The following is a 57,671-nucleotide window of genomic DNA, read 5'->3' as shown; positions in this document are numbered from 1 at the left end:
CAAATTGAAATTGATTAGTCATTGAACGGTTAATCATCAATTCCAGTCCCTCACGCTCTAATGGTTCATCATCAACAATTAATAAACGATACATAGGTTTCCTCCTTCAATTTTAAAATTTTGATGAGACAGGAAGCTTTAAAATAATGGTTGTCCCTTTATTTCTTTCACTTTTGATATCAACAATATCTTCTTCTCCATAAAAGAGGCGCCAGCGTTTAAACACATTTGTTGTACCTAATCCAGTTGAGCTTTTTTGAGAGATGATCGGCATAGACGATGTTAAAAGAGCCTCTCTAGTCTCCTCTTTCATACCAGCACCATTATCATAAATTTCAATGTAAATATAGTTATCATGATTCTTTATCGTAATCCCAATTACAGCTCCTTGTTCCATCCCTTCAATACCGTGTATAAATGCGTTTTCAAGAAGTGGTTGCAATGTTAAACAAGGAACTTTATTTCCTAAACAAGACTCCTCTATATTTAATTCGAAGCGTACACGATCTCTAAACCTCGCCTTTTGAATCGAAAAATATTCCTCAGCATTTCTAACTTCTTCCAAAAGCGTTACAGGCTCGTCTAATTTTCGTAAATTATAACGTAGCAAATTCGAGGTCGATACAGTTAGATCACTCGTCTGTTCAGCCCCTTCAATATAAGCTAACTTAGATATAACGTTTAACGTATTGAACAGGAAATGCGGGTTTATCTGACTTTGTAAAGCTTTTAACTCAAGTTCCTTAACAAGGCGATCCTTCTCTACTATTTCAATATTTTTCATCATTAAATTACTTAAATTTTTGGACATTTCATTCAGGATTTTACCAAGAATACCGATTTCATTATTTCGATACAGTGTAGGAGGATCCACATTAAAATTACCTTTACCAATTTGTTTAGCCATATAAACTAATCGATTGATTGGAATGACAATACTTCTAGACAACCATATTGCAAAAACAATACTAATGATAGTCGTTATAACGAACAACTGGACACCTAATTGATTCATTGACTGAGTATTTGCAATAATCTTTCGAAAAATAGGCTGATAATTACTAAGCTCTAAATCAACTAAGTTTTGACTATCTTCTCTAATAAACCCTGAGATTTTCTCTATATCTCGGTATTGATCTGTATAGCTTGAAAAATTTTGAGAGACTAAATTATCTGTAATGGATGATTCTAATTCTAAAAAAGAATCGATCATATGGGTAAAGTTTTCTAACACAAGCTGATTATTTTTAGTAGCATTATGTGTTAACAATTCCTTTTTTAACTTTTGTAAATTGCTTTTATGCTGCAAAATCGATCGATAGTTTTTTGGCTGTGGATTAATAATATAACTACTCACCAAGCTTAAATTCTCCTGAGTTTCAGAAGAGATTTGTTTATATAAAAATATTTTATTAATCATTAAATTATAACTCTCTTGAACTTTCTTACCATTTTCAAAAATAAAAAATGAAACTAGATTTAATAAAATAACTAGAATAGGAATAAAAATAAACAACTTTGTCCTAATTTTCAACGTTTCTCCTCCTGATCAACGTTTCTTTCGTCACCACCTCGGTTGGTGTAAAATTTTCTTTATTAATCACTTTTCCATGTAACCAGTCGATTAATAATCCTACAGATTGAAAGCCCATTTCATATGGCTTTTGAATCACAGTTGCTTTGATGGAATCATCTTGAACTGCTTGGAGTGTGCCTTCAATGTTATCAAATCCAAATATCTCAACTTGATTTAACTTTAAATTTTTTGATGCATTCAAAATACCAATTGCATCTAATGCACTCGTACCAACCATAACTGAAATGTCTTTATTATTACGTAGCATACTTTCAGTTTGAAGTTTTGCTTGAATAATCGATATATTAGAGGACTCGATATCCTTTACTACTAGTTTCGGATGCTTTTTAACAATACTTAAAAAGCCATTTAATCTCGCCTGCTGACTTTCTGATTTTTCGCTCCCTATAATAACGCCAATTTTTCCAACACCATTCGTTTCCTCTACAACAACTCTACCTAACTGCTCTCCCGCGCTAAAATTATTTGTACCAACATAAGCAATACGCTTACTTTTTGGCGCATCTGTATCAATTGTAATAACAGGAATATGTTGTGTAACCGCTTTATTAATTACGGGCGAAAAAGTATTCTCATCAAGACTTTGTACGATAATACCATCCACCTGAGAAGCAATTGCCTTTTCTAATAACTTAATTTGTTCTTCCGGACTTGTACGTAAAGGACCAATATATTCAACATTTACTCCATATTTTTCTGCAGCAACATCTGCCCCTTCTTGTACTTTCCTCCAATAAGGATTATCAAACTCCTGCGAAATAAGGACAAAATGGAGTTTTTTCTTCGGTTCTACTTCCCGATCCTGTAATTTTTGAACTGAATTTTCAATATTTCTAGCATTTATTTCAAAATGAATAAGTACATAAACAAACAATAAAAAAAGCACGCTTAAAATAATCGACCATTTTTTCTCTTCCATAACGCCCTCCAGTCCTATATTAAAATAGTACATTTTGATTATACAGTTTACAAGACTATTAGACTTTACAATTTTTTCCCTTTTATGTTAATTACTAATTTTCCCAATTGTTTTATAAATAAGTTTGACGTTTTACTACACTTTATTTGTTAGTCAAACATCTCTCATAAAATTTTAAATCGATATATTGAAATTTTTTCAAAAAAAAATGATCTCCTTTCTATAAATAGGAGATCATTTTCATAAATTTTATTGTATCTATGTATTTTATTCCTCTTACAAACCCAAGAATTTTAACCAATCTCAATAACCATTGGTTGACTCAAAAAAGTGCACAAAATATCTGTGCACTTTTACAATATGGTTTCTATAATTTTTTTCTTTCACTTAATTTGTCCAGAATTAAAAATGTTGGATCACATTTTCTAACTTAAACTGTCATTTTTGTTTCCTCAAACTCGTAGATCGGATGATATTCCCCTTCAGACTTTGATACTACAACAGTAGCAACACCGTTTCCAATAAGATTAGTAACTGCGCGTGCTTCCGACATGAAACGGTCAACACCAAGAATGAGTGCCATTCCCTCTACTGGGATGGATGGAAATACCGCTAATGTTGCGGCTAATGTCACAAATCCGGAACCAGTAACTCCCGCAGCGCCTTTAGAAGTCAGCATTAATACTCCTAGTAACGTAATCTGCTGCAAAATGCTTAAATCAGCTCCATAAGCTTGTGCTATAAACAATGCTGCCATTGAGAGATAGATAGATGTTCCATCAAGATTAAAAGAATAACCTGTTGGAATAACTAGCCCTACTACTGATTTTGAACATCCATATTTCTCAAGCTTTTCCATCATTTTCGGCAACGCTGCCTCAGATGATGAAGTTCCAACAACAAGGAGGATTTCTTCTTTTATATAAGCAATAAATTTAAAGATATTAAAACCGAACATTTTAGCAATTCCGCCAAGAACTAGAACAATGAATAAAGCCATTGTTAAGTAAACAGAACCCATTAGTTTTCCAAGATATAACAGAGAGCCGATACCGAATTCTCCAATTGTATATGCCATCGCACCGAATGCGGCTAATGGAGAGACTTTCATGATAATATTTACAATTCCGAAGAACACTTCAGTCAATTTTTCAAAAAGCTCTATAACCGGTTTGCCTTTATTGCCTAAATGGGCAAGAGAAATGCCAAACATTATGGCTAGTAGAAGCACTGGTAGAAGCTGACCATTTGCAAATGCTCCAATAAAGCTATCAGGTATAATTGAGGCGATAAAGTCCATAAAACCATGGCTTGTTTCCGCAGCTGCCTTAGTAAATTGCGTAATATCTCCTTTTCCTGAAGTTGCATCAATCCCTTTACCCGGCTTTAATATATTTGCAACAATGATACCAATCACTAAAGAGATTGTCGAAACGATTTCAAAATAAAGTAAGGCCTTTCCACCAATTTTGCCAACTTTCTTTATATCCCCCATACCCGCAATTCCAATCACAATGGTTAAGAAAATAATCGGTGCAATCACAACTTTTACTAGTTTTATAAAAATATCAGCAATAACCTTTAACTGTGAACCGAAATCTGGAAATGCGAACCCTACCAAAACACCTAGAAAAATACCAAGAATAACTTGAGTTGTAAGACTTTTAAAATTAATCCTCAATGCCCTTATCCTCCAATCACTTTTTTGAAAACGATTACATTTTTTCGAATTATTTACATGTTACAATTTTGTGAACATTATAAATAGTTAAATTAACTTTTTAAATTGTTTTGTAATTAAAGTAAGTAACAAAATCACGATGTTTCGTTCAATTGGGCTATATTTTATAGTAAATTGGAAAAGTATGAATAAAATCATGCTAACTTTTAATAATTACTAGTAATTTTACGGAGGTAAATGTGCGCGATCAGCGATTTAGATTTAAATTAAGTACAATTATCATTTTTTTTGTTTGTTTAGTTGTTCTACTCTCTTTAATGATTACTGATTTATTAATAAGTAACAATGTCAGTAATAAACTTATAAAAAATCAAGAAGAAAAGGCCATAATTGTAGCCAGAACTGTTGCTAAATCACAACTTGTAATTGATGAAATAAGTGACAAACAGCCCACTACTGCAATTCAAGATTATACAAAGGACATTCAAACCGCCACAAATGTATTATTTATTGTTGTAATGGATATGAACGGAATCCGTAAATCCCATCCAAACCCAGAAAAAATTGGCAAACATTTTGTTGGTGGTGATGAAAAAGCAGCACTAAAGGGTAAAGAATATATATCGATTTCACATGGTACATTAGGTGAATCAGTTCGTGCTTTTACCCCTATATACAATGGAAGAAATGAACAAATCGGCGTAGTAGCAGTCGGAATATCACTTAAGAGTGTAGAGTCCGTACTTGGCAAAAGTCATTGGAACATTCTGATCGTTACTGTTCTTGGTTTAATAATAGGCATTATTGGTGCCATTTTACTTGCAAGGTATATTAAAAGGATATTGCTGGGACTCGAACCCTTTGCCATTGCAAGGATTCTTGAGGAGAGGAGTACAATGCTCCAATCCGTTCATGAGGGAATTATCGCAGTCGATAATCAATCAATCATTACCTTGGTAAATAAATCAGCATTACAAATCTTTCAAAAGGCTGGGCTTTCTCAAAAACCTGTTGGCATGAAAATAGATGAATATATGCCATCAACAAGATTGGATTATGTTTTGGAAACAGGTAAACCTGAATTAGATGAAGAACAAAACATAAACGGTATCTCCATCCTCGTTAACCGAGTTCCTCTTCTAGTAAATGGTGAAGTCGTAGGGGCGATTTCCACTTTCCGAGATAAGACCGAAGTAAATCAGTTAGCCGAACAATTAACTGGGGTAAAAATGTATGCGGAATCCCTTCGCGCCCAGTCCCATGAATTTATGAACCGACTTCACGTCATTCTTGGGATGGTCCAAATGAAATCCTATGATGAATTATCAGATTTTATCCGGACTTTAGTAAACTATCAAAATCAAGAATTTGGAAATATTACTCAACATATTAAAGACCCTGCTCTGGCCGGATTTATTATGGGAAAATTAAGTTATGCCAGGGAAGAAAATGTAGAGCTATCTTTTGAATGTAATAATGTCATACCAGAGCCAAAAGACCCTCAGTTCACTCAAGAATTAATAACCATTCTTGGGAATTTGATTGATAATTCGATAGAAGCAATGTCTGATACTGATGAAAAAACATTGGAAGTAAATTTTAATTACACTGAGAAATTTTTAACAATCGAAGTTTTAGATTCAGGACCTGGAATGTCTGATGAACTACAAAAGAAAGTATTTGAAAAAGGTTTTTCCACAAAAGGAGAAAATCGTGGCTATGGCCTTTATTTGGTTGCAAATAGCATTCAAAACCTAAATGGGGGATTAATTATCGACTCAAAATTACAGTTAGGGACTGAATTCCATATACAAATTCCATATGAAGAAAAGAGGTATGATCATGATTAAGGTCTTAATTGTAGAAGATGATCCGATGGTTGCTGAATTCAACAAACGTTATCTTAAAGAGATTAAAGGTTTCAGTTTATTAGGAATTACTCATTCCGTGAAAGATGCCATTAAATTCCTTAAAAATGAACAGGTAGACCTTATTTTACTAGATGTTTACATGCCTGGTTCGACTGGACTTGAATTACTTAGCTTTATTAGAGAACAAAATATGGCAGTAGATGTCATTCTAATAACTGCAGCTGCAGACAAAGAAAAAATCCATACAGCTATAAGATATGGTGCAATAGATTATCTAATTAAACCGTTTGAGTTTGAAAGATTTAATCAGGCCTTGATGAGATATAAAGATAAATATAATTTTTTTGCAACTAAAAATTTGTTTAGTCAGGAAGATTTAGATGAACAGTTCTTTAGTATCGATCAAAAACCTATTGGAGACGCAATGAGTAATTTGCCTAAAGGCTTAACTAGCAGTACTTTACAGGTAGTCCTAAATGTGATCAAGTCAAAAGGAAACAATCAGTTTACAACTGATGATATCTCTGAGACTACCCTTATATCACGAGTGTCGATACGAAAATATTTGAAGTTTCTAACCAGTCTTGGTGCTCTTGAAGAGTCATTAACATATGGAATTGGAAGACCAGTCTATTTGTACACTCTAAAATTAGATAAACTCAATCAAGTGAATACATTACTTTAAAAGTGGCCTTGCCACTTTTTTTAATTTTAGGCTCTGTTAAACTATAATGTTGATTTTTGCGTACTAAAAAAGCCTATTTTCTGATATGATCCCCTTATAGTAGACACGTGAAAAAGCCTATCTGATAAAATGGATAGGCAGTCTACTATAGGGGGATCTATTATGGCTTTAAAAGGAACAAAATTTAAACACTATTCAATTGAACTAAAACTAAAGGCAGTAAAATTATATGAGGATGGCAATGGAAGCAAGAAAAACCCATTTTATAATTCTTAATTAATTGTATACTTCATACGACTTAGATAACTTGAAGGAATTTAACCTTTTTTACATAAAATATCGGTTCATATTTATGAAGATAATCTGTCATTTTGTAGGATTATAATAAATTCTACTCACTGCATTTGTGTATTCAACATCTCCAATTGAGTGCACCTGCTGAAAGACTTTTGGAGAATGAGAACCTAACGGAACTAACATTAATTGTTTTTATCTTTATAGGAACGATCAGCGTTTACTCTGTTATCGAAATTGATTGTAAAAAAGAAAAGGTATGGTAAGATCCAATCGTAGTAAGAAAAGCCATCATTAAATGATTCTTTTATAACTACTGTACTCTTACTGCTCAGGGCTAATTCAACAGCATTTAATGGTTGGTTATTTTTATAGGTAACTACCATTGAACTGAGGATCTGCCATTATCCATTTTCTTATTTTAGAAATATATATTTCTACGACGACGTGACCTGCACCATATTGTCTGGTCTCACAATCCTGTGTTTTTAATGATAATATTCTCGAGCGAAGTCCCAAAGCATTTAAACACCCATTTAGAACTACTGCATATTCACAAACTTGCTCTAAAATATATAAAGGATCAGAGTGATTGGGTACGTTTTCACCATTATGCTCCCATTAACTATTTACCCAATTCATTACAGCTTTCACTTTTGCCAAATCGTCCATATCATCATTAATTAGGCTTCTTAATTTATACCTCTCACGAAGTTCTTTTAGATATTGATGGTTGTAATCAAGCCATAAAAACTTATCTTGAGTCCGAATTTCTTCAAAAGAAAAGGTAATCATTATAAGTCCTCCATATAATTACATAACATTGATTATCTAATAAATTCTACTCAAAAGTCTATTTATCTCTTTGACTAAAAATAACCTTCTAATTCAAAATAAAATTCTCATCATTATCATTCCTTATTCTACTAATCTGCCATTTAGCGTGATAAAAAAATCGACTATAAAGCCGATCATGTTGTTCAACTACATCATAGTTATGGTAAATTCATATCTCGCAATTTAGACTGATGTTTCAGTTGCTTATCCATTTTAAAGAATAGCCAATTCATTTCAAATTATCTTGAACTAGATCTCGAGTCGCTTTAATGAACTAAAGTAGAATTTAGATGAAGAAGAAAATTTTCATTAGATTTTCATTTCATTTTTATATTGTAAGTTTTAGTAGTTATCAAATTTAGGAGGAGTAATCTACTTATGAAAAAGAGAATGGGATTAATATTTACTGCAATAGCTTTGATGGTAATAATGTTAAGTGCTTGTGGAAGTGCTTCTAAAAATACTTCCAAAGATGCAACATCTAACAAAAAGTCGGATACCACAGTACAAACATCAAAAACTGCAAATCCATCATCTAAAAATTCAACAACAGGAAATGTAGTTGATATTAAGGTTATGGCGAAGGATTTTGCATATGATAAAAAAGAAATTCATGTTAAAAAAGGAGATAAGGTAAGAATCACTCTTCATAGTGATGATGGGGGACATGGTTTTACTCTTCCAGCATTTAATGTAAACATTCAAGGTAATAAGAGTGCTGAATTTATAGCAAATAAAACAGGCACTTTTGAATACCACTGTTCTATATTCTGTGGATCAGGACATACTCAAATGACAGGAAAATTAATCGTAGAATAGTCTATAAACTAAAAAGAGAGTTCAAATTGAATGTTAAACGACTGTCAATCATAGACAGTCGTTTTTGATTTAAAAAATCAACATTTTACTTTAACTGAGCCAATATTTTAGTAATAATATACTTGTGTTTTCTTCAACTAAAGCATGCTTTAGTTAAATAAGATACTTAAAGTTTTTCAATTGAAAAAACCAAGTCATCAAAATTCGTTTCAAAACCAAAGTCATTGCAGTAATAAATAAATATACCGTCTTTCTCTTCAACTATCATACCCGATGAGTATGACTGTGATTCCCTTCCATCGCCTTCATCCCAGATATTGTATAAACTTAGATATCCATTTTTTGAATGACATTTGCAAATAATCTCCTTGGGAGAAGTGTCTTCCCATAAATTAATACTCGGGTAGATTTCTTCATTAAGAGCTGGTATTTCAATCCCCTTATCTGTTCTTAACCAAATACCTTGCCTATGTAATGATCCTTTATTAATAAATTTAATTTTTATTAATTGTTGATCTACTATTGGTTGTACTTCCCATTTAATAACGTCGCTCATTCCCTTTTCAGAAAATGACTTACTATAAATTCGCTCAATCCCAATGTCCATTTCTCTTCTCCAATTCGTGTATGTTATATGTATTTTACACTATAAATTTACAAATTCCTTATTCAACTAAACTGTCTGATAGATGAATAAGAAAATCAACAATCTTCATTAACAGAGCCTAATTTTAAAACGTTGAAAAGGGGTAGGTTGAAATGAAGAGTAACCTGAAAGAAGCAGTAATACAGCTATACTCCAAAGTAGTGGCAAAAGCTCTAGCAGAGGCTGCAATTCAGCCAAAGAAAAGAATTACTTCTGCAAATTAAATTAGAAAAAAATAAAAAAGGCACTGACTTTGATGGTCAGTGCCTTTTTCAATACTAGTTTTTTGTTATTTTAGGACGGAGACTGAAATCTCGCAGCTTCAAAATGAGTACTAACATCGCCATCTACATTTGCTCCGATTACACCAGCAATACTACTCTCGGCAAAAATCTCAATCTTATCTAAAGCATTAAGTTTCTGTATCGTCGAAACATTAACAGCATTCCCGAAGTTTATTGGACCAAAGGAATACTATCTCATTTACAAGTTTTTATTAAGGCGACTTTTCCATAAATACGTTATCGTAATAAAGAGATAGATGCAAAGTGTAATAATCGTTACGATAATAGGTGTCGTGAAGATGATTCCGATTAGAATCATCATTAAAGCGATGATCACAGCCCAAGTCGTATATGGAAACCATTTAACTGCATAGTCACTTGACTTAATAGGTGACTGTTTACGTGATTTCAAATGGGCAATAGCAATGATTAACCAGATGAATAATACGGTATATCCTAGCGATCCCATCAAGAAATCAAAGGTCTTGCTTCCTGCAAATAAAGAAATTAGAACACCGCCAAGTAAAGTGGAAGTACACATTAATATTGCGTATACTGGAACTTTCCTTTTAGATAATCTTGAAAAGATCTTTGGAATGCGACCGTCCGCAGATTGCGTATACAGAACGCGGGATGAACCATATAAGCCAGAGTTCATCGATGAAATAATCGCTATTAAAACAACAGCGTTCATTATATGATCAGCTCCAGGAATCCCTATCATTTTAAAGACCATCACAAATGGACTTTCAGGCACCCCGTTTACTTTGTTCCAAGGAATTAAACTAACGATGATGAAAAATGGAATGATATAGAAAGAAATGATTCTGACCAATGTACTTCGAACAGCTTTTGGTACCACTTTTTCGGGATTTTTCGTTTCTGCTAATGTTACCCCAATTATTTCAGTACCACCATATGAATAAATTACCACCAGCATAGCCGAGATCAAACCAGTTGATCCATTCGGAAAGAAACCACCATGGTCTGTTAGATTAGAGAAACCTACTGCTTTATGATCACCAAAATTCACTAGTAACAGCACTAATCCAGCCAAGATGAACACAATGATGACAGTAATTTTAATTAAAGCAAGCCAGTACTCCGTTTCTGCAAAAACCTTTACTGATAGCAAGTTGATTGTTGTAACTACCACAGAAACAATTAATGCTAGTATCCAGATTGGATAGTCAGGTAACCAATATTGGATGAAAATGGCAGCAACGATTGACTCGGCCGTGATGTTCAATACCCACATTTTCCAATAAATCCAATCAAGGAAATAAGCAGGATACTTTCCTAAAATAGATTGGACAAGATCCCTGAATGTTCTTGCATCGCTATTGCGAACCGCCATTTCAGCTAACCCTTGCAAGATAAATAATAAGATGATGCCTCCTAGCAAGTAAGCAATTATTATGGATGGGCCAGCCATATCAATTGCTGAACTACTTCCCTTAAATAAACCTGCCCCAATGGCACCTCCTAATGCCATCATCGTAATATGTCTTGACGTCATTGTCCTTTGTAAATTCCGTTTTTCCGTTTTCATATCCTAACCTCCCCAAAAATCAAAAAAGGCATATCATCTCATTCTTCATAATCAAATGAAGAAAGAGACGATATGCCTTAGCTTACCGCGGTACCACTCTTATTGGCTCTTTTGTGAACCCTACTTTAAAAACCTTATAACGTAGGTCATTCGTTAAAACAAGAGAAAAGATTAAATCTAATCTTTCGCTTTACCACTCCCAGGCAAGTTCAAAGTATCATTGGACTGCGTTGCACCAAACCGCAGCTCTCTTAACCTAATAATTAACTTTTACTACTCCTGATCTTTGCGTTTTGATAAATATTTCTGAATATTTTTTATAATAACTAATACTATACGGACGTGAAGCAAACTTGTCAACAGTTTTTTTAGGATAATTATTTTTAAAAAACAAATCATAAACGTATTGGTTCAATAGCAAAATAAATCTGTAAAATCCTTTTATTTAAGTATCAAAATCCAAATAAATCAAACGATTTTAGTTTCAAATATGACTATTTATCACTTCATTTTTAGTGGTCACATGTAAATAAATCTATGAAAAAAATTACTAAACGAAATGGAGAGTACCAAGAATGAATGAAATAATCGAAAGTTTGAAGAGCATACAAAATGAAATAAGCCTTAAGCTTAGCAATGCCTTCAACTTCTCAGAAGCCAATGATAAGCATAACCAAAATTCACATCACGATTATGCTGAATTATCTAAAGCTGCTAAAGAACAGTTAGAGCAAAATAAAGAACATCAAATAGCTAAGACAATTTTAAAACATTTAGAAACACTACTTAGTGAGGTTGATAAAATAAAAAACGCTTAACTTTAAACGTTACATAACATTATCGAAAAAAAGGATTTTTTCCTTTTGTATCAATAATATTTTTAATCAAAATAGCACTCCCAACATTATAAGTTCAGAACCAACTAATACAAAAAAATCTCTACGGAATCTTCCATAGAGATTTTAAAAAATACATATTTGATTATCTTTTTGCTCCTGTAAAGCGTCTATTTAAAAACTTTGCAAACAATCTAGCAAATAGATTAAATAAAAGGATCATTACAATTAGAACTGCAGCAGATTTTGTAGCAATGCTTTGCGCATCTGGAACGATACCTTCTGAATTTAATTTCCAGATATGAACTGTTAACGTTTCTGCTGGTCTAAAAATATTAAACGGGTTCATCGGTGTATTTAATGGAGCAGCATTATTTAGAATAGGCGTTGTAAGTCCAGCAGTATAAATTAATGCCGCTGCTTCACCAAAAATTCTTCCAGCTGCTAAAATAATTCCCGTAATTAATTGTGGAATTGCAGTTGGGATACTAATTTTAGTAATTGTTTGCCACTTTGTAGCTCCTAATCCAAGACTACCTTCTTTACTAGTTTTAGGAACATTTAATAACGCTGTTTCACTTACCCTTGTTAGACCTGGAAGATTTAAGATTGAAATCGCAAGTGCACCACCAATTAAAGTGTAACCCCATCCAGTCATTGTTACAAATACTAATAAACCGAATAAACCTACTACGATTGAAGGTAATGAAGCCAACGTTTCAATACATAATCTTAAGAAATTTAAAAAACGACCTGGTTTTGCATATTCTGCCATATAAATCCCAGCTCCTACTCCAATCGGAACTGAAATAATTAATGTTAACACTAAAATATAAAATGAATTAAAAAGTTGTGGTCCGATCCCACCACCGGCTTGAATATTACTAGGTTTTCCAAAAAGGAAATTAAAGTCCCAGAATCCCCAACCTTTAAAAATAATTTCGCTTAATAAAAATAATAATAGTATTACAACTAAACCAGCTATTAAACAAAGTATTCCCGTCCATATCTTATCCATTTTTCTTGCAATCATGATTCATATCCTCCTTTTCGTCCAATTAATCGAATGACTAGTATAAAGAGGAAGGATATTAGAAGTAAGATCATTGCTAGAGTCCATAGAGTGTTATTCCAAGCTGTACCATTTAATGTATTTGCCATATCCATTGTTAAAATTCCTGTTAAAGTTGCCGTTGGATCGAAAATACCATTAGGGAACTTAACTGTATTTCCGATTACCATTTGTACTGCTAACGCTTCACCAAAAGCACGAGCTAGACCTAAAACGATCGCAGTTAAAATATTTGTTTTTGCAGCTGGTACAATTGCCAACTTAATTGCTTGCCATCTAGTTGAACCTAGTCCGTATGATGCTTCTAAATATGTTCTAGGAACAGCTCGGACAGCATCAGATGCTATACTTGCAATTGTAGGTAAAATCATGATACTAAGCACAATAATCCCTGCAATTAAGCTAAACCCTACGCCACCTACTGTATTTCTAATTAGAGGAACTAATATTGTTACGCCAAGAAATCCATAAACTACTGAAGGAATACCAACTAGAATTTCCAATACAGGTATTAATACTTTTTCACCAAACTTCGGTGAAATAAAATTCATGAAAATCGCTAATGCAATCGCAATTGGTGCAGCAATAATTACAGCACCAACAGATACTAGTATAGATCCAACAATAAAGATTAAAGCACCATATGTTGGGTTTGAAGCATTATTTGGACTCCAATGTTTTGAAAACAAAATTTCACTTAACGATATATCATTTACTGTAAATGATTGGATTCCTTTACTTACAATAAATCCTATTATTGCTATTGTAATACCAATCATTAAGAAACCACATAAAGTTACAAGAGTTCTTCCAAGGTATTCAATTAGAAATAAGTTTCTTTTTTTGAAATTCATGATAAACCCCTATCATCCATTAATAAATTAGTTTGAGAGTTGGTATAAAACCAACTCCCATTTTTTATATTATTCTAAACCTGTCATTTTTGAAGCTGGGATGTAACCCATCTCTACTAACTTGTTAGCAAACTCATCGCCACTAATGAATTCAATATATTCTTTTACAGGAGATTTTGCATCGCCTTTTGTAATCATGTACTCGTAAGAATAGAATGGGTAATCACCTGCAACGATATTGTCTGTAGTAGATTCTTTTCCATCAATTTTCACAGTTTTTAAAGCATCTTTTTTATCGCCGATTAAATATGAATTAGCAAGATAAGAGATTGCTCCAGGAGTAGAGTTTACAGCTTGTTCAACTGCACCGTTTGAGTCTTGAACAGTTCCTACGCCATCATTAATCTTAACGTCTTTCATAATTTTCTTTTCAAACGCTGCACGAGTACCTGATGATGCTGGACGATTAATTACATTAATTTTCTCATCTTTACCGCCAACTTCTTTCCAGTTCGTTACTTTACCAGCGAAAATATCTTCAATTTGTTGAAGTGTAAGTGAATCTACACCAACGTCTTTATTTGTTACCATTGAGTAACCAACACCAGCAACTTTAGCTTCTACTAATGAACTTGCTAAAGATTTATCTTCTAATTTTTCAGCAGCAGGTACATCTGAGTTACCAATTTGAATTGCTCCAGTAGATACCTGGTTTACACCAGTACCACTACCGCCACCTTGAACTGTAATTGATACTTGTGGGAACTTCGCCATAAATTCAGTTGCCGCTTCGTCTGCTAATGGTTGTAACGCTGTTGATCCTGCAGCACCAATTGTTCCTGTTAATTCTACTTTTTTATCATCTGAAGTCTTGCCAGTTGTTTTTTCATCTTTATTAGAACATCCTGCTAACATACCCGTAATAGCCATTGCTGCAAATGTTAATTTTAATCCACGCTTCATTTTAAATCCCCCTAAAATGTTTGTTTTTATTTTTTATGTTGTTTTTAATTTTTGTTTGTTATCTCTTACAATCTCTACTTTAAAGTTTTTAAGTTAAGCAAGTTTTAATCAATCGTAAAGAAATTGTAAATCTTTTTAAGAGGTAGTATGTTTAATTGATTTATGGGCATTGAATGTAGCGATAAAATACTAATTGCTTATTAAAACTTGCTAAATATACATAAGAAAACTACTTAAAAGTAGCTTAACTTTTTAAGTAGTTTCAGATGCTGATCTATATTAAAAAAAATACGAACACATAGTGAACTTTATAAAGTTACTTCTTTGTTGACATACTAAAAGAAATACAAAAAGCTGACTCAAAAAGTCAAAGACCTTTTGAGTCAGCTTAAATTGAATTATTATTGTAAACCTGACATTTGTGAAGCTGGGATATAACCCATTTCAACTAACTTGTTAGCAAATTCATCGCCACTAATGAATTCAATATATTCTTTAACTGGAGATTTTGCATCGCCTTTTGTAATCATGTACTCATATGAATAGAATGGGTATGCACCAGATGTAATATTATCAGTTGAAGATTCTTTTCCATCAATTTTTACAGTTTTTAAAGCATCTTTTTTATCGCCGATTAAATATGAATTAGCAAGATAAGAAATTGCACCAGGAGTAGAGTTTACAGCTTGTTCAACTGCACCGTTTGAATCTTGAACAGTTCCTACGCCATCATTAATCTTAACGTCTTTCATAATTTTCTTTTCAAACGCTGCACGAGTACCTGATGATGCTGGACGATTAATTACATTAATTTTCTCATCTTTACCGCCAACTTCTTTCCAGTTCGTTACTTTACCAGCGAAAATATCTTCAATTTGTTGAAGTGTAAGTGAATCTACACCAACGTCTTTATTTGTTACCATTGAGTAACCAACACCAGCAACTTTAGCTTCTACTAATGAACTTGCTAAAGATTTATCTTCTAATTTTTCAGCAGCTGGTACATCTGAGTTACCAATTTGAATTGCTCCAGTAGATACTTGGTTTACACCAGTACCACTACCGCCACCTTGAACCGTAATTGAAACTTGTGGGAACTTCGCCATAAATTCAGTAGCCGCTTCATCAGCTAGTGGTTGTAATGCTGTTGATCCTGCAGCACCAATTGTTCCTGTTAATTCTACTTTTTTATCATCTGTAGTAGTCTTGCCAGTTGTTTTTTCATCTTTATTAGAACATCCCGCTAACATACCTGTAATAGCCATTGCTGCAAATGTTAATTTTAATCCACGTTTCATTATTGTTTGTCCTCCTAAGGAAAGTTATTATTTTCTACATCTCTAACTATAAAAAAGAATAATTAACCTAGTTTTAAACGATTGTAAATAATTCGTAAAGTTGGGATAGGAGGATAAATAAATGATAAAAATAAGACTCTCTAATTTTTAGAGAACCTAGCATGTTGTTATAAAACAACCATGCCTATTAATTAACAAATATTCGTAAAAGGAGTAGAGCGATGTTGATTTCCATTACAGGATGCTCGCTTTCCATGGGGCGAGACCTGAGCCTCCTCGGCAAAGCCTGCGGGGTCTCAGCCTTCCCGCTAATCCCATAGGAGTCGAGCACCCCTCCATTCCAATCAACTTATTCATCAAAAAATGACTACGATAAACCCTAATCAAATAGCCTTTACTTAGAGTAATCTAACTGTTTTATATTCATCAGATGTAGGTCAATTAAGATCGAAACTAATATTAAACTAAACAATCGAATTTGTTAAAAAAAGCTCAAAAAAAATAATTTTAACTTCTAAAAAAATCACTTCTATTGTTATTAAAATAATGAAATTGCTCTAACATATTAACTTTTAGAACCATTAAAAGGCCATACAAAAAATGCTATTTATCATAATTAAATGTTCCCTAAAAGTCCATTTTCTCTATTGAAAATTTTTATATTCCACCACTCTGTAAGACTCTCTAATTATTTTAGAGAGTCTAAAGAAGCAATCTATTTCGTTTACGACTAGTGAAAAACATACAAAGTATTACTAGTAGTTTCGAAATAAAGCCTTATTTATTCACTTTTTCAACGCATAGTTTTAATACAGCATTAAGTAAAACATTCGCACCTTTAGTACAATCTTCATATGAAGTTAACTCATCTTCACGATGACTATATCCATTTACACTTGGTACAAAAATCATAGCAGTTGGAATATATGAAGCAATAAATTGAGCATCATGGCCGGCACCGCTATACATACGATTTTCTTTATATCCTAACTCTTTGCAAGCAGATTCCACAGCATTTACGACTTCTTCATCAAAGTTAACTGTGTCTCGATCCCATAGGCGTGTGGATTTGATTGGACAGCCACTTATAGTTTTTGGCAGTTCTTCCACCATTCGTGTAACTTCTGCAATAACACTCGGATCCTTATGTCTCGCCTCTAAAGTAAAGGTTACTTCTGAAGGAATGACCGTGTGAATATTTGGATATGCATTTATACGACCGATTGTGTAAACTAGTTCTGAATCTAGTCTTTGTAATTGCTTTTGTAAATCGACCACAACATTGGCAGCAGTGAACATCGGGTCTTTGCGCATGCTAATTGGTGTCGTACCTGCATGGTTGGATTCTCCAAATACAGAGATTTCATAGCATACCATTCCTAGTACACCTTCTACTACTCCGATTTCTAAGTTTTTCCGTTCCAGTACAGGACCCTGTTCAATATGTAGTTCGATATACGCGCTAGCTTCTTTTAAGCGATTTGCTTTTGAACCTTCGAAACCGCTTTCATTTAGTGATTTTTCGAATGTAATTCCATTTTTATCAGTAGAAGCAATCATTTTCTTTTTATCAAATTTACCTGATAGCACGCCAGAAGACATAAGAGATGGCTCAAATCTTGCTCCTTCTTCATTTGTAAAATTGACAACTGTAATTGGATAATCTAATTCGATCTTTTCATCTATTATTGTATAAACAGTCTCTAAAGCTGTGAGTACACCTAGTACGCCGTCGAAACGTCCTCCCTTAATAACTGAGTCTAAGTGTGAACCAATTACAATTGGAGGCAAGTTTTGTTTCCCCGGTAAAGTGGCATACATATTTCCCATATCATCATGCTTTACTGTCATTCCCACTTCTTCACATAACGCCTGAAATTTCCTCCTTGCAGCAAGATCTTCAGGAGATAATGCTAGTCTAGTTACTCCATTGTTTTCCGTTTTACCATACTCACTAAACAACTCAATTAATTTTTGAAGCCGATTAGCATTCGCCTTGATCATATGAAGGCCTCCTTTAATTATTGGGCAATTTCTTCTGCTCCTTGCTCAGCTTTTTCTCTTTCAACCAATGTGTTAGTTACTAAACTTACGCCAACACTGATGATAATATTAATGCCAATTGCTACAAATCCAATGTTAATATCATTAATTGAACTTGGAATATTAGGGAAAATATTGACTAATTTAAATGAAGTTATTGCATTAAATAATACGATAGAAACCCCTGTAATAATACCTGCAATCGCACCGTACTTATTCATTAGTTTTGTGTTAAAGAAACCAAAGATCAGAGCGGGCACTAATTGAGTAATTAAACCATATGACATAATGTTTAAAACAGCCAGCGCTTCTCCGCCCGTAATAGTAAATACATACGCTACTAAAATAATAAATAAAACAAATAATTTAGATACATTCAGTTGCTGACGATCACTTGAGTTCGGCTTAATTAATTTGTAAAATCCCGTCATTAACCCTACTGCTCCTGACATAACCATTACAGATACAGGAACTAATGCAGTTAAAAGTCCTGCCCCACCAACAATTCCTACAAACCAAGGATCAAATGTTTTCATTGTAAGACGTAAAAGAGAAAGATCACCTTCAGGGTCTTGTAATCCTGGCACTTGAATGATTGCGGCAAATCCAATAAAGAAGGCAAATAAAATTAAGATTGTGTACAAAGGCAATGTGATCGCATTTTTCTTTAATGCACGTTCACTTTTAGCTGCTAATACGACACTAAAAGATTGTGGTAAAAGGTAAAAACCAAACGCATTTAGAACAATCGTCGAAATAAACCAAGTCATACTATACCCTTCAGATGCGAATGTTAAAGCTTCTGGCTTAGCTGTTTGGACAGCTTCAAATAATGGTCGAATACCACCAAAATAATGATAAGGAATATAGATCCCTAAGAATACAATGACAAATAAGATTAAAATATCTTTTAATACCGCATTCCAAGCAGATCCATGGATACCTGAGTTAATAACATAAATAGTAACAATAACTGCACCGATTGTAGAAGCAATTAATGGCGAAATCACACCATAAGAAGCTTCGGATACGATAATCCCTAATCCTTTTAACTGGATTACGATGTACGGTACAAGTGCGATTAAACCGATGAAAGCGACAACCATACCTAAAGCCTTACTATTATAGGTTTTCATAAAGTATTGGGGCTGTGAAATAACATCATTCTTCTTTGCGAAACGCCAAATTTTTGGGATAATCCAATAGGAAAGTACATATGCCAAGCAAATATATGCCGGCACATAATAAGCTGCCGCACCATTTGAATAGGCCCATCCGCTGCCACCTAAAAAAGTAAAAGTCGTATAAACTTCACCAGCAATTAATAAGAATACGAATATTGTACCGAATCCTTTATTCCCTACCGCAAACTCATTTACATTCATTTCTTTCCCACGACTTGCACGAATCCCTAAATATAACGCAATGGCCCCAATAAAAAAGATAATCAGTAAGGCAACATTCATTCAAATTCACTTCCTTTATTGGTAGGATCTAATATATAAACGATCAACAGAACGATAGACGATAAAATCATCCATAATACAATCCAAAATAATAAGAATGGCACTCCTAAAATAAAAGGCTCTATACGATTAGCTAAAGGCAGAAGGACACACATCCCTATGAAGGGAATAATCAGTAATAATTTAAAATAATTTCTCACTTACTACTCACACTCCATTCCTCAAATTGATTTGCATACACTATTTCACCATTTAAGATTGTTGAATCTACTTTTACTTCGAGTAAATCTTCCACGTGACAATCTAATATGGAAGTATTTAAAATTACTAAATCAGCCAATTTTCCTGGTTCTATGCTTCCTTTCGAATCTTCATCAAAGCTTGCAAATGCTCCGTTATACGTATACATTCGAATCGCATCCATTAGGGATACTTTTTGTTGTTGTCCAAAAGCTGTGTTTTGTCGCGTTAAACGAGTAACAGCTGTGTATATGCCAACTAATGGATTAACTGTCGTGATTGGAGCGTCTGAACCAGCCGCTGTAATGATGCCTTGGTTCAATAAATCACTTGCCGCGTACATATAATTGATTCTTTCACCATAGTTACGAATATAACTTTCTCCGAATTCATAAGGGAATGAAGGGTTGAGTATAGGAATGACATTTAGTGCTTTGGCTTTTTCTTGCAAGTCTGGTGGACAGACGCCTAAATGTTCAACACGATGACGATGATCATCACGTGGAAATTCATTTAAGACTTTTTCTATGACACTCAAATATTGCTCAATCGCCCGGTCACCTTGAGCATGTACTGTTATTTGATAGCCATTTCGATGTGCTGGGGAAAAGATAGAATAAAGTTCTTCTTCTGTATACTGTAAATAACCGTAATTATTTCCATCGCTTGTGTATGGTTCACGAGTAGCAATTGTCGGGCCTGTACTACTGCCATCAGTGAAAAGTTTAGCTGGTCCAATTTTGAAAAAGTCATTTCCTGTATTAGTCATTACCCCAGCCGCTAACATATTTTTAGTAAAATTCTCGCAATCGTTCAAACTGCCGATTAATGCATAAACTCGAGCTTTTAATTGCTTATTATTTGAAGCAATTTGCATAATTCTAAAGCTATTTTCGTCGAATCCACCAGCATCATGAACACTTGTAATACCATAAGCAAATAATTGTTCCTGCGCTTTCATTAGCGCATTATATAATTCTTCATTACTATAAGTCACATTTTGATTAAATTCTAAAAAGGCATTTTCAATGAGGCGACCAGTAAACTTGCCGTTATTATCTTTTTCAATTGTTCCGCCTTTTGGATTAGGAGTGGTTGAATCAATGTTGGCGACCTTTAAGGCAGTTGAATTAACAATTCCAATATGCCCACAAGTGCGGGTAATGACAATTGGGTGTTCCTGTGTAAGATCATCAAGTTCTCCAATTGTAGGATATCGTTGTTCCTTTACCATTAACTCATTAAATCCAAATACGCGTATTATTTGTCCATTTTTAGTATTTTGAACGATGTCAGCTAATTTATCTTTTAGCTCTTCAATCGAATTAATTGTGGGATTTTTACAGTCGAGGTGCATTAATGTATTACCGTATAAAAAAAGATGCATATGAGCATCAATAAAACCTGGTAATACAGATCTTCCATGCAAATCAATGACTTCCGTTGAGGTAGTTATATATTTTTTTATTTCTTCTGTTGTTCCTACAGCTGCAATTTTATTCCCCTTGATTAGACATGCTTCAAAGACTTCATTTTTACTATTTACTGTAATCACTTCACCATTTAATAAAGCCGTCTTTTTCATTCACGCACCCTCTTTATCTAAATTTTATGAATATACAAAAAATATAACATAGCTTTTTAATTGCTCGATATAAACATAATGTAAAAAAGTTCCCTTTGTCGTTTTACATTATGTTATATTTTCTGTATAAAGCATTGATAAACCTTTTTCTAAAGAGGAGGCTATATATTGTCTTATTCACTTAGAGTTCAAGATTTATTTGATAAAAAACATTTCAAAAAGGCTAAAATTCTAGCTGGTCATAACGGGGTTTTGAATGCTATTAAGTGGGTTCATATACTGGAGTCGAAAGAGATTGGTACCTTCATTAAAGGTAATGAATTAGTATTAACTACTGGCATACAACTAACTAACGAAAAGACGCTTTTCGAATTTGTAGAACAACTGATTAGTAAAGAAGCAGCCGGATTATGTATTGAATTTGGTGAACATATACAAACAGTACCGGATAATGTCATCGAGTTGGCCAATTTGTATAATCTCCCAATTATCGTGTTTAAAGAAATCATCCCATTTATAGAGATCACACAAGAAATACATAGTATGTTAATTAATCAACAATATGAAATGATTAAACGGTTGGAAAACTATTCGCAAGAAATTAATAAATTAACTTTGAAAATAACCCACTACGAGCATATATTAATGAGGCTTTATAAATATTTAAACATTAACGTTGCATTTATCATTAACGGTCAGCAACCTTCCTTTATACCAAATGAAAAACAGCATATGTATATGAACTTACGAGACAAATACGAAAAGAAAAACGAAAGAAAACATTTTGCAAAATGTGAAGTAAATATACTAGAGGAAAGCTATGGTGAGGTATGTATTTTCACCGAAAACCGTACAATAAATGAATTCGAGTTATTAGTATTAGACAGAACTGTAACCGCTTTATCTCAATATTTGTTACGCAGTCTATACATAGAGGAGAAACAAAATATTTACTCCCGCGTATTATTAGAATCTTGGTTAAATGGATCATTTGAAGATTCCGTCATTACCTCCTTCTTACAAGAACAAAGCTTTCATAATTTAGTAGATTGTTCTTATTTCGTCTTAATCGATCACATAAAGAATTCAAAAAAAGAATACGATTTAAATTATTATAAATTATACTCCCGTAATGTTTTTGAAAATAAGGGCTTCGTTATATTTTTATTGGAGGAAAAACAAAGACTGATTTATATCATTGCAGATATTTACGGATACGATACAAAAAAGCGTATTTTAGACTGCATTGAAAAAATCAAGAACTTCAGAAAGAATAATAATTATATAGACCTAACTGTCACTTCTGCTGTTGGGCAGATTGTAAATGATTATAAATTAGTGCACCAAAGTTTCGAAACTGCACAGGATACATTATTAATCCGCCAAAACGCTCTTCAACTTTCTTATTTTTATGAAGATCTCTACTTACATCAATTAATTCTTCAAATGCAAAAAAATAAAGCAATTATGGATTTAGCAAAGAACTATTTATATCCCCTCTATGAATATGATGCAAAAAATAATGGAAATTTAATAGAAACCTTACAAGTTTATTTGCAATGTAATTGTTTAAAAAATGAGACTGCTAAAAAGCTGTTTATTGTCCGTCAAACGTTATATCATCGCTTGTCCAAAATTGAAAGCTTAATAGGAACTGATTATATGCTTCCACCAAAACGACTCGCTGTTGAATTAATGTTGTTGGCAACTCAAGATAATTTCCAAATTACAGACTTAGAAAAACTTTCTTTGTAAAAAGATTTCAAATCCCCTTTCTTTCTCTCAAGTCAATTTAAGTTTGCTTGAATGAAAAGAAGGGGATTTTTTTACTTAACAAAGTGTCAATATGTGAAACAGTTTTTAGTTAACATTTTACATTCTGTCTGATGCTAATCGCATTAAAAAACTTCACAATAAAGACAGATAAACAGTTTACTAAAGGAGTGACTCAAATGGAAAACGTTCGTATTGCTGAAAATTTGGTTACAAAAGATGAGAAATATCTATGGCATGCAATGAAGCCTTATAACCCGCAAGCTACAACCATTATTCAAAAAGCAAAAGGAGCTTGGCTAACAGATATTGATGGTAATCGCTATTTAGATGCAATGTCTGGATTATGGTGTGTAAATGTTGGCTATGGAAGAGAAGAAATTGCAAAAGCAGCATATGACCAGCTTCTAGAGAACAACTATACACCATTATCGCTTAGTCATCCTTCTGCAATTTTACTTGCCGAAAAAATCAATGAATTACTAGGCGGAGATTATGTAGTCTTCTTCTCTAATAGCGGCTCAGAGGCAAATGAAACAGCATTTAAAATTGCCCGTCAATATTTTCAGCAAAAAGGACAAGGAAATCGATATAAGTTTGTTTCGCGCTACCGCGCATATCACGGGAACACTATGGGAGCACTCGCTGCAACAGGGCAAGCCGAGCGAAAATATAAATACGAACCTTTAGCACCTGGGTTTATTCATGTGAAAGCACCGGATCAGTATCGCTACAATGAGGATGGCTTTAAGAAAGCTAGCGAATTACCTTCCGTTAAAGCGGTAGACGAAATCATGACATGGGAACACTCTGAAACAATTGCGGCTATGATTTTAGAGCCAATTATTACAGGTGGTGGTATCATTATGCCTCCTGAAGATTACTTAAAAGGCGTCAGAGAAGTTTGCGATAAACATGGCGCACTATTAATTGTTGATGAAGTAATTTGTGGCTTTGGACGCACAGGAAAAGCCTTTGGTCATCAACATTACGGAGTGCAACCTGACATCATTACAATGGCAAAAGGACTTACGAGTGCATACATGCCCCTATCAGCAACTGCAGTAAAGAGAGAAATTTATGAAGAGTTTACTAAAAATGGAAACTATGACTATTTCCGCCATGTAAATACATTCGGGGGTTCACCAGCAGCATGCGCAGTTGCCCTAAAAAACCTAGAAATTATGGAACGTGAAAATTTATTTGAACAGTCTTCGAAAATGGGTGCGATTCTAATTGATGAATTAAAAGAGAACATTGCACACCACCCACACGTTGGCGATATTCGTGGAAAAGGCTTACTAATCGGAATCGAGTTAGTAGAAGATCACTATACAAAAAATCCTTTAAATATAGAGAAGGTCAATCAAGTAATTGCTAAATGCAAAGAACGAGGACTAATTATTGGTAAAAACGGTGTAACAGTAGCAGGATATAACAATGTATTAACGCTATCACCACCCTTAAACATTACAATGGATGAAAAAGATTTCATTCTATCTGTTTTAGCGCAAGCAATTACTGAAACTTTATAAAATCAATAGTAATCGAAGTGAACTCTAACCGTGCTTTATTGAAATGATAGCTGAACATTGAAGGGAGAACTAGAAGATGACAAACATTACTGAAGTAAAAGAACTTACACATTATATAGATGGAAAAATGATTGCTGGCAAAAGCGGTCGTTTCCAAGAAGTATTCAATCCTGCGACTGGAGAAGTTATTGCCAATGTTCCATTAGCTTCCGTAGAAGAAGTGAAATATGCAATTAAAAAAGCAGAAGCTGCCTTCCCTGCTTGGCGTGACCTTTCAGTTGCTAAACGAGCAGAAATTGTAATGGCATTTCGAAACTTGCTAATAGAAAATAAAGATAAAGTAATCGAATTAATTTGTACGGAAAGCGGAAAAACAGAAGAAGATGCATTGGGCGAAATTACTCGAGGTATTGAATCCGTAGATTTAGCAATTAATGCCCCCCACTTGATGAAAGGCGAATATTCAGTAAATGTTGGCGGACAAATTAATGCTTATTCTGCTAAATACCCTCTTGGAGTAGTTGCAGCAATCTCTCCATTCAACTTTCCAATTATGGTGCCACTAGCGCAAACTTGTATGGCAGTAGCAGTTGGAAATGCTGTCATTTTAAAAGCTTCTGAGCGTGTACCTATGACAGCTTTATATATCAGTGAGTTATGGACTAAAGCTGGTCTCCCAGATGGAATTTGGACAGTAATCAATGGAGATAAAGAAGCAGTAAACGAATTACTTGAAAACCCAGCAGTACAGGCAATTTCATTCGTTGGTTCTACACCTGTCGCACGTTATATTTATGAAACAAGCGCTAAGTATGGCAAACGAGTTGTTGCTTTAGGCGGTGGTAAAAATAATATGGTCGTCATGCCAGATGCCGACTTAGAACAAGTAGCCAATGCCTTCATTAGTGCTGGATATGGAGCTGCCTCCCAACGCTGTATGGCAATTTCAACATTAATGCCTGTAGGACAAGAAACAGCTGATCGTTTAGTAGAAATTTTAGAAGAAAAGATTAATAGATTAAAAGTCGGAGCCTACACTCAGGGTGCCGATTATGGACCAGTTATCTCGCAACAAGCGAAAGAGACTATCCTAAAAGCGATTGATCGCAGTGAACAAGAAGGCGCGAAAATAGTATGTGATGGCCGTAATAAAGACATTACTAAAAATAGCAAAGGCTTCTTCCTTGCCCCAACTTTACTAGACTATGTAAAACCAGGAATGGAAATTTATGATGAAGAAGTTTTCGGCCCTGTACGTAATATTGTACGTGTGGATTCATTAGAAGAAGCAATTAAATTAATCAACCAGCATGAATTAGGAAATGGCGTAACGATTTTTACAAACAATGGTTTAGCCGCTAGGAAATTTACGACTGAAATTGATGTTGGGATGGTCGGCGTAAATGTACCAATTCCAATTCCTGTGGGATACCATAACTTCGCCGGTTTTAAAGGCTCAAAATTTGGCGACGGACAAATGTTTGGTCCTGACCAAGCGCGCTTCTATACAAAGACGAAGATGATTTCGGAGCGTTGGTTGACTCCTAGTGAAAATAGTAGTTTATCGTTTGCGTTTCCAAGTAATAAGTAACTATCTAGTTTAATAGACACAAAAAGACGCGGTCCCAGTATTTTAATTGGGACCGTTCCTTTTGTGTTTGAGGTATGAATGCTCTCCTCTAAGCTTTTACAGTCATATCGTGTGCAAACAATTTCTCTACTCCACTCCAAACCGAAAACACGAAATAGGAAAAATGCTCCCCCACTCTACTACTTCTCTAATATCATCTATTTTGATTAGTTTGTTTACAAAATCACTATTCCATAAATCTACTATCGCTTCATTTACGATTATCTCCCTTTATACTTTAGTTCCCTTAAGCACATATGAACCTTATCTTGAATTGACATTAAGTGTGTTTAATTCAGAAAATTTGTATTATTTTGCTATTTTTGATTGATTTGTGTTAATAAACAGTTATAATTATTTTGAAAACAATTTGTGCAAACGCTTGCAATAAATAAGCATTACCTACATACATATTTTTATTGCATCTTTGTATAAACGTTTTCCTAATTAAAAAAGAGAAAGGGGTTTTTTCATGAGGAGAAAACAGAGAACATTTTTATCGCTCGTCACTATATTCGGATTAATTTTCCAGATGTTTCCGGGAATTTTTACAAATGCAGCAAAAGCAGCAGAAACAACAGCTAGACAAGTTGTACTTGTAGGAAGCATGCAAAAATTGTTAGGAAATTCTGGGGATTGGGACCCATCCTCGCAACAAACAGAAATGGTGTATAAAGGTAATGGTCTCTATACATTTACTGGTACTTTACCGGCTGGTGAATATGAGTACAAAATCGCCATTGGTGGAAACTGGTCAGAAAATTACGGTGAAGGCGGAAATCCTGGAGGCAACAACATTAAACTAATACTATCCGAACAAAAGGCTGTCACTTTCTACTATAATGACAACACTCATTCAATTACTGATAGCACTCATTACACCCCTATAGCAGAGGAAAAACAACCTCGTCTTGTTGGAACGATCCAACCTGCAATTAATGCAGGATCAGCTTGGAGCCCAGCAGAATCAACAGCCTTTTTAAAAGATGATAATTTCAAAAATATCTATTCCTTTACCACAAAAGTGCCAAGTGGTACATATGAATACAAGATTGTACTAGGAAAAGATTGGACCGAGTCCTACCCTACTTCCAATCTGAAGTTAACTGTACTCTCTGAATCTACTATTACATTTTTCTATAATAGTGAAACAAAAGAAGTTTATACAGATTATAAACCAGCAGGCTCTGATGGCCTGATTGACCAGAATACCCTCTCTCATGATTCATGGGACGAAGTATACAAAAAGCCATTCGGGGCTGTTCCAGAAAAGACACCTGTCACCTTACGGATATCGGCTAAGAAAGGAGATTTGACAGGTGCGAGCCTTTATGTAAAAAATTATAATTCTGGCACAACAAAGATCTTGGCTATGAAGAATGTAGGCTGGTCAAATACAAATGGCAAAGGTGACCTTGAGTATTGGGAAGCTACGTTTACGCCAACAGACAAAGGGGTTCATGGGTATAAGTTCATTGTCAGGGATCAAGATACAACAGCTGAATATGGAGAAGACACACAAGAAGGTCATACTGGAAAAGCAGTAGATAAAAATGCAAGCCTTTTCCAACTGACAGTATATGACCCTAGTTACCAAACGCCAGATTGGATGAAAGAAGCTGTAGTTTATCAAATCTTCCCCGATCGCTTTTTTAACGGAAACAAGACAAATGACAATGTAAAAGATAAAATTGGTGCTCGTGGTAATCAGCCAATCGAACATCCCGCTTCTTGGTCAAGCTTACCTGATAATCCTTATGAACAAGGAACTGGATCATATACTGGAGACGGAGAGTTTAGTAATGATTTTTATGGCGGAGACATCGCTGGAATCAAATCTAAACTTGATTACCTTCAATCACTAGGAGTTAACACACTCTATTTAAATCCGATTGCTCTTGCACCATCTAACCATAAATATGATGCAACAGATTACAAATTGGTTGACCCGATGTTCGGCTCAGAAAAAGAATTTAAGGATTTCACTAAAGAATTAGCAAAACGTAATATGCATTTAATTTTGGACGGTGTTTTTAATCACGTATCAGACGATTCCATCTACTTTGACCGCTATAACAAATACAATACCGTCGGTGCATATGAATATTGGTCTCGTATTTATGATTTGATGAATAATGAAAAATTGTCCGAGGCTACTGCCAAAGAGAAAGCGAAAAAGCAATTTATCTCCGAAGGCCAATCTTTTAGTCCGTACGGTTTTGAAAACTGGTTCCATATTGAAAATGTTAAAGTACCGAATGAAAAAGTCAACGGTGTTTCAAATGGAGAACATTACAAGTATGAAGGTTGGTGGGGCTATGACAGTCTCCCAGTATTTGAATCAAAAGAAGGTTCAAAGGTTGATCACCCTAGTGAACTTAACAACACTGCATTTGCTAACTATATAATGTATGATAAAGACTCTGTGAGCAAATCATGGATTGATCGAGGTTCTTCCGGTTGGCGTTTAGATGTAGCGAATGAAGTAGACAGCTCATTTTGGCAGGAATTTCGAAAAGAAATTAAATCCAAGACGATGACCGGTGCAGGACAAACTCTTCAAAAAGATGAAAAACCACTTATTTTGGGAGAAATTTGGGATGATGCTTCCAAATACTTCCTCGGAGATCAATATGACTCTGTAATGAATTATCGTTTCCGAGGTGCCATACTAGATTATTTAAAGAATGGTAATGCAGAAAATGCACAAAACTCACTCCTTGCAGTACAAGAGGATTATCCAAAGGAAGCTTTCTATGCTCTAATGAATTTAATGGGATCACATGATACCGCACGAGCTATATTCCTGTTAGGCAACGGGACAGATACTTATAACAGAGCTGAACAGGATCCGAACTATAACTACAATGAAGGTGTAAAACGATTAAAGCTAGCCTCTATCCTTCAAATGGGTTATCCTGGTGCACCGACCATTTATTATGGAGATGAAGCAGGGCAAACAGGTTCAAAAGATCCAGATGATCGCCGTACGTATCCATGGGGAAATGAAAACCAAGATTTGATTAAACATTATCAAACGATTGGTCAAATTCGTAGTAAAAATACCGATTTATTTAGTCATGGAGATCTTCACCATATTTATGCTAAAGACGATGTATTAGCTTACGTTCGTACTAAAGGAACAAAATCAGCTCTTATCATCATCAACAGAGGAAAAACTGCACAAACTGTTGAAGTTGACACTAAAAAAATGATTGCAAACGGAATTCGTCTAGAAGACCAACTAGATAAAAAATACGCTGCTACAGTGAAGGATGGCAAGCTGACATTGACCATACCTGCTGAATCAGGAAGAATGTTACTTTCTAGTAATGACGTGAAAAATCCACAATCAGTTAAAAATGTACTCGGTACTGTAGGCTCTAAACAAATTACTTTAAATTGGACAGGAACTGGCACAAAATTTAACGTTTATCAAACAACTGTTGCTGGCGGATTATGGACAAAAGTAAAAGAAACTAAAGACACTAATGTAACCATTTCAGATTTAAATAATGGTCGTAACTACTATTTTTCTGTAACTGCTGTAGATTCAAATGGGAATGAATCTGAACCTGCTGTCTCAGTTGGTCTCGTGCCTCATTACGATGTTAGCAAAGCTAGCGTGTCCAACATGACAGCCTTAGCTAATCAGGAGCTGAATTTAGCACTTGATTCAACTGTTAAAGCAACTTTTTACTTGCCAGGTGCAACAGAAACAGGTCCAGCTGAAGGAATTACCGCTGAGCTTCAAGTAAGAATGAAAGGCCAAACTGCTTGGGAATCATACAAAGCTCTATATAATGGTCAATCTCAGGAAAATCAAGCTAATGAGTTCCAAGGCAGCTTCACTCCATTAGAGGCTGGCATATATGAATACCGAATGGCCTTTACACCTGATTTAGGAAATACTTGGGTATACTCTGAAACAGGAGAAGTGAATTACACACGTAGCACTTTAGATACTACTCCCCCTGCTAGTAAGGTCACTTTGGAGACACCAATTCAAGAATCTGGCCAGGTTAACTTGAACTGGAAACTTACCCAGCCAGATCAGCCATATAAAACGGTCATTTACCGTGACGGTCATATCCTTACTTCAGTAAACGGGGATACTACTACCTTCCGTGATTATCAGGTCACAAACGGTACAACATATACCTACCAAATCCGCGTCTTTGATCAAGCAGGAAACTATGTGGATTCAAATAATGTAAATGTCACACCTGATATTGTCATGGTACAAGTCACATTTAAAGTACATGCACCAAGTGACACTCCATTGTCAGCACAAATGAATATACCAAACAGCTTAAATGGTTGGAATACAGGTGCATGGTCAATGAGCCGAAATGGCGCAGTTACACCGGATTGGGAATATACAGTTGAGCTTGAAGAAGGAACTGAAATTACCTATAAATATACGAGAGACAACACATGGGATCATGAAGGATTAGCAGACCATACACCATCTGACACATCAGATGATGATATCAGTTACTATGGTTACGGTGCGACTGGAACCGATATGAAAATAGTTGTTTCAAATCAAGGTGGCAACAAAATGACAGTCCAAGATACGATCTTACGCTGGATTGATAATCCACTTGTTGTAAGCCAAATTGATGTGAATGGTTCAACTCTAACTGTCAAAGGGAATGCTATTAAAGGAGCTAACCTCACAATCAATGGGGAAAAAGTAACTGTAAATAATGAGATGAATTTCACCCAATCTTTTAATCTAAAAGAAGGTCAGACACAAGTACCAGTTCACATTGAACCAACAGATACAACCAAAACCACAATTTTTAAAGGTGATGGTGGTTCGATTAATAAAAACACTAAAAACTATGTGATTGATGTTATTAATAAAACGATTAGTGAGTCCAAATAAATAGAAAGAAGAAGGTCTACCGATTTTGGTAGACCTTTTTTTGAATTATTTTTGCCGTCATTTAAATTATTCAATTAATCCTAAAAAGTTTTTTCCGAGTATGTATTCCTTTTCATTATCTGGAATTAGAAGGGATTCCACCCATCTCTTCTTGTCCGAATAGTCATATTCATTAAATGTCTTCATTCCATATGGACCATCACAGCCAAAAAGAACTTTACGGTAACCTAAAGCCTTTACTGCTTGTTTTACAATTGACGGATCGAGATAATCACTAGATGTATCAACATATACATTTGGTTGATCCTTAACGTATTTCCATAGTTTTTTCCAAAATGGAAGACCAGCATGAGCATAAATTAATTTAAGTTTAGGAAAATTTTCAGGTAGATATTTATAACTGTCAATTTCTGAAGAAAGATGAATAATCATAGGTACACCTCTTGATTCACATAAAGCAGCAACTGGTTCAAGAGCTTTAATACTATAACCATGCATGAATGGATGAGCCTTTACACCAATAAAACTAGGGTTTTTAAGATAGAATTCTATTTCTTCCATAAAATTAGGAATCATAGGGTTCACTGCTACCCAACCTAGAAAACGATCTGGAAATCTTGCAATTGCAGTAGCCACGATATCGTTGTTCGGTTTAGTAAAAATCTTATATGAGTTACCATAAAGTTTTAAATAGCCATCTTTCACAAGGCCATCGTAAATTTTATGCCCAATTTGAGGTGTATTAAGTATTAGAAAACGGAATAATTGTTGGATATGATACTGAATGGTACTATCCGATTCAAACATTGTTTCACTCATTGGGGGGATCAGAGCAGTTTTTGCTATATTATTTTGATCCATCCCCTCTATCATTTTTTCTAAAGTCAACATGGATTCATCAACATGAAAATGGCAATCAATAATTATATAAATCTCCCCTTTTCTACTCTATTATTTTCTATTTATTGCTTTATCAACTTTTAAATGATTCACTATAAACTGTTTTTACTATTATCATATATATGCTATGAAAAAAACGTTATTAAATTAAAGGCTTCTGAGCAGCTTCAAGACACCTTTAACAGCAAAAGAATTGCTCTTTCTTTTTTACGAATAAATTTAGAAGCTCTCTTTAGGGGATTTTTCAGCTATTCAGTGTGGGATTAAGAATTGGGATACATAGTTTTACGAGATATTATGTACTGTGATCCAAAAAAAATCAGCAGAACCGCTAGTAGCCGAGTGAAATACAGCTACTAAAATAAGAAGTTTCGTATTTTATGAGACTAGTTCAACCCAATAGCTTAAAAAAGAAAAAGGCTTATACAATTTTTTTATAAGCCTTTTTTGTAGTTAGGTTATCTATAGTCTTTTAATTGAATTGAGTGGTATCTAGTAGTTTTACTAATTAATTTAGTACGTTTGCTTTCTGAGTATGAATAATAATTTATTTTACTCCTTTTGTAATAAGCGTCATTCTTCACATAAATTACCGCTTTTAGATATTTAGGGGTATAGTTACCAAATCCAGGGAAAACTAATATACCATTCCAAACAGCTTTTACTTTATTAATATAATAACCTCCTGGTAATCCATTAATCAGAGTAGTTTCTTTTTTGGTTTGTTTTTAATTTGTTTTTCTATCTTTCAAAAAACAAATTAAATCTGTCATCCGACACAGCTTGCATTAAAATTGTATTTCTATCAGTTTACATTTTTTTATTACTTTATTTTCTTTTTTAAATTCTTCAACAGGTCATTTGTAAACTTCAAATGCTCCAATATTGTATCAAGTTTTTCGTTCATTATAAAAGCTGTTACAGGATTATAAAGGCTAACTGAAGCTCCCTTTAATAACTTGTTTAACAGCTTCTTCTACCTTCATAACTTCTTTTAATATAATTGACTGTTCAAAACAATCCATATCTTTAGCACTAAAGGAGTCTAGAGCCACTTTCTCGATCCGTTTTATATTCATAATCGTACCCTAACAAACAACAAAGAAAAAATAGGGAAAAGGGTAGAGGTGACTACTTCAATCCCTCTACCCTTCCCCCTACTTAAGCCTACGTTCAAAACTGAACAAAAAATCGCCTTTTTTTGTTTTACATATGTTTGATGAGACTGGATAGTTCAACAGACTTTTGCGTACAACGCTTTATAGCTGAAATGATAGCTGTTCTTAAGCCTTTTTCCTCTAATATTGCTACAGCTTCTATTGACGTTCCACCTGGGGAACAAACCATGTCTTTCAATTCACCTGGATGAATTCCCGTTTCCAGTACCATTTTTGCAGAGCCTAATACAGCTTGAGCTGCGAATTTATATGCTTGATTTCTTGGCATACCATCTAATACAGCAGCATCTGCCATGGCTTCTATAAACATAAATACATATGCTGGCGAAGAACCACTTACAGATGTTACAACATCCATTAATTTTTCGTTTACTATCTCTGTTTGGCCAAAACTATTAAAAATGTTCAGTATATCCTCTAAATCTTTTTCTGTAACCATTTCATTAGGACATAACGCAGACATTCCTTCTCCAACAAGAGCCGGTGTATTAGGCATTACTCTTACAACCTTTAATTTTTTATTAAAAGCTTCCTCAGTACTTTTAATGCTTTTTCCTGCAGCGATAGTTACGACTATAACATCGTTTTTTATCTGTTCGTTTATTTCGTTAATTACTGATGAGTATAGGTCTGGTTTGATAGATAAAATTAAAATGTCAGCATTTTTAGCTACCTCATTGTTGTCAGTAGTTGTAGTTATACCATATTTTTTACTAGCATTTTTTAAATTTGAATGGTTTAAATCAGAACAAATTATTTTATCCGAAGGCACTATATTTTTGGTTATCATCCCACCAATCATAGCTATCCCCATATTTCCGCATCCAATGAATCCAATTTGTTTATCCATATTTACTCAATTTTGCTCCTTCTAAAATAAATTATATCGGTTCGAAATTATTATTCTGAAAAAACTAATAATATCCCATACAATATAAAAAACCATTTTAAGAGAGTACATTGTTTTTTGCAATATAAAAAAATATAGAAATCAGTTTTATTCTGAAAATTAATTTAACTTTAAAAATGCCTCTTGACATAAAAACGCGCTATATTGCATAATGTATAAAAATCAAATTGAAAATCGTCGAAGGGAACTAGTACATATATCTTCTTGCGAAAGAGAGTGGAATTCACCGGCTGAAAGATTCCTCGTATAGAAAGTATGGAACCTATCCCTGAGTCTTAAACGAAAGTTTAGGCGTATACCTTCGTTATAGGTGTCAAGCGGATATATATATTTATATCAATAAAGGTGGTACCGCGGAACAATGACCGTTTCGTCCTTTTTATTAAGGGCGAAGCGGTCATTTTTATTTTGCTCTTTATTGCTAAATAGCATGTTAAAAGTTTAATTTACAAAAAAATTCGCATTTAGAATAGGAGGTACAAAAGTGAAAAAACAACGAATTGTCGTGAAAATTGGAAGCAGTTCCTTGGCAGTTGATCATGGAGGTATCTCTGAGGAACAGCTTTCTGATCATGTTGCTGCTTTGGCGAAATTGAAACAGGAAGGACATGAAGTGTTGCTGGTTACATCTGGGGCAATTGCTGCAGGTTTTTCTGCTCTTGGGTATCCAAGTCGACCTGTAACAATTAAAGGGAAGCAGGCTGCCGCGGCTGTAGGACAAAGTCTGTTAATGCAGGCGTATACGGAGGAATTTCGTAAATATGGTATCGTTACCGCGCAGCTTTTGCTGACGAGAAGTGATTTTTCTAGAAAAGATCAATACAGTAATGCATATGCCACTTTAGGAGAGCTACTAAATCGTTCCGCTCTTCCAATAATCAATGAAAATGATTCAATTTCTTTAGAGGAGCTGACTTTTGGTGATAATGATATGCTGTCAGCTTTAGTGAGTGGGCTTGTTTCGGCGGATATGCTCATGATTTTTACGGATGTGAACGGCTTATATGACCAAAACCCTCAGAAAAATGCGGACGCGAAAAAGTATTATTTCCTTCCTGAGGTTACGGAAGAAATTACTTCTCTTGCTGAAGATGCGGGCTCAAAACTTGGGACTGGCGGTATGAGATCAAAAATCGATGCTGCAAAGACAGCACTATCTCTTGGAGTGAGTGTATTTATCGGAACAGGACGTGGACAGGAGAAGTTTTTAGATGTTTTGAAGGGTAAAGGTGATGGAACGTATATCGGTAATGCTCCTCAAAAAGTGATTAAGATGAACAAGCAATGGATCGCGCTACATTCACTTGTTAATGGACAAATTGAAGTAGATGCTGGGGCAGCCTCTGCCATCATTCATCATGGAAAAAGTCTTCTTCCTGCTGGTGTTACTAATGTGTCTGGATTCTTTCGAGCGGGCGAAGTTGTGGAGGTCATCACACAACAAGGACTCTTGATAGGGAAAGGTCTATGTAGATATAGTGCAGAGGAACTACAGGATATAAAAGGGATGCAGAGTCACGTCATTCAGGCTCAAGGCGTAAGACATAGCTATGAAGTCATTCATAGGGATAATTGGGTTTCATTTTAAGAAGAAAGAGGATCCGTTCACGTAAAGAGGGCGGAATCCTCCGTCCTAAATCTGATAGATTCACCTAATATCTATGTAGAAGAGTCTTGGATGATCGTTCCAAGTTATCAAAGTTAAACATGCCTCAAGTTTTTATATTTTGAATCTTTAAAAGGGGGAAATGAAGATGAATGAAGTATTAGAAAAGGGACAAAAAGCGAAAAAGATAGCTGGAGAACTTGTTCTAAAATCCACAGTTCAAAAAAACAAGGCACTTGCTGCGATTGCGAATCAATTGATAATAGAAACACCTTATATTTTGGAGGAGAACAAAAGAGATATTGAAGTAGGTAAAGCAAAAGGAATGTCCGCTTCTATTCTTGACCGCCTTACGCTGAATGAACAGCGCATTATTGATATGACAGAGGGTATCCGGCAGCTAATTGATTTGCGTGATCCTGTTGGAGAATGTGTAACCACATGGGAAAGACCGAATGGATTGTCTATTCAAGAAATGCGTGTGCCACTAGGTGTTGTCGGGATGATTTACGAAGCGCGACCGAATGTAACTGTGGATGCGGCCACAATTTGCTTGAAAACAGGAAACGCAGTGATCTTGCGTGGCAGTTCTTCCGCTACTTATTCTAACAAAGCCATCGTAGCTGTCATTCACCGAGCCCTTAAACAAACAAGCTTGCCTCCAGAAAGCGTTCAGCTCATTGAAGATACGTCACGATATAGTGCAAAGCAGCTGTTTACATTAAATGAGTATTTGGATGTTCTTATCCCAAGAGGTGGCAAACAGCTAATAGATACTGTAGTTAGAGAAGCGTCTGTTCCTGTATTGGAAACAGGTGCGGGAAATTGTCACATATTCATTGATGAAACAGCGGATAAACAGATGGCATTTGATATTATTATAAATGCAAAAACACAGCGACCATCTGTATGTAATGCAATTGAAACAATTATACTTCATGAGGAGTGGGCGCACCGATTTGGTACAGAGCTCTTTTCTTCCTTAAAGGAAAAAGGAGTAGAGTTACGTGGAGATAAGAAGGCACTGGCTATCGATTCTTCTATTGTACCTGCTTCAGAAGAAGACTGGGGAACTGAATTTTTGTCTCTCACGCTGGCAGTTAAAATGGTCTCCTCTGTTGAAGAAGCTATTAACCACATCAATACTTATGGATCCATGCATTCCGAAGCGATTATTACAGAAAGGGAAGAAAGTGTGAACAAGTTTTTCACGTCCGTAGATGCCGCGGCTCTCTACCATAATGCTTCGACTCGCTTTACTGATGGTTTTGAATTCGGCTTTGGTGCAGAAATCGGCATCAGTACGCAAAAGCTACATGTAAGGGGACCAATGGGACTTCCTGCATTGACTTCTACAAAATACGTGATTCGTGGAAATGGACAAATTCGGAGATAAGGAATGTCATTTGTTCACTAATGTATTGTTCTGTGAAAATTGCCAAAAAGGAATGTGGTACAAGGCAAATCAAAAAGTGTATAGATGCGGAGGTAATATTAAGTACGGTGATCCTTTCTGTTTAAATAGAGTTGTTATCCGTGAGAAAGAGCTAAAACACATTATCCTAGAGGATCTACAGGAGTTATTCCATTCCATTCAAGATGATGAGTTTATAAAGAGTTTACACAAAAGATTGGATCAAAAGAAGGTTTCGATTTCAAACGAACTAACAAAAATCAAAAATAAAGCAAATAAATTACGTTCTAGAAAGAGAGATTACCTTGATGATATGTACGCTGACCAAATTATATCTCGAGAAGAACTGGTTGAATATAGAAAGCAGATAGACCAGGAAGTAGCTGAACTCGAAACAGCCAAGATTGAGTATCAAGAAAAGCTTGAAGAGTGCGAAAGTGAGAACTATGCAATTGATTTAGGAAAAAAGCTTAAAGACGTTTCATTACTAGATGATTTAACTCCTCAAATCTTGTACTCTTTGGTGAATAAAATAACCTGTAGCATTGAAGGTAATCTACGTATTCATTACAACTTTGTAAATCCTTTCGAAGAACAAGAATAGGCAACAACCGCAAGGGTTAGTTGCCTTCTTTTAAAATGAGTTGCGAGATACACTCCACGTCCGCAGTACGTAATTGACAATACATGAGATGATGTTGAGTTTACATCTAATCTCTAAATATAAAGGACATTCGACCGTTAGTATGAATACGAATTGGTGCCAAGTACTAAAAGATCAGTTTATTGGTATCTAAATTATTAAGTACTCATACCGCTCTTCCCTAAAAGCCGTAAAGCTTTTAAATAACTGATTTATTAACTGATCTAACTCTTGGCTACATTGAATGGTATTAGAATGAAGAAATCCATACTGCTTACAAAAATTATATAATTCATTTCTCTTTTTCTCTACCTCAAGTTTTGCTTGTTGTTGTAATAAAGTAGCCATCCCTAAACCCCTCCACCCGGTTCTTGCTATCATGTAAGTCAACTAGGATCTATCAGTAGTTACACATATGATGTCAAAGCATACCAGTTGCTGTACTTGTTTCTTTTTTAGGTCAAGACCAATCAAACGAATGGAGTAATCTAAGACTTTTTCATTTGCATTCTGAATGATCGTATTGAACCTAATTTATTTTTTCACTACAACTTTTTTCGCTTTACCTGTATTCCCTGCTTTATCTTTTGCATAAACGTAAAGGACTGTTCCCACTTTTTGTTTTTTATAAGAAACAGTATAAATTCCTTTACTGTTAGCAGTACTAGAACCAATGATTACTTTTCCTTTTTTCACATAAACTTTAGCACCTGGTTCGGCTTTCCCTGTTACTTTTGTATTAGATAAACTTTTAACAGAAGGAATTGCTGGTGGTGTTATGTCTTTTATTACTACCTTTTTTGCCACTCCAACATTCCCCGATTTGTCTACTGCGTATACATTAATGATTGTTCCTACTTTTTGACTTTTGAAGGTAATAGAATAAATTCCTTTGCTGTTTACAACTGAGGAACCTATGATTAATTTGCCTGCTTTAGCGTATACTTTGGAACCTATCTCAGCTTTTCCAGATATTCCTGTATATGTCACCTTACTTACCAAAGGAATACTCGGTGCTGTTTTGTCTGGAACAGGCTTAGGAATTGGTTTGCAATTTACATATAGCTTTCCTGCTGCCGTGGAACTTAATGAATTTCCATACATATCTTCAACTTTTACCACTATTTGTGCACCGTTTAATGTAAGCTTCTTAGTTGCTGTCCAGTTGCCCTTATAGTGTCCAGTGCCATTTCCTTTTGCATCCTTTACTTCGGTCATAACTACCTCAAAGTTGTTTAAACTTGCTGTTGGCACATATACTGCACTTGTTATGCCGTTAATCGGAGCGTTAATTGTAAATACTGCCTTTTTTAATCCAGGCTCACTGTCGAACTCGACCTTTAATGTTTGATCTGCCTTTAATATTACATCACTCGATGGCATTATATTTTTAATTTCATGTATTGAGTATTTTACATTAACTGTTATGCTCTTTGCAGTTTCATTTCCTGCCTTGTCTCTAGCAACAATATTTATTACATTTTCCCCTTCCTTGGACATAAGCTTTACTGTCCAATTCCCATTTGAATCTATGTCTGTCTTTGTTCCGTTAACTTCAACATAATCTAAATAATCATCTTTAGCTGTTCCTGTTACAGTTATAACCTGATCATTTATATTTGCGTTATTTTGTGGGCTTGTAATTTCTAAAACTGGTTCTGTCTTGTCTACTATAACCTTTATCTCCTTCGAATAAGGAGTAGATCCGATTTCTGTAATAGTTTTCGCCTTTAGAATATTAACTCCCTCTTGAAGTACAGCATCAATTGAGAAACTTCCATCAACATTTGTCTTTCCATTTGCTATATCTTTATCACCGCTAAATAGATGAACGTCCATTCCTGGAGCTGCCTTACCTTTTATTGTTGCGTTTTCATTATTCAAATATGAGCTGTCCGCTGGTGATGTTATAACTGGAGCTAGTGCTTCCTGTTTAACTGTTGCTCTAATCATCATATTTCCAAAATCTTTATTTGCTAAAGTGAATGGCCCACCCTTTACAAACCACCATGATCTTTGTGCTACTATTGGGTTATTTTTATCCAATGAAATTTGTGGGCTTTGAGGAGCAAACTTATCCTGTATAAAAACCATATAAAAATCACCTGTTACCACTATTTGCTCCGAGGTTAAATCAACAACTGTCCATTTTCCTGCCTCCCTAGTAGTAGTTGCACTAAATGGTCCTGCTACCATTTTTCCAGGGGCGCCATCCTGTCCACTTGCATCATAAACTGCCACCTTAAATGTATTTCCACCTGATCTTGGATCAATCATAAATAATCCAGAGGTTACTATTGCTTTGGTCTGTCCTTCCGGAAGTGACATTCTTACTGCATAGCCACCTCCTGCTTCCCATTGAGCCACTGAATATTCTGGTGTTCCATCATCATAGCCTATCTCTCCTAGGAAATTTATAAATGGTTTTAGCTGAATATCATGCGACACATGTTCATTACCCGTAATATCTACAGTAAATCTCTCATCAAAATAATTCTCAGCAATAACCTGTACTGTATATTTACCTTCATATCCAGTTATTGAGTAGTTACCCTCTGCATCAGTCGTAACTGGTGCTACTGCTGCATCCTCAATTAAGTAAATTTTTGCGTTTTTAACTGGTTTTCCCGTTTGGGCATTAATGATTTTACCTGTTACTGTTCCCTTAGGTATTGGAGCCATTGTAATGTTTGTATTTTCAAGAACTTGGTTAGCTGCTACTTGAACCTGCTTATCCTGTGGATAGTATCCATACTTTTCAGCTCTTAGTGTATACTCTCCTTCTTTAACCTTAAAACTATATGATCCGTCTTGCGGATTTGTTTTTGTTGAACGACCATTTTCAAGAATAGATACTGTAGCTGATAATGGAATTTTCGTTATCTCAGCATTTGTCTCCGCAGAATTTATTATTTGTTCTTTTGGGCTGTTGCTTAAAGCGGATGTATCACCTGATGCTGCAAACAGGTTTGTTAAACTAAACTGTTCTTTAGGTCTGCTGCTTAAAGCTGATGTGCCACCTGGTGCTAAAGATTTGTTTGTTAATCTAACATCATCTATAAACCATCCCTGCTTATTATTGGAGTCATTAGATATAAAGGCAAATGCGATATTTATTTTCTTTCCTGCGTATTCGCTAAGATTTATTTCCTCATTTGAATATCCTTCTGTCTTAGTGCCTCCATATGATGCTAATATATACCAATTATCATCGTCATCACCTTTAGCCAGAACAAACGCACGGTCATTATTTTCTTCTACATCATACCAATTTTTAAACTGTAAATAAGCACTTCCATTTGGCAGGACAATAGGAGGTGATTTTATTAGCATTCTTTCATTTTCTGAATAAGTTCCTTCAAGATTAGTAGCTAAAACTTTTTCTCCTGAGACTGCTGCATTAGGTCCTGTTGTTGGTTTTCCCCAGTTCCATTGATCCTTAAATGGAGCCTCCAAGACGTTTTCCCATCCTGTTATATTTGCTTCAAAATCATTAAAGTATCCTATTGTAATTGCAGGTTTAACAAGTATTGTATAGATATCACTTGTAACCTCGTTCTTTCCAAAGTCAACAATTCTCCATCTGTAAGATAGATTTGATACTACTCTATCAGCTGGAATTACAGCTTCATAGCTTCCTGACTTGTAGTCCCCACTCTTCCTATCAGCTGCCACTGTTGTCCACTCATCTGCAGAATTTCTATATTGAAGCTCAACTGACTCAACACTTACATTATCCTGTACATCTATTTTTAATTTTTGTTCCAATCCTTCGTATGTCACTGTAACAGGTGTATGGTTAAATGTTGGTGGAACTGTATCCTCTGCATCTTGTAATACCTGGCCTTTAATCTCAGAAATTCCTTGCATAACTGATGTTACAGCCTTAAATGCATTAATAACACCATATCCATATCCATTGTTAGGATTTGTAGGATATTCAGAGTTAGTACAAGGAGTTGCTGTTTCCTTTATTATTTTTTCAATTTCACTAACTGTTAAAGAAGAATTGGCTTGAAGTAATAATGCTACAAGTCCTGATGTATGTGGACCTGCCATCGAGGTTCCATTCCATCCACCCTCATATTTACTTCCTGGAACTGATGATCTTATATTAACTCCAGGTGCTGAAATATCTGGCTTAAGTATTCCACCATATGGTGATGGTCCCCTTAAAGAAAAGCCAGCTAAATTGTTGTTTATGTCAGTCGCTCCTGTTGCAAAGGATTCTTGATAGTTTGCAGGATTAGCGACTGATCCTGGTCCACCAGAATTGTAAGGGGTTGTATTTCCTGCTGAAAATTCCGGGAATATATCTGCTGCTCTCCAATTTGTTATAATAGTTTTATACCAATCATCTATTCCAGGACCGCCTCCCCATGAGTTATTAATTACATCAGGAGCCATTTCTGGATGTGGTACTCCATTTTTATCTTTAGGAGCAAGCATCCATTCACCAGCTTCTATTAAATCTTCATCTGTTCCACCATCTTTTGTAAATGCCTTAGCAGCAATCCACTTTGCTCCTGGTGCAACACCTATCTTATTTGTACCATTTGGTTCTGAACCAACCATAGTACCTACTGTATGGGTTCCATGACCTACATCATCGTATGGTGCTGAACCGTTATTTTCAGTTGCATCAAACCAATTGTATTCATTATTTGGATTATCTGGATTAGCTGGGTCAAATCCTCTATATTTTGTCTTTAATGCAGGGTGATCCCACTGAACTCCTGTATCTATGCTACCAACAACTATTCCTGTTCCATCTATTCCCAAACTCCAAACATCAGGCACTCCAATTTTTTCAAGGTTCCATTCTACATTATTAGCCGCTGTAATAGTAGCTTCAGTAGTTTTTGCAGGCTCAATTAACTTTGTAATTCCATTAGGTCTTATACTTTCAACCTCGGGCATATCTGCTATGTTTTTCATAACTGCCTCTGTTGCTGTAACTACCATACCATTTACTATATAAAATGAATTAAAATCCTTTACATTTCCGTTACTCTTTTCTTTTTCAATATACTTCCTCAAATTTCTCTGTGATGAATCTGCTTTAATTTTTAATTCAGAAACGATTGATGAACGTACTACTAACTCTTTTTTCACATTTGATAGATTTTTATTCTTAGCCTTAACTTCCTTAGCGACCTTTACTGTATCTACCTGATCCTTAAATTTTACAAGAAAGGTAGTTTGAGAGTTATTCGCAAATTCTTTTATAAGTTCTGGACTTATTTTATTCTCTATTACTTCTTTAGCTTCGGGGTTATAGCTTGTCTCAATATTGTCCTTTGCATAAGCTTTAATATAATTTCCAGCTGGTGCAGCAAATGAACTTACGGTAACTATTAAAGCTGTCGACAATGTAAGCAATTTTTTGGTGATTTTTATCATGTTTATCCCTCCATATTTAGATTGAATTTACATAAATAATCCTTTAGTCTCCTTTCCATTAACTTTAAAATAGGTTTTGCGATGGGTCTTACAACATTAACTGCATTTTCATCAATTAGTGAAGCAAGGATAGCCGTGGATCATGTTGCAGCTAGTAACGTCTTCAATTTCTTTTTTTACCAAACATCCTCTTAGTGGATATAAATTAAGATACAAATGGTAAGAAATATCTTAAAATATGATTCATAGTTGAATAGGGTAAATTAAAAGATTGCTAACAAGATGAAAAGGGCACCTCCTATACCAATTACCGATTCTGTATTAGAGTTATGTAGTTTCTAGCTGTGTACTAAATGAATAGGTAACATTGAATTTAAAAGAATTATATATTTGCTAGATTGGGATGACAAATGGGGTTTTTACGAGGGAATCGTCCTATATTTTTACAATTTTTTACATTTTTTTAATCTTTTTAATATTTCGACAAATAATGACATTGCAAATCTATATTCAGCGTACGATTAATATAGATTTTGACTTAGGGCTATAATTTAATAGATTGACTTGGGGTTTTAAATCAGTTTGTTGACAATTAAGGTATTTTGTGATCAAGGGTATAAGAAGTGTAAATATGGAGCAATGGAAAGTATAAAAAAGAAGAGGATGCTTTTTTCTGCGTGAAAAACATATTCTCCTCATAAACGAATGTATAAGTGTTGTTACCACCTATTATTAAATCTTTCCGTGCCGTTTCATGAAGAGAACGATTTCGCTTTTCTTTAGGCTCTTTTTGCATTAATAATTGTTTTTGATTATATAGTTTGTCCGCTGATTTCAACTACAGGCAATTACTTTCCACAGGGAGGGATAGAGTTCCTCAGTGCTACCGTCTGCGGGGTTTAATGATCCCTTACGTGAATCATTTAACTAGGTTTCCCATTTCCCGAAGGAGTAAAGTGCCTACGCTACAATCAACTCCCATGATTAAAGCTACAAACTTTTCGAAAACAGCCTTTCTTTAAAATGTACGTAGTAACATGACTTCCTTAAAGGTATTAGTTTAAAAATCAAGCAAATTTATCGTTTCTACGGTATTTTTCCACGAGATACGCTGCGTATTGATTTGCTTCTTCGACATTGCCTTTTTCCATATGATAGTCGAACAACTTTATCCCATAATGTTCAATCAAGCGAACATGTTCCATTTTCTGGTAATAAGGAAATGCTTCTTTTTCAAGGTAATGGTAGTAAAGCTCTTTTTCGTTTTGAATATTATATTTATGTAAATAAAAGAAATGTATATAGATTGGATCGCTTATTTCTTCAGAAAGAGCAATACCCTTTTCGACCAATTGGAGCAATTCTTCGGTTGATTTCGATCCTTGTTTCGTTAATGCATTTATATAGCCTTCCAAAGAGGCTATATGAAGGGCTGTATGAGGATCTTTTATGTCCATAGATTGTTTATAGTATTCACAAGCTTTATCATAATTTCCTTGGCGAACTTTCTGGTATGCAAGATTGTGAGACAGCATTGCTCTTTGATGGTCTAATCCAATGTTTTCGGTCATCTCGATTAATCTTTGGTATTCCGTATTTTTTGGATCGTAAAACTCGTCCTGCTCTACTTGTATCAGCATAAGCAATTCTGCTTCAATCATTCGCGTAAGACTGCGCACTTCTGTGAAAAAGCGCAGGGACTTTTCGGCAAAATAATAAGCCAATACTCGTGAATTCAGAGAATGATAGGCAAAAGCCAAATGATAATAGTACTCTTGGTTGTTGTAATAGGTTATATCGATTCCTTGAAAATATGAAATTGCCTTATAATATTCCTTATTCATCAATGCATTGATCCCTTTAATGTGAAGAAGCATGTTTGTTTCATATGGTGAAAGATTAGACCATTTGTCCATTTCATCAATTTGAGACTTAGCTTCATGCCCCTGCCCTATCAATAAATAATATCTTGTGAGTACGAGCGTATAGGAACGATAAATAACCGGCATTTGTAGAAGAGCAATAGCCTCTAATTGTTTCTTAATTCTCTCAGCCTTTTTATTCAATTTTAAAATAATCGATTCATGCCATTTTTTTAAAAGGGAATCTAGACCAATGTAAGTTTTAATTTCTGTTTCCATATCAATACAAAGGCGCTTTGACAGCAAGTTTATCGTTTCTTTAGAAACTTCTGTTAATCCCCGTTCAATTTTGCTAATATGTGTACTCGAACAGATTCCAATTCCTAAATCCTTCTGCATCATGCTCTGACGTTCACGATAGAATTTGATTATTTGTCCCTCAAGCATGGTGATCACCTCACTTAATCCCATCAATATTAATTTTTTTGGTTTTATTTTATTAAAGAAAACCCCACTCAAAATAATACATTTGAGTCTCTATGATTAAAATAACACAAAGAGAAACGACTGCGACTTACCATTTTCTTCCAATTAACAACTTCAGACTGAAGTAGTCCAATGCTTGATTAACATCATAGATACCATCTATTTATTTCTCTAGACAGAATTAATTAAGCAAATCGTAGGTTTCACTATTGGATAATGAGTAACTGGTAGAGCTTAAGAGTTTGTCTGTTTCTGTTTTGCTGAGCTCAGGGGGAAAAGGAAAGGACTATAATGGTATTCTTCCCTGGTCAGTAGTTTATGTTTTGGATATAAATATTCAGCAAGAAAATACTGCCATTCGATCTGTGAAAGTTGCAGGAATAGAATTTATTTGATTCAAATAAACGTGAACAAAGCCACACTCTTCCGTTCCCATATTTCCTATTCAATATAAAACCTTGCTACAAAACCCGCTTTTTCTCATTTTTCATTCTACTTTTTTTAGCAAATTATTATTTTTCGAATAAAGTCTTGATAAATAAAAAAAGGAAAAGGCTTGAGGTGACTGCGATTGTCCCTTTTTCCTTTTCCCTGTTCGTGCCTTTTGTCAGTTGTCTATTCTGATTTTGGCAAAGGCTTTTTATTTTAATACAAGCTCAGCCACACATTCAACATGTATAGTCTGCAATTGGCACTACATGAGATGATGATGAGTTTACGTATAATCACTAAATACTAGAATAAAGTTACTTCAATTTGTAAGAAAAACATCAAAAGAAGCCTTTACAATTGATAAATTTTGTATATAGGTTGGCTTAAAACCACATCCCAACATGCCTTTCTTTGAATAACTGATTTAATAACTTATCTAGCTCTTGACTACATTGAATGGTTTTGGAATGAAGTAATCCATACCGCTTATTAATATCAAATAATTCATATCTCTTTTCTTCTATCTCTTTTGTTATCTGGTGTAATAAAGTAGCCACCCCTATACCCCTCCATCCAAATAACTCTCCAGTAAGAATTCTATCTTGATATGACTGCCGAATTTAGCTGCCCCGTTATTATCTTTTGCATATGTTACAGTGTAATTGGCAAGTAGATGAACGTCCTTGATTTTTAAAGTAATTTTATGATTAATTGGAAGCCGCGCTCCATTGTGCCACTTTGCTTAATTTCGTCAACTCTCATCACAACTGCTGGTCGACGCTCAAATCCAAAGTATCATCTGCAACCCCTTTTCTCCGCTTATTCCTAAAGAATAGAAATATAAAGCGTAAAAAACCAGCAACGTCATAATGAAGCGTCACCGGTTCTTGGGAATCATGAAATTATCTAGGATCTAACTATAGTTTGCACAACAGAGGTTTTTACGTACCATTTGCTGTACCTGCTTATGATCATTACATTACTCGTATAAAGCACATCGTCTTTTTGTTTAGCTATTACAGATAGATTAGCAGAGTATGTTACACCTTGATAATCATTTGTTGCTGACTCATCATGCTTTACGCCAAACGAAATATCAATGTATTCATTTTTTTCTAAATTCCAGAATTTGTTGCCTTTCCTGATTCTTGCACCATCACCCAACAGAGTTTGTTTTTCGCCGACAGCTGAAGCAACTTAACTACTATAGAAGTAGCTGACTTTGCTGCTACAAAAGCATTCAGGAAGCCAGTTACTATTTCTATACCTTCTGTACCAACTGCTCCTTTCTTAAAATTCTGAATTTTCCATACCGACCATACCTCATTTTTAGAGTAATATTATCCATATGTCCAAGAGTTAGAGATTCATTGCAAGTGCTTTGAAGTTCTTGCACAAGAACCAAATAAATAATATAAGCTGCTTCAGTTAGTGTTCTTGGCTACTGCATCTTATATTAAAACATTAAATTTTTACGCGTTTATTGTAAAATCATTAAATATTATGGTAACCATAACATTATTTTATTGATATTCAGCACTATACTAATCTGCTCAATCCAAAAAATCTGGTTATATTACAAGTGGTCTGGCAACATACGAAAAAGCCAAGGCTTTTTTCAAAAAGCGCTTGGCTGATTTGGCATCCCTCACTAAGGAAAAAGTCAATGGTATTTCCTCTTGAATTGACTGCACGATGTAAATACATCCATTATCCTTGTTTGAGTTGACGAAAGATTCTCTTATTCAGTTCAGGACAGTATTGATGTTCCCATCGCATAATAATTGTGTGAGTAATGGATAGGCCTCGTTCCCCATCATTTCCACCTAATCACGAAAACCGTAGATAGCATCTCACCGTTAAATAATAATGTCAGCTTGAATACTTCCATTTGAAAAAAATTTTGTTTTTTCATACCATTTACGCAGCATTTTAGAATAATTGTATCAGTATGTTCGAGAGTTAAAGATTCATAGCAATTATTCTAAAGTTATTGCATCCGTTCCGTTCCACTTGTCATAACTCAACTACTTCCCCACTAATATCAGTGTTATATCACAACTAAAAGAATAGCGTTAGGCTTTTTTACCCAATTGTAGAAATGCTGTTCCAATTTTTTTGAATTAAATTAATAAAAGATTGAATTATTACTAATTTTTCTTTTTCCTTCAACGAAATGATAGAGGTTTTTATTTTCACCTTTTTATTAGTAACTAAGATTGGGATTAAATCACCATTACTAATTTCTTTTTTTATGCACCCATTGGTTCCCAGCCCTACTCCAATATTATTTAATACGGCCTTTTTGATCCCGTCTAAACTTCCAAATTCTATAACATTTTGCTGTGAGAGTTTCAATTGTCTCAAATATTTCTCCATCATAGATTCATAATATCCGTCATCTCGATATTTAATTAAAGGAAATTTCGTCAGTAATTGGTCCTCCGGGTAATTATCATATAAATCTTTAGAAGCCACTAAAACTATGTCTTCCTCAGCAATCACGATATTTGAAAATCCATTTTTACTTAGTTCACCTGAAATAATCCCTATATCGTATTTTTTGGATTCTACCCCTTTTATAACTTCATCCCTTTTACAGGAAATCAATTTTATTTGTACATGTGGGTATAGCTTTAAATATTCAGAAATAACATAAGGAAAATAATTTGTGCAATAGCTTTCACCAGCAGCAATTGTTACACTTCCCGACGAATTTGAAAGTTCAGCGAATGATGATTGAATCTCCTCTACTATGGAAAAAAGCTGATCCGCATATGTTTTAAGGATTTCACCTTCAGGCGTTAAAAAAGTCTTTTTTCCTATTCGTATAAATAACTCCCGTTTCAATTCTTGTTCCAGCGTCTGAATTTGTGCGGTTACAGCAGGTTGTGTGAAGTTTAACTGTTGCGCAGCCTTTGTAAAATTTAAGTGCTCTGCTACGAATTTGAAACTTTTCAGATGTCTTAATTCCATAATAGCTACTCTCCATCTATCAAAATTTTTCGTACTGGTAAAATAAGATAATATTACAGTTACCATAATATCTTTTAATTTTACAAAAAGTCCCCTTTAAAGGTTCAACAACGTGAGTTTCTTTTCCATTTCTGTATCAGAGTTTTGTAGTTTCTAGCTATATATGAAATGAATGGGTAACATTGGATTTTAAAAGAATTATATATTTGTTAGACTAGGATGACAAATGGGGTTTTATAAGGGGGGAGCGACCTATTTTTTTACACTTTTTTATATTTTTAATAATTTTTAATATGATTACTTTGTAAATCTATCAATCGTACTATTAATAAAGATATTGACTTGGGTTTATCAATGTATCTATTGACAATTAAGATATTATGTAATAACGGGTTTATAAGAAGTATCAAAAAAGGCATATTTATCATGCATTTTCAGGAGCTTTGTAACTGCTTTTTATTAAATTGAACTACCCGTTAGGGTAATAAAAAAAGACCGCTTTAGCAGTCATTGTAATTCATCAACGTTTGCGTTAGTTGTATAAGAAAGCCTTTTAACTAATTTCAAAATCTCTCCATAACCCAACTCCATAAACTTCATATTTTTCATTTTTCACTCGTTTAACCATCAATTCATTTGCATTTATTATCTTTTTGCCAGAAGCAGATTTTTTGTATTTTGCATATTAGTATAGTGCCGAATATCAATAAAATATTGTTATGGTTACCATAATATTTCATGATTTTACAATAAATTCGTAAAATCATAAAGTTTTTAATATAAGATGCAGTAGCCAAAAACTTGAACTAAAGCAGCTTATCAACACTTGCAATGAACTCTAAATCTTAGACATACTGAAACTATTACTCTAATAAGAGGCAAAATCAGTATGGGGAATTCAAAATTTTAAGAAAGGATAGTTGATTACTAATTCTGAAAAGTTTATCAAAATTATTCATTAATGAAGAAAGCAACTTCTATGGCATTTTTCAGCAGCCTCAATATTCATTCGGTACTTTCCACTAAAGTAATAGCAAGAGAGCAAAAAGATATATAAATCTATTAAATTCGATGTTACCAATTCATTTCATGTACAGCTAGAAACTACATATCTCTGATACAGAATCGGTAATTGGTCCAGAAGGTGTTCCTTTTAACCTGTTAGGAATCTCTTAATTTACACTATTCAATTCTACTTTAAGATATTTCTCAACATTTGTAACTTATTCATATCTACTAGGAGGATGTATGATGAAAAAAATCAAATTGAATACGTTTTTAGCTGCCTCTTTATCTACGGTTGTTTTTGCTTCTTCGTCTTATAACGTAAAAGCCTATGATAAATCGTCATTAGACAAAACACTTAATAGTACTGCCGTTGTTAACGCTTTGAGCGGTTCCGATGAACAAACCATTACCTTAATTACGGGTGACGTCGTAAAGGTTAAAAAGATTGAAAACGGTAAAAGTGTCATAAACGTGGAACCTGCCGATCCGAACAATGCAGGCGTACAAATGTATACAATTGGTGAAGATACGTATGTCATACCAAGTTCAGCTATACCTTATCTGGCTGCTGACAAACTGGACGAGGATTTGTTTAATGTAACGAAATTAATAGCGGACGGCTATGATGATAATAGTCTCTCTTCCCTGCTATTTATCGTGGAATACACAGATTCCAAAGCGAGCTCCGTCCAAACAAAGAAGGAATACACAGAGTCCAAAGCAAGCTCCGTCCAAACAAAGAAGGCCCCAAAAGGAGCAAAAAAGGTTCGTGTGTTAGAAAGTATTAATGGTGCCGCTCTTGCAACATCTAAAAAAGAAGCCGATACGTTCTGGAAGGATATCACACATGAGGCTTCCCAGATCCCCAATTCTAAATCAGTATTATTCGACGAGGGTATTAAAAAGATCTGGCTTGATGGTCGTGTGGAAGCCACATTAGACCAAAGCGTACCTCAGATTGGTGCGCCAACGGCTTGGGAATCTGGTTTTACAGGTAAGGGGGTTAAGGTAGCGGTACTTGATTCAGGCATCGATCCTAATCATCCCGATCTTGTAAATCAAATAGAAGAGGCAAAAAACTTTGTACCTGGAGAAACGGTTGAAGATTTTCATGGGCATGGTACACACGTTGCTTCAACGGTATTAGGGACAGGTGCTGCTTCTGATGGCAAGTACAAAGGAGTTGCTCCTGAAGCACGTTTGCTTGTAGGTAAAGTGTTAGACAAAGGAGGACGCGGTTTCGAATCATGGATTCTTGACGGTATGGAGTGGGCTGCACACAACGCCAAGATTGTAAGCATGAGTTTGGGAGGCGGGAAAAGTGACGGAACAGACCCGATGTCCCAAGCCGTAAATAACCTAAGTGAAGAAACAGGTGCACTATTTGTTATTGCTGCCGGTAACGATGGTAGCGAAGGATCCATCGGTTCACCAGGAGCTGCAGATGCTGCTTTAACGATCGGTGCTGTGGATAAGGCAGACAAAATTGCTCCTTACTCATCAAGAGGACCTCGTCTTGGAGATGGGGGATTGAAACCTGACCTGTCTGCACCAGGTACTGATATTGTTGCTGCTCGATCTGGACTATCAAGACTAGGAAGCGGATCTTACCTGAGTATGAGTGGTACATCCATGGCAACCCCACATGTGGCGGGTGCTGCTGCGATCCTTCTGCAGAAGCATCCTGAGTGGAATGGCACTCAGCTAAAAGAAGCGTTGATGAATACCTCTAAAAGATTAGATTACTCGCCTTATTATATCGGTACGGGCCGATTGGATATACCTGCAGCTCTAAACAGCACTGTTCGTGCAACGGGTTCTCTGTCGTTCGGCTTCCTTCAGTGGCCATACGATCATGCGCAGCCTATACAAAAAACAGTCACGTATACAAACGACAGTGACTCCGCTGTCACTCTAGATCTTCAAGCGGAATTTAAGAGTACAAAAGGTGATGCTGTACCAAATGGTATGTTAACCATTTCTGAGAGCAAGATCACGGTTCCAGCTAATGGTACGAAGACAATAACAGTTACAGTAGATCCGAAGCTTGGTAACTGGGGTCGTTATGAGGGGCAACTAACAGCAACTGATTCTGAAGGCAAGCAAGTGGCTCATACTTCAATGGGCATAGAGAAAGAAGATGAGAGGTATCCGCTAACGTTAAAGGCTACGGACCTTATTGGAGATCCAGTTCCTGCGATAGTCGCAATCGTTGGCGATAACATGAAACCTATATTCATTCCGATAGTAGGAACAAAAACAATTCGTGTAGCACCTGGTACGTATTCAGCCATGACTCGTATAGAATCGGACTTTGACACCGATCATGGTAGTAATGCAATAGTCGGTAATCCTGAATTCAAGGTAGACGGTCCTCAAACCGTGGAACTTGATGCACGAAATGCAAAAGAAATTACAGTTGAAGTGCCAAAGAAGACAGAATCACAATATAGTCGCTTGCAATTCCACCGTTCCTTTGGTAACAATGAAATAACCGCTGCGTATTTTATGTCTGCAGACACGGATAAAATATATGCACAACCAACAGAGAAAGTTAAGACAGGAGACTTCGAATTTCTGACTCGCTGGCATTTAATAAAACCTCAACTTGAGATCCAGTTTAAAGAAACAGTGTTGGACGATATACTGGAGTGGGGAACTACACCTTTTGACGGTAAATATAACTTAGAAACGGTTTATGTAGGAAAAGGAACACCAGCTGACTATGAGGGTCTGGACGCAAACGGCAAAGTAGTTGTCGTCGATCGTAGCACGAAAAGTAAGCCTTCTGAGTATATACCTGAGACACAAGCACAGGCCACTACGGCACTTGCCGCTGGTGCAAAACTGATGATTATCGTAAACTATAATGAAGAGGAGTTCATTCCGTCGATGGGAAATGCAAAAGGAAATCCAAGAGGCACGAACATCCCACTTACCGTTACTGGAATCAGTAAGGTTGTAGGCGATAAATTGATTGCAGCAGCACGTTCCGGTAACCTGCACCTGCATGTTGAAGGTGTACCATATACACCATATGTATATGATTTGGTGGATGTTCACCAAGGTCAGATTCCAGAGAATTTAAAATATAAACCATCTAACAATGAACTCGTTAAGATCGACACGAGTTACAAATCAGATGGTGAAGCAGTTGGTGAAGATGTCCGTTATGATTTACGTCCGTATCAAAAGGACACTTTTAATTTAATGAATTGGGAACCACTGCAGTTGCCTTCTGATCGAACAGAGTGGGTTTCAGCAGTGAAAGATACTCGCTGGTCTCACCAAGGCAGAGTAGTAGGATTTCCTTACCATCCATGGCAAATTCAGCCTTTTGTTACTTATGAAAAAGGACAAAAACTTCAGGAAGACTGGTTTCTCCAATAGTTCGTCCGCGTTTGGGTCAAGGCTATTGGACACCTAACCGCCAAGGGAACAATTTCCAATTTGATATTCCTGCTTGGGCAGATTCAGGGAATGGCTCTACAGGTCAGGTCACATCTGCGGAATCGTAAAAAATTTCAAACACTTAAATTGTACCAAGGAAATACTCTTCTTATAGAAGGAAAAGGACAAACTATTATAAATAAACCAATCCCAGAAGAAAAAACATAATACCGTCTAGTAAGTGATGCGAAGCGAGACCCGAATCGCTAGAAAACATCATTAAGTACGCATCATACCTCTTTGACTAATTAAACTTGGTTGACCGACCGGGTTTAATTAGATCAAGGAGGTTTTATTTTTTTCAAAGGTTTATAAGCCTTTTGCCATTACATTTAATCAAGCTACCCATTGGGCTAAGCAATTTTTCTTCGAATCATGCCAACCAACAACAACAGTAAGGGAATCCCTAGCTCATAGACGGGAAATGCAATTGGGATCACGAAAAACATGTAATAATAATGGGTAAATATCTGGATATTTTTAATCGACACAGCCATGATTAACGAAATAGGAGCAACAAACCAAGCTACTTTTCGCCAATCCTTTAGGTGAAACATTTGTGCTGTTCCATAACAAGCGAGAAACATATATAACGCCAGTTTAACAAAAATACTGAAGAACCAAATAATAACAATCAGAATATCCACATTTTGAATGAATCCCATTACGGATATGTACCGACTCAAATCGTAAACTGGATACAGAAACCTAGAAGGCAAATTCGGACCGAATGTTAAAATCACCGCTAATGTTCCAATTGTTACAATGAAAACTGCCAGTCCTACTCCCCACATCGCTCTTGATGACGCTTTGTCCGGTTTGTCCATAAAGAAGACAAACATTGTCATCATGACAGACTCTCCAAAAAAAGCGGCTACAGGGGTATAGGATCCTTTAAGGATTGGAAGCCATCCAGAATCTTGATAAATAGGTAGCATATAATGCCAATTCATATTGCTAAGATTCAAAATGATTACAGACAATATCATTAAAAGCACCATCGGTCCAAAGATTTCACTTAAGCGTCCAATGCCTTCCACACCACCTTGGTATATGATAAAAATAAGCAGTAACATGGCAGGAAAGACAATGACCCACAGAGGTGTATTATGAAACAACGATGTAATAATAAAATCACCAAATTCACGGACTGTTATCCCATTAATCCAGTACCATGTGAGTAAATAGGGAATCACCATCAGCTTTCCTAGCCATTTGCCGAGAAGTGTTTGACTAAATTCAATCATGGTTTGATTCGGATAAAGCGAACTGAGTTTGGTTGCCAGAAAAGTAATGGCAATCCCAGCAAGCCCTGCAATAACCATCGAGATCCACGCATCTTGTTTGACAGTACGAATCGTAGATGGGATGATCAGAAGAATTGTTTGTCCCACTTCTAATGTGAACATCATCCAAAAGATTTGCGTGCCAGAGATTTTCATTGAATTTCTCACAAACCATTTGCCTCCTTATTTTTTTATTTCATTTTGCTTTACCTGCAAAGATGGCCCGGTCAGACCCACTCGCCGAATAGTCAGTTTTGCATGGACAGAGACCTGTACTTTTGAAAACTGTTTGTCCCACTCCTTCTTTAGTACTTTCCATTTGGATGGATTAATTTGATGAATAGCTTCTCCCAAGCCAAAGATATCGGTTCCAAATTGTTTTTGAACCTTTCCGACTGTCTGGAGAGCTTGTTTTTCGGCCTTTTTTTCCAATACATGTTCTAAAAGGGTAAGATTTTTAGGCTGCGTAATATCTAAATTCGTATTGTTCTCCTGAATGGTTCCTTCACCAGAAAGAACAATGTCACACTTGATGGTGTTCCCGTGAATACTGGGTTTTATTTTACTGGCGATTTTTGACATATATAAACTGGCATTTCCATTTCCTTGGGGGACAGTTTCTGTAATAGTATGTTTACTCAAACGATTAGCCACCCAAAGCGTAGTTGATTCTTCCTGATTATTTAAATATCCTATCAATTTAAGGTCTTTATTAAAAACCGCTCCACCTACATATTGAAATTCTTTGACACCCGGTTGATCTTGGTCATTAGAACTAGGGATCAATTTAATAACGGGTAGGATAGGGTTGATTCCATCACTAGCACCGGCAATAAGAAAATTTACTAAAGAACTGTCTCCTAATCGACCCGATTGCGCATGTTCCTTTTGTGCCCCAATTGCCGGGATATTTTCTAAAGGTGAAGATGCTTCCAGAAACTCTTTTGCAGAACTTCCTTTTACTACGAGCGCATCTGCTCGTAATCTAATATCAGGATCGCGGCTATAGTTATCTAATACATTAGCAAGACCTTGTTTAGCTAATGGTTCTCCAATCAAAATCACACGATGATGCCCTCGAAAGACTTCTCTTGACAATTTTGTTTGCATCTTTTGTACAGCTTCAAGTGTGTCCCTTCCAGTACCCGATTCTATAAAAAACGGTTTTCCTGAATCACTTCTTCCACTCTGGCCCATCCCCATCATTGAAGGTATGATAAATTGAGCGCTGACTTCAAGCTTGTTATTTTTCGCTTGATCAAGCCCCAAACCTAACTCTATTGCCAGGTCGTTTAACTCGGTACGATCCCAACAGCCCGTCAAGAAAAATAAAGAAACGATCAACATCATACAAAGTAACTTGTGCTTGCTCATTCTGTCTCTTTCCCCCGTTTTGGACCTGGTTGTTGTCCATCTGGAATACGTGTTTTATCCTCACCCGAAATCATTAATGGACGACGAGTCATATTCCACCGAGGTGTTCGGAGTAAAACGTCCTTCAAATCGCGAGTAATCTGAGGAGCAACCGGACTTAGATAAGGAATACCAAAAGAACGAATGTTTGTAAGATGGATCACAATCGCAATGGTGCTTATAGCAATGCCATACAGCCCAAGCATCCCTGCCAATATCAGCATCGGAAAGCGTAACATACGATAGGCTGTTCCCAAGTTGTAGCGTGGAAAAGCAAACGACGCAATACCAGTTGTAGCCACAACAATGACCAATGGTGCCGAAATAATGCCTGCTTGCACGGCAGCTTGTCCGATGACAAGTGCTCCCACGATACTAACTGCTGATCCAATCGGCTTTGGCAATCGAACGCCTGCTTCCCTCAAACCCTCAAACAAAAATTCCATCATCAGTGCTTCTATGACAGCCGGGAAAGGTATGCTTTCTCGCGCCGATGCAATACTAATAAGTAGATTTGTTGGGATCAATTTCGGATGAAAGGTTGTAATCGCAACGTAGAGGGAAGGAAGAAATAAAGAAACATTGATTAAAATAAAACGTATCCATCGAACAAAGGTTGTGTAAATGGATCGTTCATAATAATCCTCCGCTGCTTGTAGACCTGTCCAGAATGTCATAGGAACGATCAGAACGAATGGTGTGTTATCTACTAAAATAGCGATTTTCCCTTCTAATAGGCTTGCACACACTACATCCGGCCGCTCGGTATTCTGAATTTGAGGAAAGGGAGAAAAAGGTTGGTCCTCGATAAACTCTTCAATGAAGGCTGACTCTAATACCCCATCAATTTTAATTCGCTCGACCCTTTGTCGTACTTCCTCCAATACCGAATCTGGAGCAATTCCTTCAATGTAAGCAATAACCACATCTGTCTGAGATAAATCCCCAATCGTATAGGGTTCCATTTTTAGTCTTGGGCTCCGAATTCTTCGACGAATAAGACTCGTATTGACTCTTAACGTTTCTGTAAAACCATCACGAGGCCCACGAACAGAGATTTCGGCAGATGGTTCTTCAATACTACGTTTTTCAAACCCTTTTAAATCAGCAACTAGAGCTTGATTCTCCCCGTATGTTAGAACGACGATATTAGCTTTCATTATTTCATCTATAACCTCACGAACCTTTGAAACCGTCTTTATTTGAGAAACAGCGATAAGCCGATCATGCATGATATCCCCTATTGAGTCCACACTCTTTAGTCCATTAGGCATTCCTTCGTACATCATTGGTTTTAAAACAACCTGATCCAATGTTTTTGTATCCACTA

The 57,671-nt window shown here is 35.4% G+C and carries 40 protein-coding genes, 2 pseudogenes and 2 other annotated features (2 of these 44 running past the window's edge); of the genes and pseudogenes, 12 read left to right on the top strand and 30 right to left on the bottom strand.

All coding sequences use genetic code 11. From position 1 onward, the window contains the following. From BM319_RS13200 to BM319_RS13185, 4 genes are all read right to left on the bottom strand, one after another. Positions 1–94 carry the start of a response regulator gene (locus tag BM319_RS13200; RefSeq protein ID WP_091023080.1) on the bottom strand. Its footprint begins 1,448 nt before the window's first position, so only the first 94 of its 1,542 coding nucleotides appear in the window; it begins with the start codon at positions 92–94; its stop codon lies off the left edge, out of view. Between the two features lie 18 nt (positions 95–112). Then, on the bottom strand, positions 113–1,534 hold the full coding sequence (locus BM319_RS13195) for a sensor histidine kinase (RefSeq protein WP_091023078.1): 1,422 nt from the start codon (positions 1,532–1,534) through the stop codon (positions 113–115). Further along, positions 1,524–2,516 carry a sugar-binding protein gene (locus BM319_RS13190; RefSeq protein WP_069035353.1) on the bottom strand — a complete coding sequence of 331 codons (993 nt, stop codon included), beginning with the start codon at positions 2,514–2,516 and terminating at the stop codon, positions 1,524–1,526. Before BM319_RS13190 ends, BM319_RS13195 begins: the two co-directional genes overlap by 11 nt. A gap of 430 nt (positions 2,517–2,946) precedes the next feature. Next, positions 2,947–4,197, bottom strand: coding sequence for a dicarboxylate/amino acid:cation symporter (locus BM319_RS13185; RefSeq protein WP_069035354.1), 1,251 nt, complete (start codon positions 4,195–4,197; stop codon positions 2,947–2,949). A gap of 239 nt (positions 4,198–4,436) precedes the next feature. Between BM319_RS13185 and dcuS the strand changes: the two genes are divergently transcribed. Beyond that, positions 4,437–6,047 carry a DcuS/MalK family sensor histidine kinase gene (gene dcuS, locus BM319_RS13180; RefSeq protein WP_069035355.1) on the top strand — a complete coding sequence of 537 codons (1,611 nt, stop codon included), beginning with the start codon at positions 4,437–4,439 and terminating at the stop codon, positions 6,045–6,047. Further along, positions 6,040–6,753 (top strand): response regulator, encoded by a 714-nt coding sequence (locus BM319_RS13175; RefSeq protein WP_091023076.1) that lies wholly within the window; start codon positions 6,040–6,042, stop codon positions 6,751–6,753. The genes dcuS and BM319_RS13175 overlap by 8 nt, the downstream gene beginning before the upstream one ends. 479 nt (positions 6,754–7,232) lie before the next feature. Here BM319_RS13175 and BM319_RS24375 read toward each other — a convergent pair whose 3' ends face one another. Then, positions 7,233–7,433 carry a hypothetical protein gene (locus BM319_RS24375; protein ID WP_139116382.1) on the bottom strand — a complete coding sequence of 67 codons (201 nt, stop codon included), beginning with the start codon at positions 7,431–7,433 and terminating at the stop codon, positions 7,233–7,235. Positions 7,434–7,668: 235 nt separating this feature from the next. Then, the gene (locus tag BM319_RS24735) at positions 7,669–7,842 is read right to left on the bottom strand and encodes a hypothetical protein (protein WP_175403535.1); all 174 of its coding nucleotides are present in this window, start codon (positions 7,840–7,842) and stop codon (positions 7,669–7,671) included. A 420-nt stretch (positions 7,843–8,262) separates the two neighbouring features. Between BM319_RS24735 and BM319_RS13170 the strand changes: the two genes are divergently transcribed. Then, a complete protein-coding gene (locus BM319_RS13170; RefSeq protein ID WP_069035357.1) occupies positions 8,263–8,703 on the top strand; it encodes a cupredoxin domain-containing protein in 441 nt (146 codons plus the stop codon). 166 nt (positions 8,704–8,869) lie between these two features. Here the strand turns inward: BM319_RS13170 and BM319_RS13165 are convergent, their stop codons facing one another. The 3 genes and pseudogenes from BM319_RS13165 to BM319_RS13160 all read right to left on the bottom strand — a co-directional run bounded on the left by BM319_RS13165 (position 8,870) and on the right by BM319_RS13160 (position 11,185). Further along, positions 8,870–9,310 (bottom strand): hypothetical protein, encoded by a 441-nt coding sequence (locus tag BM319_RS13165; protein WP_069035358.1) that lies wholly within the window; start codon positions 9,308–9,310, stop codon positions 8,870–8,872. 333 nt (positions 9,311–9,643) lie between these two features. Then, positions 9,644–9,817 (bottom strand): annotated as a pseudogene (locus BM319_RS25115) (ABC transporter permease); the annotation flags it as partial. A gap of 15 nt (positions 9,818–9,832) precedes the next feature. Continuing rightward, positions 9,833–11,185, bottom strand: a complete 1,353-nt coding sequence (locus tag BM319_RS13160; protein ID WP_091023074.1) for an amino acid permease — start codon at positions 11,183–11,185, stop codon at positions 9,833–9,835. A 60-nt stretch (positions 11,186–11,245) separates the two neighbouring features. Next, positions 11,246–11,481: a binding site (T-box leader), on the bottom strand. A 279-nt stretch (positions 11,482–11,760) separates the two neighbouring features. Here BM319_RS13160 and BM319_RS13155 point away from each other — a divergent pair. After that, positions 11,761–12,003, top strand: coding sequence for a hypothetical protein (locus tag BM319_RS13155; RefSeq protein ID WP_069035360.1), 243 nt, complete (start codon positions 11,761–11,763; stop codon positions 12,001–12,003). Positions 12,004–12,166: 163 nt separating this feature from the next. On the opposite strand, the gene pstA is transcribed toward BM319_RS13155, so the two are convergent. The 8 genes from pstA to BM319_RS13115 form a co-directional block, all read right to left on the bottom strand. Then, positions 12,167–13,054 (bottom strand): phosphate ABC transporter permease PstA, encoded by an 888-nt coding sequence (gene pstA / locus BM319_RS13150; protein WP_091023072.1) that lies wholly within the window; start codon positions 13,052–13,054, stop codon positions 12,167–12,169. After that, positions 13,051–13,947 (bottom strand): phosphate ABC transporter permease subunit PstC, encoded by an 897-nt coding sequence (gene pstC, locus BM319_RS13145; protein ID WP_091023070.1) that lies wholly within the window; start codon positions 13,945–13,947, stop codon positions 13,051–13,053. Before pstC ends, pstA begins: the two co-directional genes overlap by 4 nt. A 69-nt stretch (positions 13,948–14,016) precedes the next feature. Then, positions 14,017–14,910 carry a phosphate ABC transporter substrate-binding protein PstS family protein gene (locus BM319_RS13140; RefSeq protein ID WP_069035363.1) on the bottom strand — a complete coding sequence of 298 codons (894 nt, stop codon included), beginning with the start codon at positions 14,908–14,910 and terminating at the stop codon, positions 14,017–14,019. 401 nt (positions 14,911–15,311) lie between these two features. Then, complete coding sequence (locus BM319_RS13135; protein WP_069035364.1) at positions 15,312–16,208, bottom strand: phosphate ABC transporter substrate-binding protein PstS family protein; 897 nt, start codon at positions 16,206–16,208, stop codon at positions 15,312–15,314. Positions 16,209–16,985: 777 nt separating this feature from the next. Next, the gene (locus BM319_RS13130) at positions 16,986–18,212 is read right to left on the bottom strand and encodes a Zn-dependent hydrolase (RefSeq protein WP_091023068.1); all 1,227 of its coding nucleotides are present in this window, start codon (positions 18,210–18,212) and stop codon (positions 16,986–16,988) included. 17 nt (positions 18,213–18,229) lie between these two features. After that, on the bottom strand, positions 18,230–19,717 hold the full coding sequence (locus BM319_RS13125; protein ID WP_091023066.1) for a sodium:solute symporter family protein: 1,488 nt from the start codon (positions 19,715–19,717) through the stop codon (positions 18,230–18,232). Then, positions 19,714–19,917: a DUF3311 domain-containing protein gene (locus tag BM319_RS13120; RefSeq protein WP_286143759.1), complete on the bottom strand. Its 204-nt coding sequence runs from the start codon at positions 19,915–19,917 to the stop codon at positions 19,714–19,716. The genes BM319_RS13125 and BM319_RS13120 overlap by 4 nt, the downstream gene beginning before the upstream one ends. Continuing rightward, the gene (locus tag BM319_RS13115) at positions 19,914–21,542 is read right to left on the bottom strand and encodes an amidohydrolase (RefSeq protein ID WP_091023064.1); all 1,629 of its coding nucleotides are present in this window, start codon (positions 21,540–21,542) and stop codon (positions 19,914–19,916) included. The genes BM319_RS13120 and BM319_RS13115 overlap by 4 nt, the downstream gene beginning before the upstream one ends. A 168-nt stretch (positions 21,543–21,710) precedes the next feature. Here BM319_RS13115 and BM319_RS13110 point away from each other — a divergent pair, with 168 nt between their 5' ends. The 4 genes from BM319_RS13110 (at position 21,711) to BM319_RS13095 (ending at position 31,374) form a co-directional block, all read left to right on the top strand. Continuing rightward, on the top strand, positions 21,711–23,297 hold the full coding sequence (locus BM319_RS13110; RefSeq protein WP_091023061.1) for a PucR family transcriptional regulator: 1,587 nt from the start codon (positions 21,711–21,713) through the stop codon (positions 23,295–23,297). 197 nt (positions 23,298–23,494) lie between these two features. Then, positions 23,495–24,850 (top strand): aspartate aminotransferase family protein, encoded by a 1,356-nt coding sequence (locus BM319_RS13105; RefSeq protein WP_091023059.1) that lies wholly within the window; start codon positions 23,495–23,497, stop codon positions 24,848–24,850. Positions 24,851–24,926: 76 nt separating this feature from the next. Beyond that, on the top strand, positions 24,927–26,441 hold the full coding sequence (locus BM319_RS13100) for a CoA-acylating methylmalonate-semialdehyde dehydrogenase (RefSeq protein ID WP_091023057.1): 1,515 nt from the start codon (positions 24,927–24,929) through the stop codon (positions 26,439–26,441). Between the two features lie 511 nt (positions 26,442–26,952). Beyond that, positions 26,953–31,374, top strand: a complete 4,422-nt coding sequence (locus BM319_RS13095; protein ID WP_091023055.1) for a pullulanase X25 domain-containing protein — start codon at positions 26,953–26,955, stop codon at positions 31,372–31,374. Positions 31,375–31,440: 66 nt separating this feature from the next. Here BM319_RS13095 and BM319_RS13090 read toward each other — a convergent pair whose 3' ends face one another. From BM319_RS13090 to proC, 3 genes are all read right to left on the bottom strand, one after another. Further along, positions 31,441–32,235 carry an amidohydrolase family protein gene (locus tag BM319_RS13090; RefSeq protein WP_175495612.1) on the bottom strand — a complete coding sequence of 265 codons (795 nt, stop codon included), beginning with the start codon at positions 32,233–32,235 and terminating at the stop codon, positions 31,441–31,443. A 974-nt stretch (positions 32,236–33,209) separates the two neighbouring features. Next, on the bottom strand, positions 33,210–33,353 hold the full coding sequence (locus tag BM319_RS24730) for a hypothetical protein (protein ID WP_175495611.1): 144 nt from the start codon (positions 33,351–33,353) through the stop codon (positions 33,210–33,212). A gap of 127 nt (positions 33,354–33,480) precedes the next feature. Beyond that, complete coding sequence (proC, locus tag BM319_RS13085; RefSeq protein WP_091023051.1) at positions 33,481–34,302, bottom strand: pyrroline-5-carboxylate reductase; 822 nt, start codon at positions 34,300–34,302, stop codon at positions 33,481–33,483. A gap of 228 nt (positions 34,303–34,530) precedes the next feature. Beyond that, positions 34,531–34,743: a binding site (T-box leader), on the top strand. A gap of 103 nt (positions 34,744–34,846) precedes the next feature. Here proC and proB point away from each other — a divergent pair. From proB to BM319_RS13070, 3 genes are all read left to right on the top strand, one after another. Next, positions 34,847–35,950, top strand: coding sequence for a glutamate 5-kinase (proB, locus tag BM319_RS13080; protein ID WP_069035377.1), 1,104 nt, complete (start codon positions 34,847–34,849; stop codon positions 35,948–35,950). A gap of 166 nt (positions 35,951–36,116) precedes the next feature. Beyond that, positions 36,117–37,364, top strand: coding sequence for a glutamate-5-semialdehyde dehydrogenase (locus BM319_RS13075; RefSeq protein ID WP_091023049.1), 1,248 nt, complete (start codon positions 36,117–36,119; stop codon positions 37,362–37,364). Further along, complete coding sequence (locus BM319_RS13070) at positions 37,345–37,986, top strand: recombinase zinc ribbon domain-containing protein (RefSeq protein ID WP_069035379.1); 642 nt, start codon at positions 37,345–37,347, stop codon at positions 37,984–37,986. Before BM319_RS13075 ends, BM319_RS13070 begins: the two co-directional genes overlap by 20 nt. Before the next feature lie 189 nt (positions 37,987–38,175). On the opposite strand, the gene BM319_RS13065 is transcribed toward BM319_RS13070, so the two are convergent. From BM319_RS13065 to BM319_RS13030, 7 genes and pseudogenes are all read right to left on the bottom strand, one after another. Further along, positions 38,176–38,373 carry an aspartyl-phosphate phosphatase Spo0E family protein gene (locus tag BM319_RS13065; RefSeq protein ID WP_069035380.1) on the bottom strand — a complete coding sequence of 66 codons (198 nt, stop codon included), beginning with the start codon at positions 38,371–38,373 and terminating at the stop codon, positions 38,176–38,178. Between the two features lie 186 nt (positions 38,374–38,559). After that, positions 38,560–43,428, bottom strand: a complete 4,869-nt coding sequence (locus BM319_RS13060; protein ID WP_091023047.1) for a S8 family serine peptidase — start codon at positions 43,426–43,428, stop codon at positions 38,560–38,562. A gap of 1,067 nt (positions 43,429–44,495) precedes the next feature. Then, positions 44,496–45,737: a helix-turn-helix domain-containing protein gene (locus tag BM319_RS13055; RefSeq protein WP_091023044.1), complete on the bottom strand. Its 1,242-nt coding sequence runs from the start codon at positions 45,735–45,737 to the stop codon at positions 44,496–44,498. 854 nt (positions 45,738–46,591) lie between these two features. After that, positions 46,592–46,765 (bottom strand): aspartyl-phosphate phosphatase Spo0E family protein, encoded by a 174-nt coding sequence (locus BM319_RS13050; RefSeq protein WP_286143758.1) that lies wholly within the window; start codon positions 46,763–46,765, stop codon positions 46,592–46,594. 2 nt (positions 46,766–46,767) lie between these two features. Beyond that, entirely contained in the window at positions 46,768–46,908 is a 141-nt protein-coding gene (locus BM319_RS25110) for a TasA family protein (RefSeq protein ID WP_502686148.1), read from the bottom strand. Positions 46,909–47,782: 874 nt separating this feature from the next. After that, positions 47,783–48,020 (bottom strand): annotated as a pseudogene (locus BM319_RS25105) (DDE-type integrase/transposase/recombinase); the annotation flags it as partial. A gap of 273 nt (positions 48,021–48,293) precedes the next feature. Then, positions 48,294–49,184: a LysR family transcriptional regulator gene (locus BM319_RS13030; protein WP_091023038.1), complete on the bottom strand. Its 891-nt coding sequence runs from the start codon at positions 49,182–49,184 to the stop codon at positions 48,294–48,296. A 1,251-nt stretch (positions 49,185–50,435) separates the two neighbouring features. Between BM319_RS13030 and BM319_RS13025 the strand changes: the two genes are divergently transcribed. Beyond that, positions 50,436–53,582: a S8 family peptidase gene (locus tag BM319_RS13025; RefSeq protein WP_286143757.1), complete on the top strand. Its 3,147-nt coding sequence runs from the start codon at positions 50,436–50,438 to the stop codon at positions 53,580–53,582. A 413-nt stretch (positions 53,583–53,995) separates the two neighbouring features. Here the strand turns inward: BM319_RS13025 and BM319_RS13020 are convergent, their stop codons facing one another. The 3 genes in view from BM319_RS13020 to BM319_RS13010 are tightly spaced (at most 27 nt apart) and all read right to left on the bottom strand, a layout consistent with a single transcriptional unit that may run on beyond the window. Next, positions 53,996–55,084 carry a GerAB/ArcD/ProY family transporter gene (locus tag BM319_RS13020; protein WP_091023235.1) on the bottom strand — a complete coding sequence of 363 codons (1,089 nt, stop codon included), beginning with the start codon at positions 55,082–55,084 and terminating at the stop codon, positions 53,996–53,998. 27 nt (positions 55,085–55,111) lie between these two features. Then, positions 55,112–56,302 carry a Ger(x)C family spore germination protein gene (locus BM319_RS13015; RefSeq protein WP_091023036.1) on the bottom strand — a complete coding sequence of 397 codons (1,191 nt, stop codon included), beginning with the start codon at positions 56,300–56,302 and terminating at the stop codon, positions 55,112–55,114. Continuing rightward, positions 56,299–57,671, bottom strand: the 3' portion of a protein-coding gene (locus tag BM319_RS13010) for a spore germination protein (protein WP_091023034.1). Its footprint extends 223 nt past the window's final position; 1,373 of the gene's 1,596 nt are visible here — the last part of the coding sequence; its start codon lies beyond the right edge, outside the window; it ends in the stop codon at positions 56,299–56,301. The genes BM319_RS13015 and BM319_RS13010 overlap by 4 nt, the downstream gene beginning before the upstream one ends.

This window comes from Bacillus sp. UNCCL81 (assembly GCF_900112535.1).
Classification (GTDB): Bacteria; Bacillota; Bacilli; order Bacillales; family Bacillaceae_G; genus Gottfriedia; species Gottfriedia luciferensis_B.
The sequence above is the reverse complement of the archived record's forward strand: the minus strand, read 5'-3'. Positions and strand labels throughout refer to the sequence as shown.

Bases quoted from the DNA above. Each gene is read 5' to 3' on its own strand.
- BM319_RS13190 (WP_069035353.1), bottom strand. From the start codon at position 2,516: ATGGAAGAGAAAAAATGGTCGATTATTTTAAGCGTGCTTTTTTTATTG.
- BM319_RS13175 (WP_091023076.1), top strand. From the start codon at position 6,040: ATGATTAAGGTCTTAATTGTAGAAGATGATCCGATGGTTGCTGAATTC.
- BM319_RS24375 (WP_139116382.1), bottom strand. From the start codon at position 7,433: ATGGTAGTTACCTATAAAAATAACCAACCATTAAATGCTGTTGAATTA.
- BM319_RS24735 (WP_175403535.1), bottom strand. From the start codon at position 7,842: ATGATTACCTTTTCTTTTGAAGAAATTCGGACTCAAGATAAGTTTTTA.
- BM319_RS13170 (WP_069035357.1), top strand. From the start codon at position 8,263: ATGAAAAAGAGAATGGGATTAATATTTACTGCAATAGCTTTGATGGTA.
- BM319_RS13165 (WP_069035358.1), bottom strand. From the start codon at position 9,310: ATGGACATTGGGATTGAGCGAATTTATAGTAAGTCATTTTCTGAAAAG.
- BM319_RS13160 (WP_091023074.1), bottom strand. From the start codon at position 11,185: ATGAAAACGGAAAAACGGAATTTACAAAGGACAATGACGTCAAGACAT.
- BM319_RS13155 (WP_069035360.1), top strand. From the start codon at position 11,761: ATGAATGAAATAATCGAAAGTTTGAAGAGCATACAAAATGAAATAAGC.
- pstA (WP_091023072.1), bottom strand. From the start codon at position 13,054: ATGATTGCAAGAAAAATGGATAAGATATGGACGGGAATACTTTGTTTA.
- pstC (WP_091023070.1), bottom strand. From the start codon at position 13,947: ATGAATTTCAAAAAAAGAAACTTATTTCTAATTGAATACCTTGGAAGA.
- BM319_RS13140 (WP_069035363.1), bottom strand. From the start codon at position 14,910: ATGAAGCGTGGATTAAAATTAACATTTGCAGCAATGGCTATTACGGGT.
- BM319_RS13135 (WP_069035364.1), bottom strand. From the start codon at position 16,208: ATGAAACGTGGATTAAAATTAACATTTGCAGCAATGGCTATTACAGGT.
- BM319_RS13130 (WP_091023068.1), bottom strand. From the start codon at position 18,212: ATGATCAAGGCGAATGCTAATCGGCTTCAAAAATTAATTGAGTTGTTT.
- BM319_RS13125 (WP_091023066.1), bottom strand. From the start codon at position 19,717: ATGAATGTTGCCTTACTGATTATCTTTTTTATTGGGGCCATTGCGTTA.
- BM319_RS13115 (WP_091023064.1), bottom strand. From the start codon at position 21,542: ATGAAAAAGACGGCTTTATTAAATGGTGAAGTGATTACAGTAAATAGT.
- BM319_RS13105 (WP_091023059.1), top strand. From the start codon at position 23,495: ATGGAAAACGTTCGTATTGCTGAAAATTTGGTTACAAAAGATGAGAAA.
- BM319_RS13100 (WP_091023057.1), top strand. From the start codon at position 24,927: ATGACAAACATTACTGAAGTAAAAGAACTTACACATTATATAGATGGA.
- BM319_RS13095 (WP_091023055.1), top strand. From the start codon at position 26,953: ATGAGGAGAAAACAGAGAACATTTTTATCGCTCGTCACTATATTCGGA.
- BM319_RS13090 (WP_175495612.1), bottom strand. From the start codon at position 32,235: ATGGATCAAAATAATATAGCAAAAACTGCTCTGATCCCCCCAATGAGT.
- BM319_RS24730 (WP_175495611.1), bottom strand. From the start codon at position 33,353: ATGAATATAAAACGGATCGAGAAAGTGGCTCTAGACTCCTTTAGTGCT.
- proC (WP_091023051.1), bottom strand. From the start codon at position 34,302: ATGGATAAACAAATTGGATTCATTGGATGCGGAAATATGGGGATAGCT.
- BM319_RS13075 (WP_091023049.1), top strand. From the start codon at position 36,117: ATGAATGAAGTATTAGAAAAGGGACAAAAAGCGAAAAAGATAGCTGGA.
- BM319_RS13070 (WP_069035379.1), top strand. From the start codon at position 37,345: ATGGACAAATTCGGAGATAAGGAATGTCATTTGTTCACTAATGTATTG.
- BM319_RS13065 (WP_069035380.1), bottom strand. From the start codon at position 38,373: ATGGCTACTTTATTACAACAACAAGCAAAACTTGAGGTAGAGAAAAAG.
- BM319_RS13060 (WP_091023047.1), bottom strand. From the start codon at position 43,428: ATGATAAAAATCACCAAAAAATTGCTTACATTGTCGACAGCTTTAATA.
- BM319_RS13055 (WP_091023044.1), bottom strand. From the start codon at position 45,737: ATGCTTGAGGGACAAATAATCAAATTCTATCGTGAACGTCAGAGCATG.
- BM319_RS13030 (WP_091023038.1), bottom strand. From the start codon at position 49,184: ATGGAATTAAGACATCTGAAAAGTTTCAAATTCGTAGCAGAGCACTTA.
- BM319_RS13025 (WP_286143757.1), top strand. From the start codon at position 50,436: ATGAAAAAAATCAAATTGAATACGTTTTTAGCTGCCTCTTTATCTACG.
- BM319_RS13020 (WP_091023235.1), bottom strand. From the start codon at position 55,084: ATGAAAATCTCTGGCACGCAAATCTTTTGGATGATGTTCACATTAGAA.
- BM319_RS13015 (WP_091023036.1), bottom strand. From the start codon at position 56,302: ATGAGCAAGCACAAGTTACTTTGTATGATGTTGATCGTTTCTTTATTT.